This is a genomic window from Photobacterium obscurum (assembly GCF_026191635.1).
GTDB classification, from domain to species: Bacteria; Pseudomonadota; Gammaproteobacteria; order Enterobacterales; family Vibrionaceae; genus Photobacterium; species Photobacterium obscurum.
Map to the genome: position 1 here is coordinate 57,672 of NZ_JAKRRW010000008.1, position 56,125 is coordinate 113,796.

The 56,125-nt window shown below is 52.7% G+C and carries 56 protein-coding genes (1 of these 56 running past the window's edge); 37 read left to right on the top strand and 19 right to left on the bottom strand.

The features are described 5' to 3' along the window. Window positions 1-666: 666 nt before the first annotated feature. The 4 genes from MD588_RS11985 (at window position 667) to MD588_RS12000 (ending at window position 2,787) form a co-directional block, all read left to right on the top strand. Window positions 667-1,290, top strand: coding sequence for a lysoplasmalogenase (locus MD588_RS11985; protein WP_265697514.1), 624 nt, complete (start codon window positions 667-669; stop codon window positions 1,288-1,290). A 98-nt stretch (window positions 1,291-1,388) separates the two neighbouring features. Continuing rightward, the gene (locus tag MD588_RS11990) at window positions 1,389-1,700 is read left to right on the top strand and encodes a putative signal transducing protein (RefSeq protein WP_265697516.1); all 312 of its coding nucleotides are present in this window, start codon (window positions 1,389-1,391) and stop codon (window positions 1,698-1,700) included. Between the two features lie 81 nt (window positions 1,701-1,781). Further along, a complete protein-coding gene (locus MD588_RS11995) occupies window positions 1,782-2,039 on the top strand; it encodes a YecH family metal-binding protein (protein ID WP_265697517.1) in 258 nt (85 codons plus the stop codon). A 154-nt stretch (window positions 2,040-2,193) separates the two neighbouring features. Further along, window positions 2,194-2,787 carry a YhgN family NAAT transporter gene (locus tag MD588_RS12000; RefSeq protein WP_265697518.1) on the top strand — a complete coding sequence of 198 codons (594 nt, stop codon included), beginning with the start codon at window positions 2,194-2,196 and terminating at the stop codon, window positions 2,785-2,787. Window positions 2,788-2,896: 109 nt separating this feature from the next. Here MD588_RS12000 and MD588_RS12005 read toward each other — a convergent pair whose 3' ends face one another. Continuing rightward, window positions 2,897-3,163 (bottom strand): DUF1145 domain-containing protein, encoded by a 267-nt coding sequence (locus MD588_RS12005; RefSeq protein ID WP_265697519.1) that lies wholly within the window; start codon window positions 3,161-3,163, stop codon window positions 2,897-2,899. After that, window positions 3,160-3,765, bottom strand: a complete 606-nt coding sequence (gene rsmD, locus MD588_RS12010; RefSeq protein ID WP_265697520.1) for a 16S rRNA (guanine(966)-N(2))-methyltransferase RsmD — start codon at window positions 3,763-3,765, stop codon at window positions 3,160-3,162. The genes MD588_RS12005 and rsmD overlap by 4 nt, the downstream gene beginning before the upstream one ends. Window positions 3,766-3,952: 187 nt before the next feature. Between rsmD and ftsY the strand changes: the two genes are divergently transcribed. The 9 genes from ftsY to glpD all read left to right on the top strand — a co-directional run bounded on the left by ftsY (window position 3,953) and on the right by glpD (window position 13,858). After that, window positions 3,953-5,347: a signal recognition particle-docking protein FtsY gene (ftsY, locus tag MD588_RS12015; protein WP_265697521.1), complete on the top strand. Its 1,395-nt coding sequence runs from the start codon at window positions 3,953-3,955 to the stop codon at window positions 5,345-5,347. A 3-nt stretch (window positions 5,348-5,350) separates the two neighbouring features. Beyond that, window positions 5,351-6,019, top strand: coding sequence for a cell division ATP-binding protein FtsE (ftsE, locus tag MD588_RS12020; protein ID WP_265697522.1), 669 nt, complete (start codon window positions 5,351-5,353; stop codon window positions 6,017-6,019). Then, the gene (gene ftsX, locus MD588_RS12025) at window positions 6,009-6,935 is read left to right on the top strand and encodes a permease-like cell division protein FtsX (RefSeq protein WP_265697523.1); all 927 of its coding nucleotides are present in this window, start codon (window positions 6,009-6,011) and stop codon (window positions 6,933-6,935) included. The genes ftsE and ftsX overlap by 11 nt, the downstream gene beginning before the upstream one ends. Window positions 6,936-7,057: 122 nt before the next feature. Beyond that, the gene (rpoH, locus tag MD588_RS12030) at window positions 7,058-7,918 is read left to right on the top strand and encodes an RNA polymerase sigma factor RpoH (RefSeq protein ID WP_265697524.1); all 861 of its coding nucleotides are present in this window, start codon (window positions 7,058-7,060) and stop codon (window positions 7,916-7,918) included. Window positions 7,919-8,438: 520 nt separating this feature from the next. Then, window positions 8,439-8,768, top strand: a complete 330-nt coding sequence (gene glpE, locus MD588_RS12035; RefSeq protein WP_265697525.1) for a thiosulfate sulfurtransferase GlpE — start codon at window positions 8,439-8,441, stop codon at window positions 8,766-8,768. 20 nt (window positions 8,769-8,788) lie between these two features. Next, window positions 8,789-9,619 (top strand): rhomboid family intramembrane serine protease GlpG, encoded by an 831-nt coding sequence (glpG, locus tag MD588_RS12040; RefSeq protein WP_265697527.1) that lies wholly within the window; start codon window positions 8,789-8,791, stop codon window positions 9,617-9,619. 276 nt (window positions 9,620-9,895) lie between these two features. Beyond that, window positions 9,896-11,266: a glycerol-3-phosphate transporter gene (gene glpT, locus MD588_RS12045; protein WP_265697528.1), complete on the top strand. Its 1,371-nt coding sequence runs from the start codon at window positions 9,896-9,898 to the stop codon at window positions 11,264-11,266. 97 nt (window positions 11,267-11,363) lie between these two features. After that, the gene (locus MD588_RS12050) at window positions 11,364-12,125 is read left to right on the top strand and encodes a DeoR/GlpR family transcriptional regulator (protein ID WP_265697693.1); all 762 of its coding nucleotides are present in this window, start codon (window positions 11,364-11,366) and stop codon (window positions 12,123-12,125) included. Between the two features lie 212 nt (window positions 12,126-12,337). After that, complete coding sequence (gene glpD, locus MD588_RS12055) at window positions 12,338-13,858, top strand: glycerol-3-phosphate dehydrogenase (RefSeq protein ID WP_265697529.1); 1,521 nt, start codon at window positions 12,338-12,340, stop codon at window positions 13,856-13,858. A 68-nt stretch (window positions 13,859-13,926) separates the two neighbouring features. Here glpD and MD588_RS12060 read toward each other — a convergent pair whose 3' ends face one another. Next, window positions 13,927-14,340: a flagellar basal body-associated protein FliL gene (locus MD588_RS12060; RefSeq protein WP_265697530.1), complete on the bottom strand. Its 414-nt coding sequence runs from the start codon at window positions 14,338-14,340 to the stop codon at window positions 13,927-13,929. 169 nt (window positions 14,341-14,509) lie between these two features. Here MD588_RS12060 and MD588_RS12065 point away from each other — a divergent pair, with 169 nt between their 5' ends. After that, window positions 14,510-15,058 carry a chorismate--pyruvate lyase family protein gene (locus MD588_RS12065; RefSeq protein WP_265697531.1) on the top strand — a complete coding sequence of 183 codons (549 nt, stop codon included), beginning with the start codon at window positions 14,510-14,512 and terminating at the stop codon, window positions 15,056-15,058. Next, window positions 15,049-15,909, top strand: a complete 861-nt coding sequence (gene ubiA, locus MD588_RS12070) for a 4-hydroxybenzoate octaprenyltransferase (protein WP_265697533.1) — start codon at window positions 15,049-15,051, stop codon at window positions 15,907-15,909. Before MD588_RS12065 ends, ubiA begins: the two co-directional genes overlap by 10 nt. Before the next feature lie 389 nt (window positions 15,910-16,298). Here ubiA and plsB read toward each other — a convergent pair whose 3' ends face one another. Further along, window positions 16,299-18,749, bottom strand: coding sequence for a glycerol-3-phosphate 1-O-acyltransferase PlsB (gene plsB / locus MD588_RS12075; RefSeq protein ID WP_265697535.1), 2,451 nt, complete (start codon window positions 18,747-18,749; stop codon window positions 16,299-16,301). Between the two features lie 323 nt (window positions 18,750-19,072). Between plsB and lexA the strand changes: the two genes are divergently transcribed. From lexA to MD588_RS12105, 6 genes are all read left to right on the top strand, one after another. Next, window positions 19,073-19,693 (top strand): transcriptional repressor LexA, encoded by a 621-nt coding sequence (gene lexA / locus MD588_RS12080; RefSeq protein ID WP_265697536.1) that lies wholly within the window; start codon window positions 19,073-19,075, stop codon window positions 19,691-19,693. Between the two features lie 142 nt (window positions 19,694-19,835). Next, window positions 19,836-20,633, top strand: coding sequence for a class I SAM-dependent methyltransferase (locus MD588_RS12085; protein WP_265697537.1), 798 nt, complete (start codon window positions 19,836-19,838; stop codon window positions 20,631-20,633). Window positions 20,634-20,865: 232 nt separating this feature from the next. Then, entirely contained in the window at window positions 20,866-22,017 is a 1,152-nt protein-coding gene (gene coxB, locus MD588_RS12090) for a cytochrome c oxidase subunit II (RefSeq protein ID WP_407676566.1), read from the top strand. A 14-nt stretch (window positions 22,018-22,031) separates the two neighbouring features. Beyond that, window positions 22,032-23,630 (top strand): cytochrome c oxidase subunit I, encoded by a 1,599-nt coding sequence (ctaD, locus tag MD588_RS12095; RefSeq protein ID WP_407676567.1) that lies wholly within the window; start codon window positions 22,032-22,034, stop codon window positions 23,628-23,630. 10 nt (window positions 23,631-23,640) lie between these two features. Beyond that, window positions 23,641-24,204: a cytochrome c oxidase assembly protein gene (locus MD588_RS12100; RefSeq protein ID WP_265697696.1), complete on the top strand. Its 564-nt coding sequence runs from the start codon at window positions 23,641-23,643 to the stop codon at window positions 24,202-24,204. A gap of 8 nt (window positions 24,205-24,212) precedes the next feature. After that, the gene (locus MD588_RS12105) at window positions 24,213-25,115 is read left to right on the top strand and encodes a cytochrome c oxidase subunit 3 (protein ID WP_265697538.1); all 903 of its coding nucleotides are present in this window, start codon (window positions 24,213-24,215) and stop codon (window positions 25,113-25,115) included. Between the two features lie 19 nt (window positions 25,116-25,134). Here the strand turns inward: MD588_RS12105 and MD588_RS12110 are convergent, their stop codons facing one another. Continuing rightward, entirely contained in the window at window positions 25,135-25,341 is a 207-nt protein-coding gene (locus MD588_RS12110; RefSeq protein ID WP_265697539.1) for a DUF2909 family protein, read from the bottom strand. A 27-nt stretch (window positions 25,342-25,368) separates the two neighbouring features. Between MD588_RS12110 and MD588_RS12115 the strand changes: the two genes are divergently transcribed. The 6 genes from MD588_RS12115 to MD588_RS12140 all read left to right on the top strand — a co-directional run bounded on the left by MD588_RS12115 (window position 25,369) and on the right by MD588_RS12140 (window position 30,533). Further along, window positions 25,369-26,046, top strand: coding sequence for an SURF1 family protein (locus MD588_RS12115; RefSeq protein ID WP_265697540.1), 678 nt, complete (start codon window positions 25,369-25,371; stop codon window positions 26,044-26,046). Further along, window positions 26,043-26,591, top strand: coding sequence for a cytochrome oxidase (locus MD588_RS12120; RefSeq protein WP_265697541.1), 549 nt, complete (start codon window positions 26,043-26,045; stop codon window positions 26,589-26,591). Before MD588_RS12115 ends, MD588_RS12120 begins: the two co-directional genes overlap by 4 nt. 9 nt (window positions 26,592-26,600) lie before the next feature. After that, entirely contained in the window at window positions 26,601-27,644 is a 1,044-nt protein-coding gene (locus MD588_RS12125) for a COX15/CtaA family protein (protein ID WP_265697542.1), read from the top strand. Window positions 27,645-27,648: 4 nt separating this feature from the next. After that, on the top strand, window positions 27,649-28,569 hold the full coding sequence (cyoE, locus tag MD588_RS12130) for a heme o synthase (RefSeq protein WP_265697544.1): 921 nt from the start codon (window positions 27,649-27,651) through the stop codon (window positions 28,567-28,569). Between the two features lie 114 nt (window positions 28,570-28,683). Then, window positions 28,684-30,033, top strand: a complete 1,350-nt coding sequence (dinF, locus tag MD588_RS12135) for an MATE family efflux transporter DinF (RefSeq protein ID WP_265697545.1) — start codon at window positions 28,684-28,686, stop codon at window positions 30,031-30,033. Between the two features lie 104 nt (window positions 30,034-30,137). Next, the gene (locus MD588_RS12140) at window positions 30,138-30,533 is read left to right on the top strand and encodes a 3D domain-containing protein (RefSeq protein ID WP_265697546.1); all 396 of its coding nucleotides are present in this window, start codon (window positions 30,138-30,140) and stop codon (window positions 30,531-30,533) included. 138 nt (window positions 30,534-30,671) lie between these two features. On the opposite strand, the gene nfuA is transcribed toward MD588_RS12140, so the two are convergent. Both nfuA and MD588_RS12150 read right to left on the bottom strand, forming a co-directional pair. After that, window positions 30,672-31,250 (bottom strand): Fe-S biogenesis protein NfuA, encoded by a 579-nt coding sequence (gene nfuA, locus MD588_RS12145; protein WP_265697697.1) that lies wholly within the window; start codon window positions 31,248-31,250, stop codon window positions 30,672-30,674. Between the two features lie 136 nt (window positions 31,251-31,386). Further along, window positions 31,387-32,082 (bottom strand): ComF family protein, encoded by a 696-nt coding sequence (locus MD588_RS12150; protein ID WP_265697547.1) that lies wholly within the window; start codon window positions 32,080-32,082, stop codon window positions 31,387-31,389. A 60-nt stretch (window positions 32,083-32,142) separates the two neighbouring features. On the opposite strand from MD588_RS12150, the gene bioH reads away from it, so the two are divergent. The 3 genes from bioH to MD588_RS12165 all read left to right on the top strand — a co-directional run bounded on the left by bioH (window position 32,143) and on the right by MD588_RS12165 (window position 33,889). After that, complete coding sequence (gene bioH / locus MD588_RS12155; protein WP_265697548.1) at window positions 32,143-32,913, top strand: pimeloyl-ACP methyl ester esterase BioH; 771 nt, start codon at window positions 32,143-32,145, stop codon at window positions 32,911-32,913. A 107-nt stretch (window positions 32,914-33,020) separates the two neighbouring features. After that, on the top strand, window positions 33,021-33,389 hold the full coding sequence (locus tag MD588_RS12160; RefSeq protein ID WP_265697549.1) for a hypothetical protein: 369 nt from the start codon (window positions 33,021-33,023) through the stop codon (window positions 33,387-33,389). 38 nt (window positions 33,390-33,427) lie between these two features. After that, window positions 33,428-33,889 carry an ATP-dependent Lon protease gene (locus MD588_RS12165; protein ID WP_265697550.1) on the top strand — a complete coding sequence of 154 codons (462 nt, stop codon included), beginning with the start codon at window positions 33,428-33,430 and terminating at the stop codon, window positions 33,887-33,889. A 121-nt stretch (window positions 33,890-34,010) separates the two neighbouring features. On the opposite strand, the gene MD588_RS12170 is transcribed toward MD588_RS12165, so the two are convergent. Together MD588_RS12170 and greB are read right to left on the bottom strand one after the other, a co-directional pair. Then, a complete protein-coding gene (locus tag MD588_RS12170) occupies window positions 34,011-36,347 on the bottom strand; it encodes a Tex family protein (RefSeq protein ID WP_265697551.1) in 2,337 nt (778 codons plus the stop codon). A gap of 214 nt (window positions 36,348-36,561) precedes the next feature. Continuing rightward, window positions 36,562-37,032: a transcription elongation factor GreB gene (gene greB, locus MD588_RS12175; RefSeq protein WP_265697552.1), complete on the bottom strand. Its 471-nt coding sequence runs from the start codon at window positions 37,030-37,032 to the stop codon at window positions 36,562-36,564. A gap of 321 nt (window positions 37,033-37,353) precedes the next feature. Here greB and ompR point away from each other — a divergent pair, with 321 nt between their 5' ends. Continuing rightward, a complete protein-coding gene (ompR, locus tag MD588_RS12180; RefSeq protein WP_265697554.1) occupies window positions 37,354-38,073 on the top strand; it encodes an osmolarity response regulator transcription factor OmpR in 720 nt (239 codons plus the stop codon). A 14-nt stretch (window positions 38,074-38,087) separates the two neighbouring features. Then, window positions 38,088-39,416, top strand: coding sequence for a two-component system sensor histidine kinase EnvZ (envZ, locus tag MD588_RS12185; RefSeq protein WP_265697698.1), 1,329 nt, complete (start codon window positions 38,088-38,090; stop codon window positions 39,414-39,416). A gap of 105 nt (window positions 39,417-39,521) precedes the next feature. Here the strand turns inward: envZ and MD588_RS12190 are convergent, their stop codons facing one another. From MD588_RS12190 to gmk, 6 genes are all read right to left on the bottom strand, one after another. Beyond that, window positions 39,522-40,892 carry a uracil-xanthine permease family protein gene (locus tag MD588_RS12190; protein WP_265697700.1) on the bottom strand — a complete coding sequence of 457 codons (1,371 nt, stop codon included), beginning with the start codon at window positions 40,890-40,892 and terminating at the stop codon, window positions 39,522-39,524. Window positions 40,893-41,298: 406 nt separating this feature from the next. Next, window positions 41,299-43,380 carry an ATP-dependent DNA helicase RecG gene (gene recG, locus MD588_RS12195; RefSeq protein WP_265697556.1) on the bottom strand — a complete coding sequence of 694 codons (2,082 nt, stop codon included), beginning with the start codon at window positions 43,378-43,380 and terminating at the stop codon, window positions 41,299-41,301. A gap of 17 nt (window positions 43,381-43,397) precedes the next feature. Beyond that, window positions 43,398-44,108, bottom strand: coding sequence for a tRNA (guanosine(18)-2'-O)-methyltransferase TrmH (gene trmH, locus MD588_RS12200; protein ID WP_265697557.1), 711 nt, complete (start codon window positions 44,106-44,108; stop codon window positions 43,398-43,400). A gap of 99 nt (window positions 44,109-44,207) precedes the next feature. Further along, on the bottom strand, window positions 44,208-46,310 hold the full coding sequence (spoT, locus tag MD588_RS12205; RefSeq protein ID WP_265697559.1) for a bifunctional GTP diphosphokinase/guanosine-3',5'-bis pyrophosphate 3'-pyrophosphohydrolase: 2,103 nt from the start codon (window positions 46,308-46,310) through the stop codon (window positions 44,208-44,210). A gap of 18 nt (window positions 46,311-46,328) precedes the next feature. Further along, window positions 46,329-46,604, bottom strand: coding sequence for a DNA-directed RNA polymerase subunit omega (gene rpoZ / locus MD588_RS12210; protein ID WP_036821454.1), 276 nt, complete (start codon window positions 46,602-46,604; stop codon window positions 46,329-46,331). A 50-nt stretch (window positions 46,605-46,654) separates the two neighbouring features. Beyond that, window positions 46,655-47,281 (bottom strand): guanylate kinase, encoded by a 627-nt coding sequence (gmk, locus tag MD588_RS12215; protein ID WP_265697561.1) that lies wholly within the window; start codon window positions 47,279-47,281, stop codon window positions 46,655-46,657. Between the two features lie 282 nt (window positions 47,282-47,563). Here gmk and MD588_RS12220 point away from each other — a divergent pair, with 282 nt between their 5' ends. Further along, window positions 47,564-49,534 (top strand): methyl-accepting chemotaxis protein, encoded by a 1,971-nt coding sequence (locus MD588_RS12220; RefSeq protein ID WP_265697562.1) that lies wholly within the window; start codon window positions 47,564-47,566, stop codon window positions 49,532-49,534. Between the two features lie 71 nt (window positions 49,535-49,605). On the opposite strand, the gene MD588_RS12225 is transcribed toward MD588_RS12220, so the two are convergent. Further along, window positions 49,606-50,469 carry a YicC/YloC family endoribonuclease gene (locus MD588_RS12225; RefSeq protein WP_265697564.1) on the bottom strand — a complete coding sequence of 288 codons (864 nt, stop codon included), beginning with the start codon at window positions 50,467-50,469 and terminating at the stop codon, window positions 49,606-49,608. 257 nt (window positions 50,470-50,726) lie between these two features. Between MD588_RS12225 and rph the strand changes: the two genes are divergently transcribed. Together rph and pyrE are read left to right on the top strand one after the other, a co-directional pair. Further along, entirely contained in the window at window positions 50,727-51,443 is a 717-nt protein-coding gene (gene rph, locus MD588_RS12230) for a ribonuclease PH (RefSeq protein ID WP_265697565.1), read from the top strand. A 115-nt stretch (window positions 51,444-51,558) separates the two neighbouring features. Next, on the top strand, window positions 51,559-52,200 hold the full coding sequence (gene pyrE / locus MD588_RS12235) for an orotate phosphoribosyltransferase (protein ID WP_265697566.1): 642 nt from the start codon (window positions 51,559-51,561) through the stop codon (window positions 52,198-52,200). A 136-nt stretch (window positions 52,201-52,336) separates the two neighbouring features. Here the strand turns inward: pyrE and slmA are convergent, their stop codons facing one another. From slmA to coaBC, 3 genes are all read right to left on the bottom strand, one after another. After that, window positions 52,337-52,927, bottom strand: a complete 591-nt coding sequence (gene slmA, locus MD588_RS12240) for a nucleoid occlusion factor SlmA (protein WP_265697567.1) — start codon at window positions 52,925-52,927, stop codon at window positions 52,337-52,339. A gap of 228 nt (window positions 52,928-53,155) precedes the next feature. Next, complete coding sequence (dut, locus tag MD588_RS12245; protein WP_265697568.1) at window positions 53,156-53,611, bottom strand: dUTP diphosphatase; 456 nt, start codon at window positions 53,609-53,611, stop codon at window positions 53,156-53,158. Then, the gene (gene coaBC / locus MD588_RS12250) at window positions 53,608-54,837 is read right to left on the bottom strand and encodes a bifunctional phosphopantothenoylcysteine decarboxylase/phosphopantothenate--cysteine ligase CoaBC (RefSeq protein WP_265697569.1); all 1,230 of its coding nucleotides are present in this window, start codon (window positions 54,835-54,837) and stop codon (window positions 53,608-53,610) included. The genes dut and coaBC overlap by 4 nt, the downstream gene beginning before the upstream one ends. Before the next feature lie 256 nt (window positions 54,838-55,093). On the opposite strand from coaBC, the gene radC reads away from it, so the two are divergent. Together radC and rpmB are read left to right on the top strand one after the other, a co-directional pair. Continuing rightward, window positions 55,094-55,768 (top strand): RadC family protein, encoded by a 675-nt coding sequence (gene radC, locus MD588_RS12255; protein WP_265697570.1) that lies wholly within the window; start codon window positions 55,094-55,096, stop codon window positions 55,766-55,768. Window positions 55,769-55,940: 172 nt separating this feature from the next. Next, window positions 55,941-56,125, top strand: the 5' portion of a protein-coding gene (rpmB, locus tag MD588_RS12260) for a 50S ribosomal protein L28 (protein WP_075763017.1). 52 nt of this gene lie beyond the right edge of the window; the window shows 185 of its 237 coding nt (coding positions 1-185); its start codon is at window positions 55,941-55,943; the stop codon falls past the right edge of the window.

Sequence of the window (56,125 nt, forward strand, 5' to 3'; positions counted from 1 at the left end):
AGTGAAAAATATCCAGGTGGTGTTATATCTGTAACTTTTGGCTTAAGTTGTTGTTTTTGCTGGTGTAAATATGGTTAACAAGTAACCTTTATTGTCTTGATTAATTTTACGTTGTTTTTGTCGATCAATCTCTGCTGTAAGCTGTCTGGTGCTACTTTTTTGTAATTTACTCGATTTGGTGGTGACGAAGGTGTGATGAGGATCTGATTGCTATAGATAATTATGCTTAACGTTCAGAAAGATAGCGTTAAATAACTTCGCTTTTGATACCTGTTGGCTGTGTCTCTGCCATGCCGCGATTATATTGTGCTTTATCGTGTTTAATGTGTGTAAGTCATTGATAGTTAGTTAGTGGTCATAGGGTTTAATTTCATTACAACGGGCGTTGCAAACAGAAATCGTCCCCCTTATTGTGGCAACAACATGCTATTCATTCTAATCGCAACCAAGCAAACGTTTGCTTGGTTGTTTCTGTTATTTTGAACCTTATGCAATAGGGAGATGATAAGATTGGTGGGATATTTTTGTATTCATGATAGTTCACCGTTGTTTTTTCAGGGGCGTTATTGTGTTTTTATAAGCGGTGTCTAGTTCTCGCGGATCCCTGCTAGACAATCTTGACTGGCTTTCTAAACTGTCCCTGCTTATAACTATAACGGTGATGCTATGTGGATTTGGTTAGCCATCTCTTTATCTGCTTTATTACATATTACAGCCGCCTACCATGGACCCAAGTGGCAGTTTTATTTCTTCAAACCATTCACGATGGGGCTGTTGCTGTTATTAGCCTGGCAAACAGGTCTCGATAGTCTCTATCATCAGGCTATTTTTATCGGTTTGCTGCTATCGGTTGTGGGTGACATTTTTCTGATGCTCCCTAAGGACAGGTTTGTGCCTGGATTGGTGAGTTTTTTGCTGGCCCATGTGGCTTACTCACTGGCGTTCTGGAGCCAACTTGACGGCAGCATGGTGTGGTGGCTACCAGCGATGCTGTTTGGCGGTGGGATCATTGTTTTTCTTCTTCTATTACCTTCTTTGGGTCGCTTAATTGCTCCTGTTGCAGTGTATATTGCGATGATTGTCCAGATGACGTGGGCGGCGGGTGAATATTGGCTAACGGTTGGCTCAACCGCAGGGCTGCTGGCATTTGCCGGTTCGCTAGTGTTTATGCTGTCGGATTCGGTACTGGCCGTGGATCGTTTCCGGGGTCCATTCAAGCCATCGGTTGCGGTGATTATGTCGAGCTACTATCTGGCTCAATCACTGTTTGTTGCGACATTATTGGTTTAGACGGCAGGCCCTGAGTCGTTTCATAAAATATGACTGAAAGAAAAAAGTGGTCGCCAGGGTCTGTGTTAGTCGAGTTGGCGCTCAATAAGGAGATGAAGATGGCCGGAGCATGGATCAAAATCTATGACGCGAGTAATAACCTTGAGGCCCATAGTATTAAAGGCATGCTGGAGAATGCGTGCATAGAGGTACATCTTAGCGGTGAAAGTCTGGGAGCGGCGGCGGGTGAGTTGCCTGCAGATGTGCTTCAGGTCGGCGTATGGGTGCACGAAGAGCAGAAACAGGTGGCGCGAGAGTTACTCCAGGCCTATGAAAACAGAAACTGTCATGATTGGGTATGCCCACAGTGTACGGAGCGCAACGAAGGCCAGTTTGAGATTTGCTGGCAGTGTGGCCACGACAAGCCTTAAAACATATATTTTAAATACCCTTACTTGTTCTGAGTCAATCACCTCACTGAGTAGTATGGTTTAATAGTATTCTTCGTTTTAATGACTGCGAGTAATACCATGACCCAGATCCACGCTCACAATGTCCTGAATATACTGCTTGATGCCAAAACGCCTTATTCTGTTGAGTCGCTAAAACAAGCTGTTGTCGCCGAATATGGTGAAGACGTGCGTTTTCATACCTGTAGTCTGCAGGATTTAACCTTCGATGCGCTGTTAACTTTCTTGCTTGATCGCCGCAAGGTTATTCAGGATGGAGATACAATTACCGCCAATCGTGAACGCATGTGTAGCCATTAGGCCTTCCCCCCTAAATAGATTGCTCTGAAGGTGGTAAAATTATCGCCACCTTTTTGTTCGTTTGTTATACTTTCCCGCTTCTAGTCAGCTTTCTGGCTGACACTGTTATTTTTCTTAATCTTCTTACGATTAATCTCTGTCTGAGGTCTGCTTTGTGGAAATAATCTCTGCGGCGGTCATGTTATTTTTGATCATGGATCCGCTCGGTAACCTGCCGGTAATGTTATCGATCCTGCGGCATATTGAGCCGAAAAGGCGGCGAGTCATCATGGTTCGTGAGCTCCTGATCGCCTTGGTTATTCTGCTGGCCTTCCTATTTGGTGGCCAGAACCTGCTTAATTTCCTGCACGTATCGGCGGAAACGGTCAGTATTTCAGGCGGCATTATTCTGTTTTTGATCGCGATCCGGATGATTTTCCCTCAGCCGGGCGGGGTAACGGGTCTGGCTGCCGGCGAGGAGCCGTTTATTGTACCGATGGCGATCCCGATGATTGCCGGACCATCGGTGTTGGCCTCCTTGCTACTACTGTCAAACCAGGAGCCAGGGAGAACCTGGGACTGGGTACTGGCCGTGTTGCTGGCCTGGGGGGCATCGTTTGTTATTTTGATGTTTTATGAAGTATTTAACCGTCTGTTGGGCGAGAAGGGCCTAAAGGCTGTCGAGCGCCTGATGGGTTTGCTGTTGATTATGATGTCGACCCAGATGTTCCTGGATGGGGTACGCAATTTCTTCCAACTGGGCGGGTAGAACGATTTGGGAAAGAGTGGCCGATGGCCATCAGAACCCAGAATCAAAATAAAAAGCGAGAGCCAAAAGGCTCTCGCTTTTTTATCCATTGTCAGCATGCTTTATGCATTTACATCATATGCTTGCGTCGGATGTCGAGCAGGGCAAAGATACCGAAGATCAGAATCGACCACTTTTCCCATCGGCTCATTGTGATCTTGTCGCCGAATGCACCGATGAAGATCAGCATTTGCAGGCCGTGCATCATCAGCAGGAAGCCCGTCATGATATACAGTGCCATGGCGGCAACGCCCGGAAACGGATTAAAAATATTCACCAGCAGCACCAGCCAGACAAAACCGATGGCGGCTTTTGCCAATAAAATTAGCGCTTTCATGCATCCTCTCTCTCAAATAGTCGGTAACAAACTTGACCGGCTGTTTTTTCCTTGTGTAAATGCCAGTGGGCCGGTGTATCGGGATCCCCTAGCTCTTTTTCTGCCTCGATATAAATTATGGCATGGGGTGCCAGCCAGCCGTTGGTTTCCAGCAGGGTGATCACCTCTTGCAGCAAATTTTTTCGAAATGGCGGGTCGATAAAGACAATATCATGTGGTGTACCTGACTGGCTGAGGAAGGCCAGGCTGTCGGTTTGATGGATTTTGGCATTGTCGGCGCCGACGGTAAGGCGATTTTTTTCTAGTTGGTCGGCCGCTTTTTTGTCCAACTCCAGCATGGTGACACTGTGTGCCCCACGAGACAGTGCCTCGAAGCTCAAGCTACCGCTGCCAGTAAACAGATCCAGGCACTTTGCCTCATGAATATCTGGTGCTAACCAGTTGAAAACTGTCTCTTTTACACGGTCCGTCGTGGGTCTGAGGCCTTCAACATCATGAACCGGAAGTTTACGTCCGCGCCAGCGGCCACTGATGATTCTTACGAACCCTTCCCGGCGGGTAGTTGGCATATTTCGCCCGGATTGTTGTCTGCGTCTCGTCATAGATTTCTTCGACCGTTTAGAAAATGATAGTATACCCAAACTACCTCAAGATGCAGAGTTCAGTGAGAATTCAGTGGCTTTCAGGCTGGGTAGCCATATGAGCAAATAGTGGCTCTATGTGAAATATGGCATAGTTATACCGGTTTTTAGGCTGCAAATTGTACCAATCAAGCTCTAGGATTTGCCAATGGCAGAAAAAAAGAAACGCGGATTATTTTCGTGGCTGGGTTTTGGTTCTGAAGAACAAGCCGAGCAAACAGAACAAAGCAAGGACCCTCAACAGGTCGACGTAGAGGCGGAGGGCTCACAGACAGCCTCTGCTCAGGATGAAACGGCAGCGGCGAAAGCGGCAGAAGAAGCCGAAGCCTTGGCAGCGGCGAAAGCGGCAGAAGAGGCCGAAGCCAAGGCAGCGGCGAAAGCGGCAGAAGAGGCCGAAGCCTTGGCAGCGGCGAAAGCGGCAGAAGAGGCCGAAGCCTTGGCAGCGGCGAAAGCGGCAGAAGAGGCCGAAGCCTTGGCAGCGGCGAAAGCGGAAGAAGAGGCCGAAGCCTTGGCAGCGGCGAAAGCGGCAGAAGAAGCTGAAGCCTTGGCCGCGGCGAAAGCGACCGCAGACACGGAAGCTGTCGCTGATCCTGCTGTACACGAGCAGGAAAAGCCTAAGAGTGAAGGTTTCTTTGCCCGCCTGATGCGTGGCCTCAAGAAGACCAAAACCAACTTTGGCTCAGGCTTCTTTGGTCTGTTTAGCGGTAAAAAAATCGATGACGAGCTGTTTGAGGAACTGGAAGAGCAGTTGCTTATTGCTGATGTCGGTATGGATACTACGCTGAAAATTATCGAAAACCTGACCGAGAAGGCCAGCAGTAAAGATCTGAAGGATGGCGAAGCCCTCTACGGTCTGCTGAAAGACGAGCTGGGTGAAATGCTGGAGAAAGTTGAGCAGCCGCTAGTGGTTGATACCAGCAAGAAGCCGTATGTCATTTTGATGGTTGGGGTTAACGGTGTGGGTAAAACAACCACTATCGGCAAGCTGGCCAAGCAGTTCCAGAATGAAGGCAAGTCGGTGATGCTGGCTGCCGGTGATACCTTCCGTGCTGCTGCGGTTGAGCAGTTGCAGGTATGGGGTGAGCGTAACAATGTTCCTGTTGTTGCCCAGCATACCGGTGCTGACAGCGCTTCGGTTATTTTTGATGCGATTGAATCTGCCAAGGCACGTAATGTTGACGTAGTGATTGCCGATACGGCAGGCCGCCTGCAGAACAAGGGCAACCTGATGGAAGAGCTGCGCAAGATTGTGCGCGTTATGAAGAAGGTTGATCCACAGGCGCCGCACGAAATTATGCTGACTGTCGATGCCGGTACGGGTCAGAATGCGATTAGCCAGGCGAAACTGTTCAGTGAAGTCGCTCCGGTATCGGGGATCACGATCACCAAGCTGGACGGTACGGCGAAGGGCGGGGTGATTTTTGCCGTTGCCGATCAGTTCAATATCCCGATCCGTTATATCGGGATCGGTGAAGGCATTGATGACTTGCGTCCGTTTGCGGCGAGTGAATTTATTGAAGCTCTGTTTAGCGACGAGGAATAAATCGTGATTCGGTTTCAGCAGGTAAGTAAGGCTTACCGTGGTGGGCGCCAAGCCCTGCAAAAAGTAGACTTTCATCTGCAACAGGCAGACATGGCTTTTTTGACCGGCCATTCCGGTGCGGGTAAGAGTACCCTGCTGAAGCTGATCTGTGCGATTGAGCGGCCGAGTGATGGCCAGATTTTTTTCAATGGCCATGAAATTACCCGCATTGATAACAAGCAGATCCCCTTTCTGCGACGCAACATCGGGATTATTTTTCAGGATCACAAGCTGCTGATGGGGCGCACGGTATATGACAATGTCGCTATGCCGCTGCGGGTCGAGCAGGCAACGGAGAATGAAATTAAGCGACGGGTGTCTGCGGCATTGGATAAGGTTGGCTTGCTAGACAAGGCCCGTTGTCTGCCGGCTCAGCTGTCCGGTGGTGAGCAGCAACGCGTCGGGATTGCCCGTGCCGTGGTCAATAAGCCGAGGTTATTGCTGGCAGATGAGCCGACCGGTAACCTCGATGCTGAATTGTCTCAGCAGGTCATGCGGTTGTTTGAAGAGTTCAATCGGGTTGGCGTCAGTGTGCTGATGGCAACCCACGACACATCGCTGTTGACCACTCATAATTACCGGCGTTTCGATTTGCAGCAAGGACACCTAAGGGAGATGGCACGTGGCGCGTAAGCAAAATGGTTTCTTTGCTGTGCACAAGCAGCAATGTCAGGAAGCACTAACTGAGTTGATGCGACGTCCGCTGGGTAATTTCCTGACTCTGGCTGTGCTGGCCTTTGCCTTGACGTTGCCAGCCAGTTTCTATCTGCTGGCGAAGAATGTCACTTTGGTGGCTCAAGCCTGGCAGAATCCCACGCAACTGACCTTGTATCTGGAGCAAAATATTGCTGATCCAGTGGCCAGCCAGTTTAGTGATCAGCTGCAGTCCTGGCCGGAAGTCGAATCCGTCGACTATATTTCTCCTCGTCAGGGATTGCAGGACTTTCGCGAGCATGCGGGCTTTGATCAGGCGCTGAGCCTGCTGGACGAAAACCCGCTGCCGGCGGTCGTGGTGGTACGCCCGGTTGTTGCATGGCAGGGTAGCGACAAGGCGATCCAACTGGCAGCCAAGATCCGCACCGAACCAACAGTGAACGAAGTCCGGCTGGACAGTGACTGGCTGCAGCGACTGGCTGCAATTAAAGAGCTGGCGGTGACTCTGGCCCTGTTGATGTCCGGGCTGATGTTGTTTGCGGTTTTTCTGATTGTCGGCAATACGTTACGCCTGCAGGTCCAGAACCAGAAAGATGAAATTCAGGTCATGAAACTGGTCGGGGCGACCGACAGTTTTATTCTGCGTCCCTATCTCTATACCGGGGTCTGGTATGGCTTGATTGGCGGGATCGTGGCCTGGGTATTGACGGCTATCGTGACTATACTGCTTGATGGTGCGGTTGCAAAGTTGGCCTCGTTATATGACAGCAGTTTTCGCATGGTCGGGTTACGCTGGGATGAGACCTTGATTTTATTGATGACAGCATCGTTTCTTGGCCTGTTGGCAGCACGTCTTTCTGCCGGCCGCCATTTGAAAGAAATTGAACCTATCTGACGTTTTTAACTCTATAAATGGTGTAAATTACGCGACTCGCTTGCAAAGGTGCTCTGTTTCTGGGCATTATTACAGGTTCAAGCAATTTCCCATTGGTACAAAAAACACACGAGGTTTGTTGGATGGCACAAGAGATGACATCAATGGCTTTAGTTTCTGCAGACAGTCTGGATAGTTATATCCAGAGCGTTAACAGCTATCCAATGCTGTCGGCCGAGCAGGAACGCGAGTTAGCTGAGCGTCTGCATTATGATGGTGATATCGATTCGGCGAAAGGTCTGGTCATGTCTCACCTACGTTTTGTTGTGCATGTGGCACGTGGCTATTCTGGTTATGGCCTACCAATGGCTGATTTGGTTCAGGAAGGCAACATTGGCCTGATGAAAGCGGTAAAACGTTTCAACCCTGAAGTCGGAGTGCGTCTGGTTTCCTTTGCTGTGCACTGGATAAAGGCTGAAATTCACGAATATGTTCTGCGTAACTGGCGTATTGTGAAGGTTGCCACCACTAAGGCCCAGCGCAAGCTGTTCTTTAATCTCCGTAAGTCGAAAAAGCGTCTTGGCTGGTTTAATAATGCCGAAGTCGAGATGGTTGCTGAGCAACTGGGTGTTGAGGCCAGTGAGGTTCGCGAGATGGAATCACGTCTTGCAGCCCAGGATCCAACTTTCGAAATGCCCTCTGAAGATGATGATCGTGACGGCGGCTATACGGCACCGGTTTATTTTCTTGAAGACAAGTCGTCGGATGTGGCATTGAGCTTTGAAGAGAATAACTGGGAAGCCCATGCGAATAATCGCCTGTCGCAGGCTTTGGGTGGTCTTGATGAGCGTAGCCAGCATATTGTCCGCTCGCGTTGGTTAGACGAGCAAAAAGCGACGTTGCAGGAATTGGCAGATCACTATGGCGTGTCTGCTGAAAGGATCCGTCAGCTGGAGAAGAATGCGATGAAGAAACTCAAAGATGCCGTCGGAGACGCAATCTAAGGATCCTCGCAAACTATCCACAATTTAGAATTTTCGAAAACCGGCCTTGCGCCGGTTTTTTTATGCCTGATTTCTGAGAGATACCTCACGTTTGTGAGTATCATTGTGAATGATATCCAATGTTATCCACAGCTTTTGATCGGATCCGATCTACATATAGTGGATCCAATCTTGACGAAACACATTATCAACGCAATTCACAGTTTTTTCCACAGCTGGTGGTATTTTGAGCGCCATAAGGGAGGGGCTGAGCGAAGGGGGCGGGTGACGCCTTGCCGTACCTGAGTTTACGCTTAAAAAGACGTAGCCGGGATAGCCCTACTATCTGTGCGAGGTTGTGAGTAACTTTGTGGGGTACAATAGCCAGCAATAATATTTTGGCCTGCATTTTTGGCCGGGATCCCAAAACGGACGATCATCACGTTTTGAGCCGATGATCTGATCAAGCCGATATGGGGAGATTCAACAACATAACAGGCTATTCATAAAAATAGCGGATCTGATAGAGAACGAGGCAGTCATGGAACAGTTTGAGCATATTTCGGTTGAACAGGCATACGCACTATTGCAGCAGCCAGAGCTTGGAGGCGTGCTGGTTGATATTCGTGATCCGCAGTCTTTCGCGTTGTCTCACCCAGAGCCAGCCTTTCACCTGACTAATGATACAATGGTGGCGTTTATGGATCAGGTTGACTTCGAGCAGCCTGTCATTGTGATGTGCTATCACGGTGTAAGCAGCCAGGGCGCGGCACAATACCTGATTAATCAAGGCTATGAAACCGTGTATAGTCTTGATGGTGGTTTCGAGGCCTGGCGCCGCCAGGCATATCCTTGTATTCAACGGGCATAGGCCTGTTTGCGGAGTGACAGATGCATCGGTTAGCCGGATTAAACAATCCTCGCCAGGCACAGGCGTTTATCGACTATATGGCCTCACGGGGGATCGCCCTGTCTTTGGCCCCGGAGCCGGAGGGGATGTTTGCAATCTGGCTGGAGGACACCCAGCACCTTGTCGAAGTACAGGCTGAGTTGAACCAGTTTTTGAACAACCCGCACGATACCAAGTATCAGGCGGCTTCCTGGGACACGGCAGAAACCCGAACGGCAAAGTTCCATTATGGCAGTCCGGATCTGCTGGCAATCATTAAGTCCCAGGCGGGACCGTTCAGCCTGTCAGTGATGGTCGTCGCCATTGCGATCTATGGGCTCTGGCTGCTTGGTTTACAGCAGCCTGTGTTTAATGTGTTTCATTTTCCGCTGATGGAGGGTGATCAGTGGCAGCTATGGCGTTTCTTTACCCATGCCCTGATCCATTTTTCCACCCTGCATATTATCTTTAATTGCTTATGGTGGTGGATCCTCGGCGGGCAGCTGGAGCGTCACAGTGGCAGTGCCAAGCTGGTGCAGCTCTTTTTGATTTCGGCGCTGGTTTCAGGCTTTGCGCAATTTTGGCTGCATGGCCCGAATTTTGGTGGCCTTTCTGGTGTGGTGTACGCGCTATTGGGCTATATCTGGTGGATGGGGTGGCTGGCCCCGCAGCGTGGTTTATCGATCCCCAAACCCTATGTCGCCTTTATGCTGGCTTGGCTGGTATTGGGCTTTGCCCAGCCGTTTGGAATGTCGGTGGCCAACATGGCCCACTTGTTTGGTTTGATCAGCGGCTGTGGGCTGGCCTTGGTGGATGCCAAGCTTCGACGCTAGGACGTTTGTTGTCAATTTCAGCGGTGAACTTGGCCAAGTTTAAGTTCACCCCTGCTGTTGATTTGCCAATGTGACTCAGACATTCGTCAAAAAAATAGAGTAAAAGCACCATTACTGAAAATTAAATCTTCGTATTTGATTCTTTTCACATTTTCTTATCTTCATTCGAGCAATAATTTGCACACATTGAGTGATTTTGTTTATTTTCGCTCGCCCTACATTTGCGTTTACGCAAACCATCGCTAAAACAACAACAAGATTTTTAAGGAACATTTTATGTTTGGCATCTTTAAACCCGCTATGCATGCGGAGCGTCTGTCTGATGGACAGGTCGATCCCGTATATAAGCGCCTCCGTTGGCAACTCTTCGCCGGTATCTTCTTCGGTTATGCCGGTTACTACCTAGTACGTAAAAACTTCAGTCTGGCAATGCCTTTCCTGATTGAAGAATACGGTTATAGCCGCGGTGATCTGGGCGTGGCGTTGGCGGCCGTTTCTATTGCCTACGGCTTGTCCAAATTCCTGATGGGGAGCGTATCGGACCGTTCGAATCCTCGCTACTTCCTGGCGGCTGGTCTGACGATGTCAGCGTTGGTCATGTTGTGCTTCGGCTTCATGCCATGGGCAACGGGCAGTATTGCTGCGATGTTTATCTTGCTGTTCCTGAACGGCTGGTTCCAGGGGATGGGGTGGCCTGCCTGTGGCCGGACCATGGTGCACTGGTGGTCACGCAAAGAGCGTGGTGAAATTGTATCGGTATGGAACGTTGCCCATAACGTGGGTGGTGGCTTGATTGGCCCGATGTTCCTGCTTGGCCTGTGGGCATTCAATGACGACTGGCGCACAGCCTTCTATGTTCCGGCTTTCTTTGCCCTGTTGGTGGCCGCTTTCACTCTATTGGTGATGCGTGATACGCCTCAGTCTTGTGGCTTGCCGTCAATCGAAGAGCACAAGAACGATTACCCAGATAACTACGACGAGTCACACGAAAAAGAGATGACCGCGAAGGAAATCTTCTTTAAGTATGTGTTCAATAACAAGCTGCTATGGTTCATCGCTATTGCGAATGCTTTTGTCTACATGATCCGCTACGGGGTATTGGACTGGGCGCCGGTCTACCTGAGCGAAGCGAAGCACTTCACCGTCGACAAATCGTCTTGGGCTTACTTCCTGTATGAGTGGGCAGGTATCCCGGGTACGCTGCTATGTGGCTGGATGTCGGATAAATTCTTTAAGGGCCGTCGTGCACCGGCAGGTATCCTGTTCATGGCATTGGTTACCGTGGCAGTATTGGTCTACTGGTTCAACCCGGCCGGTAACCCGACTATCGATATGATTGCGCTGGTTGCTATCGGCTTCCTGATCTACGGCCCAGTTATGCTGATCGGTCTGTATGCCCTAGAGCTGGCTCCGAAGAAAGCGGCGGGTACTGCTGCCGGTCTGACGGGTCTGTTCGGTTACCTGGGTGGTGCGGTTGCAGCGAACGCAGTCCTTGGCTACACCGTTGACCACTTCGGTTGGGATGGCGGCTTCATGGTGTTAACTGCATCTTGTGGCATGTCTATTTTCTTCCTGACCCTGGCACTGATTGGTGAAAGCAAGCTTCACAAAGAAGTCGAGGGTAAACAAGTGGAACAAAGTGCGTGATTGAGAGCGCCATCATTGGCATCTTGATAGCGCTGTAGGTAATATGACAAGGCTTCGCATTCGCGGAGCCTTGTTGCAACTAGGAGCAGCGTTAGCAGTGAAGCAAAGCAAACGTCACCAGGAAATCATCGATCTCGTTAAAACCCAGGGCTACGTCAGCACTGACGATCTTGTTGAGCGTTTTAACGTGAGTCCTCAAACTATCCGCCGTGATCTTAACGAGCTGGCCGCAGATAATAAAATCCGCCGTCACCACGGTGGTGCCACGATCCCGTCCAGCTCCGTCAATACCTCTTACAGCACCCGTAAGGTGATGCAGTTGGCAGAAAAAGACTGTATTGCACAGGCGATGGTGCAGCATATCCCGGACGGTGCGACGCTGTTTATCGATATCGGGACGACGCCGGAGGCGGTTGCCCGCGCCTTGTTGGAGCATAACGATCTGCGCGTTGTCACGAATAACCTTAACGTCGCCAGTATCCTGACTGGCAAAGATGACTTTCGGGTCATCCTGGCAGGGGGCGAGGTTCGCAACCGTGATGGCGGTATTGTCGGCGAGGCAACCCTGGATTTCATCTCCCAGTTCCGGTTGGACTTCGGCATCATGGGGATCAGCGGGATTGATCTCGATGGTTCATTGCTGGATTTTGACTACCACGAGGTACGCGTCAAGCAGGCGATTATTGAGAATAGCCGCTGCGTAATGCTGGGTGTCGATCATACTAAGTTCGGTCGTAATGCGATGGTCAATCTTGGTGATATCAGCCAGATCGATATGCTATTTACCGATCAGGAACCACCTGCCGAGCTATCTAAGCGATTGGTCGAGCACGAGATCCATACGGAAATTATCAGTTAACGCTCCGGTTTGGCAGGCTTCACTCTGCCAATCAAGATATTGACGGGCTGCCAGAAATGGCAGCCCGTTTTTTTTCGTATTGCTAGCACGATCTACTTTATGCGTAAAAACGAACATATTAATGATGATCTTGATCAATACATTGTCTATGATGTTCGTTATCGAGCATGAGCGAGCGTTTTGGAACTTTTTGATTTCGGGTGAGGTAGAGTATGACGGTAGCAACAACTGAGGTTTTGGATTTAATTGTCGTTGGTGGTGGGATCAACGGGGCCGGTATTGCTGCTGACGCATCTGGTCGCGGCCTGAGTGTCGGCTTGTTTGAGGCCAGTGATTTTGCGTCCGCGACGTCATCGGCCAGCTCGAAACTGATCCATGGCGGGTTACGCTACCTTGAGCACTATGAATTCCGTTTGGTTGGTGAGGCATTGGCAGAGCGCGAAGTGCTGCTACGAAAAATTCCGCATATTGCCCGTCCAATGCGCTTTCGCCTGCCACACCGTCCGCACCTGCGCCCGGCCTGGATGATCCGTGCCGGCCTGTTCCTCTATGATCACTTGGGTAAGCGCACCACACTGCCAGCCAGCCAGGGGCTGAAGTTCGGCCAAGATTCCGTATTGATACCGGAAATCACCAAAGGGTTTGAGTATTCTGACTGTTGGGTCGACGATGCTCGTCTGGTCGTGCTTAATGCGATGGAAGTGGCTGCCCGTGGGGGCGAGGTGCGCAATCGCTGTAAAGTGGAAAAAGCGATACAGGAAGACGGGCTGTGGCGTGTGACCGTACGAGATACGCTGAGCGGTGAAACCTTTGAACGTAAGGCCCGTGCCTTGGTCAATGCTGCTGGCCCTTGGGTGAAGGCTTTCTACGACCAGAGCCTGGAAGCTAAGTCCCCACGTAATATTCGCTTAATCAAAGGCTCTCACATAGTGGTTCCGCGAGTCCACGACCAGCCACAGGCCTATATTCTGCAAAATGAAGATAACCGAATTGTGTTTGTGATCCCCTATCTTGACCGTTTCTCGATTATCGGTACAACGGATGTGGAATATCAGGGCGATCCGCGTGAGGTAGCGATAGATGACAAAGAAATCAGCTACTTGCTAGAGGTTTACAATAACCACTTCACCAAGAAGCTGGAGCGTCAGGATGTGGTCTGGACTTACAGTGGGGTAAGGCCGCTCTGTGATGACGAATCGGACTCACCGCAGGCGATCACCCGAGACTATACTCTGGAGTTGCAGCAACAAGGCACCGAAGCACCAATACTGTCGATTTTTGGTGGCAAGTTGACGACGTACCGTAAGTTGGCTGAGGCGGCCATGACCAAGCTGGCGCCATTCTTCCCGCATATGGGAGCGCCGTGGACCGCAGAGGCCTACCTGCCGGGCGGAGAGGCGGACTTCGATGGCACTAAGCTCGCGTCTCACCTGCAGCAACAGTGTCCGTGGCTGTCGCGCTTAACGGTTGAGAGGCTGGCTACTAACTATGGCAGCTATGCGCTTAAATTGCTTGATGGCATGAACACGGAGTCGGATATGGGGCAGCATTTCGGCGAAGGACTCTATGCCCTTGAGCTGGATTATTTGATTGAGCATGAATTTGTGCAGCTGGCCGAAGATGCCTTGTGGCGCCGGAGTAAGCTCGGCCTGTATTTGAGTGCGGAGCAGCAGAAAGCGGTGGCGGATTATATTGCGGTAAAGTCTCAGTCGCAGCCAGCGGCGGCTGCGTAAAAGCCACGCGTTGCTGAGTTAACGAAAAAGGCGCCCATCAGGCGCCTTTTTTGATCGCCAAGCGGTGATCACTGATAGAGGTATTTGGTAAATAACAGCTCGGTCAGGATTTTTTGGTTGGTTTCGGCAATCAGCAGCTCATTGACCTTATTAAGGCAGAGCTGGCGAACTTCTTCACGGCCTGCCAGGGATTTAATCCTGGCCTCTGGCTGCTGGCCGATGATGTTGATGATAGCATCACGGATCAGTGGAGCATGATGCTCGACCTGCTGAATGAGGTCGGGATCGGCCACCATAAGGTCGACCTGCAGCCGCAGGTATCCAATCCTCTTACCCTGGGTGACATAGTTGGTCGTGATGTCGGGCTCGAGGGTGTAATAAGTGTATTGTGGTGTCGCCATGGCTGCATCTTCCGCTGCGGCATAATTGGGGGCCAGCAGGGCGGCAAAAAGCAGGGTAAAGCCAAAGATTGTCGGTTTCATTATTACACTCATGGATTTACAGCCTTTTCAGGCAATGAATTGCGTTCTTTCGATCGTAACGATATTCGTACCCGTTACAGCTTGCTACAATAGTGTTTCTTCATGGTAATAAATTAACCGTAATCTACCAAGCCTTAGATGGCTATTTGGTGGAAGTTTTATTGGAAAAATGTCGAAATTCAAGCAGTTGTATAAACCCTTGCTGGATCGTGCCCAGTGGCAGGCACCAGAAGAAACAGCCGTTGAAGGGACTGAGTTTGGGCATTGGTTGCTTGAACCGGATTCATTGTCGCGTCGTTTTCAGCGCCATTGTGACCACTTTACGGTGTCATTGATTGAGCAGTTAAAGATAGAAAAATCGCAGTTGCTGGACGATGAACGTGCCTTAATTGGTGATGTAGACTGCCTGCTGCGTAAGGTTGTTCTGATGGGAGACGGCACACCTTGGGTGTTTGCCCGTACTCTTATCCCATTGCCGACACTGACTGGGCAGGAGAGTGACTTGGAGCAGCTCGGTGAAATGCCGCTGGGTTTTCGGGTATTTACCGATCGCAGTGCTCGACGTGATGCATTGGTGGTGGCGAATGTGGGATCGGACGACAGGCCATTGTGGGCCCGCCGCTCCCGATTATGGATCAATGAAAAACCCCTGCTGGTGGCAGAGCTGTTTTTAGAGGATGCACCGGTGTATGCAAAGGAGAGTCAAAGTTGGAAATGACCAAAGCCAAAGCCTATTGGCAGTTAGCGCGATTTGATCGCCCGATCGGCAGTTTGTTGCTGCTTTGGCCAACGTTATGGGCATTATTTCTGGCTGCTGACGGTTTTCCTGATCCCCAGGTCTTGGTGGTGTTTGTACTTGGCGTGATCTTTATGCGGGCGGCCGGGTGCGTGATTAACGACTTTGCCGATCGTAACTTTGACGGCCATGTTAAGCGTACAGCCCAGCGTCCTATGCCGTCGGGCAGGATCTCTGAACGTGAAGCGCTTGGGCTGTTCGGCCTACTGGTGCTGGTTTCTTTTTTGCTGGTGCTGACCATGAATACCCTGACCATCATGCTATCGGTGGTCGGCTTGCTGCTGGCAGCGGCTTATCCGTTCATGAAACGCTATACCCACTTGCCTCAGTTGGTTTTGGGGATGGCATTTGGCTGGTCAATCCCGATGGCGTATGCGGCACAGGCCGGTGAGCTGCCCGTAACAGCCTGGTTGTTGTTTGTTGCCAATATTTTGTGGACGATTGCCTATGATACCCAGTATGCGATGGTCGACCGTGACGATGATGTGAAGGTCGGGATCAAGTCTACGGCGATCCTGTTCGGGCGTTTTGACAAAATTATTATCGGCTTACTACAGCTGGCGGCACTGGTTGTACTGATTTCGATTGGCGCGGTACTGGCATTGCCCCAGATTTACTTCTGGTTCCTGCTGGCAGCGGCGGCGTTGTTTGTCTACCAGCAGATGCTGATCCGCGGCCGCGAACGCGAGCCCTGCTTCAAGGCATTTCTCAATAACAACTATGTTGGGATGTTGGTCTGCCTCGGTATGGTCGCCAGTGTCTGCCTGAACTGATCACGGTTAATGAAGACGAGAAAAAGCGCCTGAGGGCGCTTTTTTTGCCTCTGTCGACTGGGTTGTTTGGTCGCTGGTAACTGATGAGGCTTTTGACCTCCTGTAAGCGAAAAGCTGTACAAGCTGTTTGATATGATGGCGCAGAACTTGACGCTTCCAAGTAATTGTCTTTTGTAACAGTGGTTTAGCTTATTTTTTATATGGTTGTACAGGTTTGCGAGCTATTGGTTACCTATAGTCCAAAAGCTGCACTGGCTGCCTAACAACGGTTTGCAGATATAAAAAAGCTGGCTCTTAACAGAGCCAGCTTTTAGCCTTTCTAGGTTCTAGGTTCTAGGTTCTAGGTTCTAGGTTCTAGGTTCTAGGTTCTAGGTTCTAGGTTCTAGGTTCTAGGCGCTAGGATTGATATCTTCGCTCTTGTCTTCTCGGTTCATCACGGCCTGGATAGTCAGTTTCACTTCCGGAGAAACCAATGCTGCCAGTAGTTCGGCCAGTGTTTCAACCGGGCGAGAAACGGCATGACATTCATCATTGAGGTAGCCTTCGCTGCGCAGGGTTTTGACCAAGGTAGCAAATACCCCTTTGTCGAAGAACTCAGGTGCGTTGATACCGTGCAGGCGACTCAGGCGCTGGGCCATCATCTGGCTCTGCTGTTCTAGATCGCTCTTCATCAGTTGCGGCTCGGAGCGTAGCAAGGTCAGAGCAATTGCGTAGCGCTGCAATGTCTCGGAGATGGTACGGGCCAGTAGCTGCAATGGGCCGATGCGGGCATTGTTCAATGCAATATATTCACCGTCATTCAGCAGAAGACGCTGACGGATCAGCTCGTCGATTTGGGCATCAATTGCCGCCTTCAGATCCTCTTTCTCGTAGCGCAGGAACAGCTCGGCTTTGAGGAACGGGTACAGCAACTCGACTTGTTCGTGGATAGCTGCCACGCTTAGACGCTGATGCTGAACCACGATATGGGCAATCAATGACGGCAACGCAAACAAATGAATAATATTGTTGCGATAGTAGGTCATCAGGATCGATTGCTGGCGGTTCAGCGAGATGATCTCGCCCAGGCTGTCACGCTCGACGACGAACTTGTCCATTTCTATTGCATGGCTGACCAGCGTCGCCGCATCTTCTTCCGGCATTGTGCATTGGTCTGAGTAAGGCACGTTGCGCAGCAACTGCAGGTAGCAGTCCATTTGCTGCTCAAGCTCTTCTCGGCTCAGGGCACGCTGGCGTGAGGATAGCAGTGCCAGGGCACATAGGGTCAGTGCATTGGTCGCCGCGGCATCGTTGATATGGGTCATCATCTTGTTAGCCAAGTCATTGACCACCGGGCTAAGCCATTGCGGGCGCTGCGGTTCAATTGGATCGATGTCTTTATGCCATTCAGGAGCATGGTCGTTGAGGTAGTGGTTCAGCGAAATAGGCTCACCGAAGTTCACATAACCCTGACCGAGGTTGCGCAGTTTGCGTAGGGTACGCAGCACCTGGCCGACGTTTTCCTTTTCCTTGCGCTTGCCGCGTAGCTCATTGGCATAGGTGGCCACTTCCATCACATGTTCGTAGCCGATATAGACAGGAACCAGAGTGACCGGACGGTTCAGGCCGCGCAGCATCGCCTGGATGGTCATGGACAGCATCCCGGTTTTCGCCGGCAGCAGGCGACCGGTACGGGAGCGCCCACCTTCACTGAAGTATTCTACCGAATAGCCTTTGGCAAACAGCTCGGACAGGTATTCACGGAACACCGTCGAGTACAGGCGGTTGCCCTTGAAGCTACGGCGGATGAAGAACGCGCCGCCACGACGGAAAATGGGTCCGGCCGGGAAGAAGTTCAGGTTGATACCGGCTGCAATATGCGGCGGTACCAGGCCTTCGCGGTACAAGACGTAGGACAGCAGCAAGTAGTCCATGTGGCTGCGGTGGCAGGGAACGTAGACAATTTCGTGGCCATCTTGCGCCAGTTTGCGTACCCGCTGGGCATTATGGATGTTCAGCCCCTGGTAGAGCTTGTTCCATAGCCAGCCGAGGAAACGCTCGCCGCGCTTGATCAGTGAATAGGAGAAGTCGGCTGCAATCTCTTCCATCATATCAATGGCTTCTTTGCGCACTTTCTCGATCGGTACGTCACGGCTTTGGGCTTCTTCCGCCACGACTTTTTCGATGGCTTTGGAGGCCAGCAGTCGCTTGAACAGGACTTGGCGATCCGGCAGTTTCGGACCGGAAGCCGCCAGTTGCTGACGCGAGAAGTGGATTTTGGCTACGCGAGCCAGTTTGTGGGCGATAGAGTCGTCGGTACCGTGGTGATCGGCCATATAGCGCAGCGACACGGTCGGGCTCAGGCGTACCATACAGTCCCGGCCATGCCCCAGAATGGTAAAGAACTTTTCTGGACCATTGAGCGGACGCAGGACTGGTTTGTGGTTCTCTTCCTTGCCGGGTTTTCTGCCCCAGAGGATGGAAGCCGGGACGACCTGGATATCGAGCTCGCAGTCTTGCTTGTGCTGCTCCAGCAGGGCAGTAAACAGCTCGATGGATTCTTGCGGAAGCTCGCCGTCGGAACCGAACACACTAGGGCCATCGGAAATATACACATAGCGAACATAGGATTTGCCGCCCACTTCCAATGGCGACAATGGATCAGGCAGCCCCAACTCTTGGGTACTGCTGCGCAATGTCATCAAATCGGTATTAGAGCGAAACGGCAGGATATAAATAATCGGTCGTTCTAAATCTAATTCCAGATCTGCCATGGGATCAGAGGGAATTGAATGGGTTTTAACCAGCAGAGAAAGCGGCAAATTCAATAATTTTTGATAGATTTTCTGCCAACTTGACATGTCTTTAACTAGCCTCGAATTCTTAATGCGTCGCAAGGATAGCAGAAAATGCGCGGCGTTTTGCAGCGAAATGCCACATACTTGCGGTTAAATATCATTTTGAATGATGTTTTCCACTAACTAATTGTTGTTGAGAGAAGCGTTATTTGATTATTTAGCTTGTTTGCAGATTTATGCCATTTGGTGGGAGACATGCGTAATAGGCTTGTGCCGGTAATTGAATCCAAGCTATGGGAAATTGCTCTTTTCGTAAACAATGCCTTTTCAAGCTGGTTAACACTGGATATACTCACAGTGAACTGTATAAAAAGACAGGGTGAGTCATGAAACCGTTAACGCCGCGCCAACAAGAAGTCTTTGATTTGATCAAAGCAAAAATTGAAGATTCTGGAATGCCGCCAACACGCGCAGAAATTGCCCGTGAACTCGGTTTCCGCTCTGCCAATGCTGCTGAAGAGCACCTGAAAGCATTAGCCCGTAAAGAAGTGATTGAGATAATTCCGGGGGCCTCGCGGGGAATTCGCCTGTTGCTCAATAATGATGAGCAGGAAGAGCAGGGGCTGCCGTTGATCGGCCAGGTTGCTGCCGGCGAGCCGATTCTGGCCCAGGAACATGTGGAAACCCACTATGAGGTGGATCCGACGCTGTTTAAACCGCGTGCTGATTTTCTGCTGCGGGTCAACGGCATGAGTATGAAAGACATCGGTATTATGGATGGCGACCTATTGGCCGTGCACAAAACGCAGGATGTCCATAATGGCCAGGTGGTGGTAGCCCGTGTTGAGGATGATGTCACCGTGAAGCGCCTGGAGAAAAAAGGCTCCCAGGTTCTGCTGCATGCCGAAAATGAAGAGTTTGAGCCGATTGTCGTTGATCTTAACCATCAGCATTTGTCCATTGAGGGGATTGCTGTCGGGGTGATCCGTAACGCTGACTGGATGTGATCTTGCTGACGTCGGTTATTTCTCCTGGTCGATAGTCTCATCCATTATTGCCGGCTACACCAAGTTGTCTTTTGGTGTGGAATTTTTTTGCAAAAGTTAATGATAGTCATTATCATCTATCCATCATCATATGGAGGTGATAATGACTAATTCTTCCCGCTACCATATCCCTTCTGCCTTGCTTCAGCCGTTATGGCTGCGCAGCCGCGAAAGCCTGGCGGATGACCGCCTGATTTATGATCCCGTTGCTGCCGCGGCCTGCGGCCAGTGTCATCTCAAGCCTGACTGCTTGTCGGGGAACGTAACGGAGCGCCAGTTGCTCCATGCCACCCTGACGCTGCAATGTGATCGCCAGGTACAGCACTTTTTACGCCGCCATCCCAACGGCTGGATCATTAATGTAGGAGCTGGCCTCGATACCCGCTTTTACCGTCTTGATAATGGCCGCTGCCGTTGGTTTGAACTCGATACCGATGAAAATTTGCTATGGCGTGAGCGCCTGTTTCACCGTAATGAACGCTATACCATGCGTCCGGGCGCGGTAACGGATCTGTCATGGTTAAAGTCCCTGCCGGTAATGCATAATGCGCCGGTGTTATTGTTGTGCGATCAGGCTCTGCTGCAGTGTGACAGCAGCGAGGTGGCCAATTTCATCCAACGTATTGGCTGTCATTTCACGAAGGTCGAAGTGTGCCTGGCGATTGCGGGTGATCGCTGCGGAACGGCCATGGCGAAAAGAATGGGGGCGGGTGAGTATCGTCACGGCTTTAAAGACCCGGTACGGCAGGTATTGAGCTTGCTGCCGTGGGCCGAGTTGATCAGCAGCCACAGCCCTTTGGATAATCATTGCCCTCGCTGGCGTCCCTGGCAGCGTTGGATTGCAAAAATACCCAGCTTGAAATATCGCCTAACTCCTATTTTGGTACATATACAGCTGTAGTTTTTCTAGCTTCCTTTTCTTGTCGCTACTTATAGCGGGCATATCGCAGCGAATGGTCTTTCCTGCGCTAGTTATTTTTCAAGGCAATTTATTGCTCATTCTTTCGATCCTGTCCTAAGTTAAATGTAAATAAAGTGTTAATCGCGTTTCACTTATTTGCCCATGCCTGACGCAAAAATAGTGGGAGATGGGGCTTTGAATTAACTCAGGAAGACGGAAAGGAGGGATCCGGGTGAAGATTCGCCAACTGATCTATGGGTTACTGATTGCTGCTGTGACGCTACCAGCGGCGGCTGAAACGGAAACGATGCGCCTGAATATGACAGAGGGAGTGACCGAAGTCAGTCAGCGTGTGTTTGATCTCCATATGACCATTCTCTATATCTGCGTTGCCATCGGTATTGCGGTATTTGGGGTTATGTTCTGGGCTATCATTCACCACCGCAAGTCCAAAGGTGCCGTGGCAGCCTCTTTCCATGAAAGTACCAGGGTCGAAATCCTCTGGACCATTATTCCTTTCATTATTCTTATCCTGATGGCGGTACCGGCCACCAACACCTTGCTGGCCATGGAAGATACCTCGAAATCCGACCTTACGATTCAGATCACCGGCTCTCAATGGAAGTGGCACTATAGCTATTTCAACGAAGATGTTGAATTTTACTCTCTTTTAGCGACCACTACAGCTCAGATTGCCAATGAGCGAGATAAGCGGGAGACCTACCTGCTGGAAGTTGACCGGCCTCTGGTGTTGCCTGTCGGCCAGAAGGTGCGTTTTCTGATCACTTCGCAGGATGTGATCCACTCGTGGTGGGTACCGGACTTTGCGGTAAAGAAAGATGCCAATCCCGGTTTTATCAACGAAGCCTGGACCCGGATCGACAAGCCGGGGATCTATCGTGGTCAGTGTGCCGAGCTGTGCGGCAAGGATCATGGGTTTATGCCGATAGTGGTGATTGCCAAGCCGCAGGCGGAATACGAGCAATGGCTGCAGGTTACCAAAATCGCTCAGCAGCAAGCCTATGAAGAAGAGCAGCGTTTGCTGGCCATGCAGATGTCGATGGATGAGTTGATGGCGCTGGGCGAAACGGTCTATAACACCCGGTGTGCGATGTGCCATCAGGTGAACGGCCAGGGTCTGCCCGGTGCGTTCCCGGGGCTGGCTGAACAGGGGGTCTCAATTGATCCGGCGAAGAAGCTGGAACATATCAGCGTTGTAGTACACGGCCGAAGCGGTACTGCTATGCAGGCGTTTGGTCCCCAGTTAAGTCTTAAGGAGCTGGCTGCCGTAGTGACCTATGAGCGAAATGCCTGGGGGAACAATACCGGCGATACGGTCCAGGCAGCAGAAATACAAGCTGTCCTCAACGGTGAAGAGTTTTAAGGGAGAGTGAGAGAATGACGGATATGCTGCGCGAACAGACTGAGGTCGAGGAAACTCATACCCAGCATGCACATCACCAAAAAGGACTGAAACGCTGGCTGTTTACCACCAATCACAAAGATATCGGCTCGCTATACCTGATGTTTAGCTTTGCCATGTTCTTGATTGGAGGGGCAATGGCGATGGTGATCCGAGCCGAGCTGTTCCAGCCCGGTTTGCAGTTGGTCGAGCCGAACTTTTTCAATCAGATGACAACCGTTCATGGTTTGATCATGGTATTTGGCGCTGTTATGCCGGCGTTTACCGGCCTGGCTAACTGGATGATCCCGATGATGATCGGCGCTCCGGATATGGCGCTGCCGAGAATGAATAACTGGAGTTTCTGGATCCTGCCTTTTGCTTTTACCATGTTGCTGGCATCGCTGTTCATGGAGGGGGGCGGGCCGAACTTCGGCTGGACATTCTATGCGCCACTATCGACGACGTTCAGTCCGCAAAGTACCGGTTTGTTTGTCTTTTCGGTGCATATCATGGGTATTAGCTCCATCATGGGGGCAATCAATGTGATTGTCACCATCATCAACCTGCGCGCGCCGGGGATGACATACATGAAGATGCCGCTGTTTGTCTGGACCTGGCTGATCACCGCGTTCCTGTTGATTGCAGTGATGCCGGTGCTGGCGGGGGCGGTAACCATGGTGCTGACTGACAAGTATTTTGGTACTAGCTTCTTTTCCGCCGCAGGCGGGGGGGATCCGGTGATGTTCCAGCATATCTTCTGGTTCTTCGGCCATCCTGAAGTCTACATCATGATTTTGCCGAGTTTCGGTATAATTTCGGCTATTATACCTGCGTTTTCTCGCAAGAAGCTGTTTGGCTACAGCTCTATGGTCTATGCCACTGCCTCGATTGCCGGTTTGAGCTTCCTGGTCTGGGCACACCATATGTTTACCACCGGGATGCCGGTGGCGGCCGAGCTATTCTTTATGTACTGCACCATGCTGATCTCGGTGCCCACTGGGGTCAAGGTCTTCAACTGGGTGGCGACCATGTGGCGCGGCTCGCTGACGTTTGAGATCCCGATGCTGTTCGCTATTGCCTTTATTGTGCTGTTCACCATCGGCGGTTTTTCCGGCTTGATGCTGGCGATCACCCCGGCCGATTTTCAGTACCATGATACCTACTTCGTGGTGGCACACTTTCATTATGTGCTGGTCTCGGGGGCTATATTCTCGATCATGGCGGCGGCCTATTACTGGCTGCCGAAATGGACCGGGCATATGTTCGACGAAAAGCTGGCGAAGTGGCATTTCTGGTGCTCGATTGTCTCGGTCAATATCCTATTCTTCCCTATGCATTTCCTTGGCCTGGCTGGCATGCCACGCCGGATCCCGGACTATGCCCTGCAGTTTGCCGACATCAATGCGGTGGTCAGTATCGGCGGGTTCCTGTTCGGTTTGTCTCAGTTGATCTTCCTGTGGGTGGTGATCAAGTGCGTCCGCGGTGGCGAGAAGGCTTCGGCCAAGCCTTGGGACGGGGCGGAAGGACTCGAATGGACGGTTGACTCCCCGGCACCGCACCATACCTTCTCGACGCCGCCGAAGATTGATTAGGAGACTTATGATGACTCAGCCCTCCGAATCATCGCCAGCGTCCCGCCGCCAGAAGCGCTCAATGTGGTCGTTGGTCGGCATGGCAGTGGCAATGTTTGGCTTTGCCTTTGCCCTCGTTCCCCTGTACGACGTGTTCTGCGATATTACTGGTATCAACGGCAAGACGGCAGATACCCCAACCTCCAGCAGCCAGCGGATTGATAGGGGGCGGGAAGTGACCGTGGAGTTCGTCGCCTATATCAATCCGGGGGTGGAATGGACGTTTACCCCGGCCGTGACTCGTATGGTGGTGCATCCTGGCGAGACCCAGACCATCCATTACTCGGCGCGGAACCTGGCCCAGAAAGCCACTGTCGGTCAGGCCGTCCCTTCGGTGACACCGGGCATGGGCGCCCGCTACTTTAACAAGATTGAGTGTTTTTGCTTTAACCGCCAGCCGCTGGCGGCAGGTGAAACCGCGCAATTGCCTTTGGTGTTCTATGTCGATCCCGAGCTGCCGGAAGATATCAATACCCTGACGTTGGCATACACCTTATATAACGCTCAGCCGACTGCCACGGCACAAACGCAATGAGGTTGAAAATGGCGAATCCATACACTGAACATGATCAATCGATGCAAAAGCCCCACGAGAATTACTATGTACCGGAAGCCAGTGCCTGGCCGATTGTCGGTGCGGTGGCCCTGTTTTTAATTGCCCTCGGTGCGGGGGCGGCGGTAGGCGACCTGCTGAATGGGCAGGGCCCCTGGATTTTACTCTCCGGCGTCGGGTTGCTGCTGCTGATGCTGATTGGCTGGTTCCGTGACGTGATTCAGGAATCGATGGCCGGCCTGTATAGCCGTCAGATGGATAGGTCGTTCAAGCAGGGGATGAGCTGGTTTATCTTTTCGGAAGTGATGTTTTTCGCTGCCTTCTTCGGGGCGTTGTTTTATGCCCGGATGATTGCAGTGCCCTGGCTCGGCGGGGCGGGGAACAATGAGATGACTCATGCATTGCTGTGGCCGGAGTTTGTTGCCCAGTGGCCGCTGGTAGTTACGCCGGGGGGAACGGAAACACAGGCCATGGGGGCGCTGGGTCTGCCACTCTACAACACCCTGATCTTGCTGATCTCGTCGGTGACGGTACATATCGCCCATACCGCGTTGGAGCAGGATAACCGGCCGAGACTGACGTTGTTCCTACTGCTGACGGTACTACTGGGTTCGCTGTTTGTGTACCTTCAGGGGGTTGAGTATATCCACGCCTATCAGGACATGGGGCTGACCCTCGACGCCGGTATCTATGGCAATACCTTCTTCTTGCTGACCGGTTTTCACGGTCTGCATGTGACATTGGGAACCCTGATTTTGTTTATTGTCTGGCTGCGGGTACTGCGGGGGCACTTCTCGCCTGAGAAGCATTTTGCTTTTCAGGCCGGCGCCTGGTACTGGCACTTTGTCGACGTGGTCTGGCTCGGGTTGTTCATCTTCGTCTATATCCTCTGAAAGGTGTTGGTTCTGATGATCAGTACGGTCTCGGGTTGGGGGTGATATAGCCGCTGGCAACAGCGAGCAATAGCAGGAGAAAGACAAGGACGGAAACCAGGATCCGGCGACCGAGAGGGCGGCTCATTGGCTGATCATTGTGGCCTTTGAGCATTGCTGGCAGGGCGCGAAATAGATTCAAAATCACAAAGACCAACAGGCAGACAATAATGGCTTTCAGCAGCATAGGCACTCCATTAGATCACAGGTGAACATGCGAAGGATTGGTTTCATACTATTTACTGTGGCGGTACTGGTGACGTTGGTCAAGCTTGGCCTGTGGCAAATGTCCCGTGCCCAGGAAAAAGAAACCCTCAGCTCGGCATTGAAGGTTCGCAGCGAACAGATGTATTACAGCCTGGCCAGTTTGCCCGCCGATCCCCGCTGGTACAGCCTGACCCTGCATGGCCAGTTCGATCATAGCAAGGCGGTGCTACTGGACAACCAGCTGTACCGTGGCCGTCCGGGCTATCACGTGCTGTATCCGTTTGCGGCTGAGCAAGGGTGGGTACTGGTCAATCTGGGTTGGGTTGCCGCGCCAGTCTACCGGGAGCAAATCCCTGTCTTACCCGAGCACCATGGTGAGCTGCGGATTTCCGGAGTGATTGCCCCGCCGTCACAACTGCTGGAGCTGAAGACTGAGTCGCTCGGGCCGGAGTGGCCGCTGCGGGTGCAGAACCTGCGAGTTGAACAACTCAAAGAGCTGATGGGGATCCCGCTCCAGCCCTGGATACTCCAGATTGATGCAGATGATCCTATCGCCCTGCAGCAAAGCTGGACACCGGTCGTCATGGGGCCGCAGAAACACTACGCCTATGCCGTGCAGTGGTTTCTGTTGGCTGCTGCAGTCTCAGGCATGGCTGCCTGGTGGTTAAAACGGAGTCAGGTATGAAGAAACACGGAACGTTATTGTTATTGCTCAGTGCCTTTTTGCTGCCGTTGGTACTGGCCAAGCTGGTGCTGGACCTGAACTGGTATCAGGGGGGCGTTACCAACCGCGGTGAGTTATTGTCCACTCCACTTGCCAATGAATGGCTTGGTCAAAGCGGTAAATGGCAACTGGTGTACCTGATGCCGGACGAGTGCGATGAACTGTGCGCAGGGGCATTGTTCAACCTGCGACAGATCCCGTTGGCTGTCGGTGCCGAGCAGGATCGGGTTAGCAGCGTACTACTGGTGACGGAGCCTGACTGGTCCCATTTCTCGCCCGAGGTACGTAAACAAGTGCAGGGCGTGGAGCAGACGCAAGTCCCCAATCATGTCGTCAGCCAGCTTAGGACTTTGGAGTACGGTGCAGAGGCTATCTATATCGCTGATCCGCTCGGCAACGTGATGATGGCCTATCCTTTAGTGAAAGGAAAAGCCGCGATTCTCGCTCAGGGCAAGGATGTATTGCGAGATCTCAAGCGGTTGCTGAAAGTGTCAAAGATCGGCTAAGGAGAGCCTATGCGGTTGTTCACTCTTAAGTATCTCGTCTATCTGACTTTCCTGTTATCTCTCGTTGTGATTGCGCTTGGTGCCTACACCCGGCTGACCGAAGCCGGATTGGGCTGCCCCGACTGGCCGGGATGCTATGGCTTTGCCACCGTGCCCCAAACCAGCGAACAGCACCAGGCCGCTGCCGCCGCATTTCCCGAGAGCCCGGTTGAGGTGGAAAAAGCGTGGAATGAAATGGTCCATCGCTATTTTGCTGGCACCCTGGGACTGCTTATTCTGATTATTAACCTCGCCGTCTGGCGACGCCGGCATACTCCAAAGCTGTTGCCGGCTCTATTGCTTGGCACGGTGATTTTCCAAGCGGTACTCGGTATGTGGACCGTAACCCTCGCCCTGATGCCAGTGGTGGTTATGGGGCATTTGCTGGGGGGCTTTACCACTGCCTCCCTGCTGCTGTTGCTTGCCCTGCGAATACGCCGTCGTGAGTCCTACTCAGTTAGCCAGGCTAGCCTGCCGCCATCTGCCCAACGATTAAAATGGCTGCCGCTATTGGCCGCGGCAGCCTTGGTGGTTACGGTTGGCCAAATTGCTCTTGGTGGCTGGACAGCAGCGAACTATGCGGCTGTTGTGTGCACCCAGCTGCCAATTTGCGAAGTGGACTGGTCGAAAAGCTACGATGTTTCGGCGTTTAACCCAATTCAGCCCGAGCATGAAAGCTATCAATACGGGGTGCTGAACTTTCAGCAACGGGTCTCAATTCATGTCACCCACCGCCTGGGAGCGGCCATCACAGCCTTGGTGCTCGCAGTACTTATTTGGCGGCTGTGGCTATCGGTGACGCTACGGCGTTTGGCCATTGTTGTGGGCGGGGTATTGGCGGTGCAGGTTGCACTGGGGATCACCAACATTGTTGCCAGTTTGCCGTTGTTGGTGGCCGTCGGCCATAATCTGGTTGGGGCGGTATTGCTACTGGCTCTGGTAGTGACCAATTACCACATTTACTGCTGCCGTCATGCGGCACGGGATCATTGGCATTTTGCACGGGAGGGCTGAAGTCATGGCTAAATTACAGGTTGCTGGCAATACCAGCGTTAAAGCGGTCGGCCATCGAAAGCGTGTCTGGCAGGACTATATGACGATGACCAAACCCAAGGTTGTCGCCATGCTGTTGCTGACTGCCTTGGTCGGAATGTGCCTGGCGGTTCCGGGTATTCCGCCGATGAAAGCCGTGATCTTTGGGCTGGCGGGTATTGGCCTGCAATCAGCTGCCGCGGCAGCCTTCAACCATGTGCTCGATCGTCGTTTTGATGCCCAGATGGCACGAACCTACCATCGCCCGTTGGCCAAGGGACGAATTGAAACCTACAAGGCGGTCATTTTTGCCTCTGTGTTGATGGTGGCCGGTTTCGCTTTGCTATGGCAGCTCAATGCGCTCACGGCGTGGCTGACGCTTGCCAGCTTGGTGGGCTATGCGCTGGTGTATACCGTGTGGCTCAAGCATGCCACGCCGCAGAATATCGTGATTGGCGGCCTGGCCGGTGCAGCTCCGCCGTTACTGGGCTGGACAGCCGTGACTGGGCAGCTAGACCCGCATGCCTTACTGTTGGTGATGTTGGTTTTTACCTGGACGCCGCCGCATTTCTGGGCCCTGGCTATCCACCGTAAAGATGACTATGCCAAAGCCGGGATCCCGATGTTGCCGGTGACCCATGGGATCGAGTTTACCAAAACCATGGTGTTGCTCTATACCGTTATGCTGGCACTGGTCGGCCTGCTGCCCTGGCTGACTGGAATGAGCGGCGGGTTATACCTGATCGGGAGCAGTATCCTGAATTTGGGGTTTATCGGTTATGCCGTCAAGCTGAAGTATGCGGACCAAGCCGGTCATGCCTGGGCGACCTTCAAGTATTCTATCTGGCATCTGCTCGCCTTGTTCGTGGTCCTGCTGGCAGATCACTGGTTGGTCAGTTGGGTATAATCCTTCCTGCTGGCTTTTGTCGCAGCCGGCAAGTCGCTACACTGTGAGCCTTTCTTGTTTGTTATGTCAGCCTCGGTACTTCCGGGGCTGATTTTGAACTGTTCGAGGTCTATCGTGCTCACAGCGTTAAGGGACGTTTCATTACATCGTCAGGTCTTTGCCCTGGCGCTTCCAATGGTGTTATCCAATATTACGGTACCTTTGCTGGGGTTGGTGGATGCGGCGGTCATCGGCCATCTGGAGTATGCCTGGTATCTGGGTGGGGTTGCCGTGGGCGGCACCATGATCAACGTGACCTTTTGGCTGCTCGGCTTCCTGCGCATGGCGACAACCGGATTGAGTGCCCAGGCCTATGGCGCCAGTGACAAAGATGCCCAGGCCGGGGTGTTTATCCAGGGCATTGCCCTTGCTTGGTTGCTGGCACTGCTACTGATTGTGTTTCACCAGCCGGTTTCCGCGATGATTTTTCATTTCAGCAGTGCCAGTGCCGAAGTGAAAATCTACGCTGAGCAGTATTTCTCTATTCGGATCTGGGGGGCCCCGGCAGCCCTGGCCAATTTTGTGATCATGGGGTGGCTGCTCGGTACCCAGAATGCCAGGCTGCCGATGTGGTTGCTGATCATTACCAATGTGGTCAACATCGGGCTGGACGTGCTGTTTGTACTTGGCTTTGGCTGGAAGGTACAAGGGGCCGCGGCTGCCTCGGTCATTGCTGATTACAGCGGCTTGTTCTTGGGTTTGTGGTTTGTCTCCCGTCAGTGGCTCGCCCACAGCCTGCCGGCTCTGAAGGACAAGATAGGATCGGTACGCCACGGTATGGGGCGGCTGCTGAAACTTAACCGTGATATTTTCCTGCGCAGCTTGTGCCTTCAGCTGGCATTTACCTTTATGACCTTTCAAGGGGCCACGTTGGGTGACAATGTTGTTGCGGCCAATGCCGTGCTGATGAGCTTTTTGATGCTGGTATCTTATGCGATGGATGGGTTTGCCTATGCCATGGAAGCGATGGTGGGCAAGGCGATTGGTGCCCGCAGTCGTGAGGAGCTGGGGCGAACGCTGGTCGGTACCACGTTTTGGAGTCTGGTGATTTCTCTGTTGATCACCTTGGCTTTTACCGTTTTCGGGGTCGATATCATCGGTTTGATCTCCAGTATTCCTGAAGTCCGGCAAGAGGCTGCGGTGTACCTGCCGTGGTTGGCAGCGGTGCCGCTGGTGTCGATGTGGTGCTTCCTGCTGGATGGCATTTTCATCGGTGCGACCCGCGGCAGGGAGATGCGTAACAGTATGTTTGTGGCTATTTGCAGTTTCTTTGCGATCTGGTGGTTGCTGAGTAGCTTCGGCAACCATGCCCTGTGGGGGGCGATGCTCGGGTTTATGGCAATGCGGGGAGCAGGGCTGGCGGTCATTTTTGCCTATCAGTGGCAAAAAAATATTTTTTTGGAACCTGCCAGTGCAAACAACTAGTTAGATTTTTTCAACTTTGTTTGGTTGTTTTTTCGACAAAAATTGCTACACATCATGCTGGCTATTTGTTTAAATTGCGCTCAATTAGTGAACAGGTAGTCTAAATGAAACAAGCGATAATTGGCTTTTTACTGGCCGTGACGATGCTGGGCTGGGGGACATCGGCTCTGGCAAGTAGTATGAAAGGTAAGTCGTTAAAAGTAACGGCAACGGCTTATAATTCTGTACGGGCACAGACCAATGCGAATCCGTCAATTGCCGCTTGGGGCGATCGCCTGAAGCCGGGTATGAAGGTTATTGCTGTTTCCCGCGATTTGCTGCGGATGGGGATCGGCCATGGTACCAAGGTGAAAATCTCTGGTTTGCCGGGTGAATACGTAGTGCTGGATAAGATGAACAAACGCTGGACCCGTAAGATCGATATCTATATGGGTAAAGATATTCAGGCGGCCAAAAACTGGGGCCGTCGCTCGGTTACCATCACGGTGATCGACTCGTAAGCTTGGCCTTATTTGTCATAAGAAAGCCAGCCTTAATGAGGCTGGCTTTTTTGTATTAGTCAGTTTTATTGTGATCCTAGAAAAAGCGAGAGCCTTTTGGCTCTCGCTTTTTATTTTTCCGGTTCTGGCTCTTCAGACTTAGTAGTAAGAGTGTTCACCACGGGCATGCTCGGTAATATCACGCACGCCTGTCAGTTCGCCGGCAAACTGTGCCAGTAGCTCTTTCTCGATCCCTTCTTTCAGGGTCACGTCAACCATTGAACAGCCGTTACAACCACCGCCGAACTGAAGAATTGCAATACCCTCTTCAGTGATTTCTGATAGCGAAACATGGCCGCCGTGGCCTGCTAGCTGTGGGTTAACCTGAGTTTGGATAACGTAGTCGACACGCTCCATCAGCGAGGCATCATCAGACACCTTGCGAACTTTGGCGTTCGGTGCTTTCAGAGTGAGCTGAGAGCCCATTTTGTCGGTAACAAAATCGATCTCGGCATCTTCAAGGAAAGGAAGGCTCAGCTCATCGATGAATGCAGAAAACAGATCGAGTTTAATTTCGGTATCGCTGGCTTCAACCGCTTCCGGCGGACAGTAGGACACGCCGCACTCTGCGCTTTGAGTACCAGGGTTAACCACGAATACTCGGATGTTGGTGCCTTCCGGCTGTTGAGCAAGAAGTTTGCCGAAATGCTGTTGAGCATTTTCAGAAATAGTAATCATAGACACGACGTAATACCTGACTTAATTAGTAAGATTAATTCTATTCTACTCTTAGTCGCACTTTGTATCACCCCTTAATCGTAGCAACAATGATTTCATCACAGTTCTGGGATAATGCTGGGCCATATTTCTGCCATCACTTTATCACCGGGGTATAGCAAATACAGTAGACATCGACTTGTTTTACGCCGGCTTGCAGGAGTAGGCGAGTCAGCTCCGCCACGGTGCTGCCCGTTGTTAGTACATCATCGACAATGGCCACATGCTCCGGCAGGGCCTTTGTCTTAAGTATAAATGCCTGATGGAGGTTTTTCTTGCGCTCGCTTTTACTTAGCTGGCGCTGTGCCTGGGTATTGCGGGTCCGATGTATCGCATTGGGCAGGCAAAGGCTGCCGGTCTCCCTGGCGATAGCCTGGGCCAGTAATGTACTTTGGTTAAAACTGCGATAGAGCCGACGGAGCGGATGCAGAGGAACCGGGATGATCACCGGTGCCGGATGAGAGATGTGCTGTGCCAGCAATTGGCCGAGAGGTTCGGCCAGCCAGAACTTACCGCCAAACTTGAGCTGGTGGATCAGCTGACGTAGCGGAAAGTCATACTCGCCGAGACGATAAAACTGCTGCCATGGCGGTGGTGCCGACAGGCAGCTGCCGCACTGGTCGGTTGACTTTAGGGTTGTCGTTCCGCATCGGGCACAGTAGGGTGGTTGGGGGAAGCGGGCCATGCAGTGTCGGCACCAGACAGTTTCGTTGTCGCCGAGCGGCAGCCGGCACAACTGGCACTGCTGGTTGGTCCATTGAAAGATTGATCTTAGCGATGAAGGGGATAACATCCTTGCCATCCTGTTAGGGCTGATGACAGCCTGGTTTTGTAGTGAATGAAGGAAGTGTAAATGACAGCCAAGCTACACTGGCAAACTGAAGGCCAAGGTTCGGATCTGGTTCTCATTCATGGCTGGGGAATGAATGGTGCAGTCTGGCAGCAGCTTTTGCCACTGCTGACACCGCATTACCGGGTTCATTGGGTCGATTTACCGGGGTATGGTCACAGTCGTGAACTTATTACCGATAGTGTTGATGAAATGGCACACGTGTTGCTTGAAAATTCACCAGAATCTGCAATCTGGTTGGGGTGGTCCCTGGGCGGATTGGTGGCGAAACAGGCCGCTATCCTTGCTCCCGAGCGGGTCAGCAAGCTGGTGACGGTAGCCAGCTCCCCCCGGTTTGCAGCAGAAAGCACATGGCGAGGTATTAAGCCTCAGGTTCTGGCAGACTTTCAGCGTCAGCTGAGTGACAATTTCCAGCTGACGGTTGAACGGTTCTTGGCGTTGCAGGCAATGGGAAGCCCGACGGCCCGGCAGGATATCAAGTTGCTGAAACAGGCGGTATTGTCCCGCCCCCAGCCTAATCCGGAGGCACTGGCGGCAGGACTGAGGTTGTTGGCCGAGGTGGATTTACGTGAGCAGCTGGCTCAGATCTCCCAGCCATGGCTCCGCTTATATGGACGCCTTGATGGCCTGGTTCCTGTAAAGATTGCTGCTGAACTTGATGAGCTGGCTCCGCAGTCGCAGCGGCAAGTGTTTGCCGCGGCATCTCATGCGCCGTTCATCTCGCATCCCGAAGAGTTTGTGGAGGCTCTGCAGTCTTTTATTCAGCAGCCTTAGGTTTTAAGCCTGTCATGTGTGGCGGTTCGGTAACATTTTTTTAAACTTTTAGAAAATAGTGCCGATATCATTAAAATGGAGTTGCTCTGTTAAAGAGAGAGGCCATAATGACAATAGGAAGTGTTGCGAATACAGCTACTTATTCGCCAGCGTCGCTGAAAGCGTCGGCTGCAGCTTCAGCCAGGGCTGATGAAGGGAATCAGACGGCTGATCAAACCCGTTCCGTGAAAACCGGCGAAACGACGGTATCGCTCTCTGAAGAGGCGAAACGTATGCAGGCGGCGGACGCGGGCAAACAGAATACTCATGCTGATGGTACAACGGAGACGGCGCAAAAGGCCGAATCGTTCGCTTATGGTGCGTTGGGGATGGACCACCCCGACGAAGTGAAGCAAAACACCGATGATTTCTACACCGCAGGGCAAGTATTGTCAGCCCTGGGTACGGTAGCGACGGTACTGCTCGCAATTGCCTGATTGACCCCATCAGCTGATGTCCGGAGAAGTGCATCAGCATGATAGTTTCCCCCGTACAGGCAGGAGCGCCGACCATAGCTCCTTCGGTAAACCCGCCAACCGAGCAGGCTGCGCGGGATAATCGTGTACGTGAAAAAATTCTCCCCCCTACTCAGGCGCCCGAATCTGCCCGGGAAAAACCACTCAGCAGCGAAGAAAAACAGCTCAAGAAACCCTCATGGGATCCCAGCGAACACCCGGACTATCATGAGTTGCCGGTCAGTGAGCAGCAGTATGGTTACCAGGAAGAGTTTGAGCAGCTGGTCAAGGCGCTGTCGGCAGATAGCTATATGGCTGATGTCAGCGAGCTGGGATACTCGATGCATATTCAGCTGCCGAGAGACTTGCTAGATGAGCTGGAGAAGATAAGCCAGACGGAGCGAACCAAAAGTGTTGTTGCCCACCGTTATGCGCAGGCAACGATCCCCAACCCACCGACCGAGTATTTGGTTGTTCTTTAAGTGGCGGGAGCCTAGAACTTCGTTCCTGGGTCTTTAGTGCGTTAAGACTTTACAATAAAAAGAGCCAGCATTTGCATGCTGGCTCTTTCTCTATATGGGTGTACGAAACGAGCCGTTATGACTATTTCTTCTTGGCGTTGGCAAATGCGGCGGCGAAGGCTCCGCCCATCGCCCCGTTATTGCCTTGGCTACGGTTGTCTCGGTTGCTATTGCCGCGTGGTTGGCGTTGCTCGCGAGGCTGCTGGCGTTGGCCTTGTGGCTTGCGGGCCGGTTTTTCCTGTCCCGGCTCGTCACTCAGGCGCATCGACATGCCGATCCGCTTGCGCTGCAGGTCGACTTCCATCACTTTCACCTTGACGATATCACCGGCTTTTACCACCTCGCGCGGATCTGAGACGAATTTATCAGACAGTGCCGAGATGTGGACCAGACCGTCCTGATGGACGCCGACATCGACGAAGGCACCAAAGTTGGTAACGTTGGTGATCACTCCCTCCAGCACCATACCCGGGATTAAATCCTTGACCTCGTTTACCCCTTCGGCAAAGGTGGCCGTCTTGAACTCAGGGCGAGGGTCGCGGCCGGGCTTATCCAGCTCGCTGATGATATCGGTGACTGTCGGCAGGCCGAACTTGTCATCGGTGTAGTCGGCGGCTTTCAGGCCTTTGAGGAACTCGCTGTTACCAATAATCGCATCGACCGGTTTGCTGTTGGTCGCGGCGATAGTTTTTACTACCGCATAGGATTCTGGATGGACCGCCGAGCTGTCGAGCGGGTTCTTGCCATCCATAATACGCAGGAAGCCGGCACACTGTTCGAACGCCTTTGGCCCCAGACGGGCGACTTTCTTCAGGGTAGTACGGGCATCGAAACGGCCATTTTCATCTCGGTAGTTGACGATGTTCTGGGCAATGGTGGTATTTAGGCCCGCCACGCGTGTCAGCAGTGCCGGCGAGGCGGTATTGACGTCGACACCGACGGCGTTTACACAGTCTTCCACTACCGCATCAAGGCGTTTGGCCAGCATGCTCTGGCTGACATCGTGCTGGTACTGGCCGACACCGATCGATTTCGGGTCGATTTTCACTAGCTCGGCGAGTGGATCCTGTAGGCGGCGGCCGATAGAAACGGCACCGCGCAGCGACACATCCAGGTTCGGGAATTCGTTGGCAGCCAGTTCCGAGGCGGAATAGACCGAAGCGCCAGCTTCGCTCACCATCACACTCTGGATCTTGAGGTTGTTATCTTGCAGCAGCGTGGCAACAAAGCTGTCTGTTTCACGTGAAGCAGTGCCGTTGCCAATCGCGATCAGGTTGACGTTGTGCTTGGTGATCAGGGCCAGTACGGAGGCTTCCGACTGGGCAACCTGGCGCTGAGGCTGGTGTGGGTAGATGGTGGCGGTGTCGAGCAGCTTGCCGGTCTGGTCAACGACCGCGACCTTACAGCCGGTACGCAGACCCGGATCCAGTGCCAGGGTGATCCGCGGGCCGGCCGGTGCCGCCATCAGCAAATCTTTCAGGTTATCGGCAAAGACCTGCATGGCACCATCTTCGGCTTTTTCGCGTAGCGCGCTCATCAGCTCGGTTTCCATGTGCATCAGGATTTTGATCCGCCACGCCCAGCTGATCACCTGTTTGCGCCAGCTATCGGCGGGCTGGCTGCCGAGGGTCACACCGTAGTGGTCGGCAATCATCACTTCGCAGTATGAGCCACGAACGCCCTCGTCCTGCTGGGGATCGGCATTCAACGATAATTGCAGGAAGCCTTCATTGCGGCCGCGGAATAGGGCCAGGGCACGGTGGGACGGAATATTTTTCAGCGGCTCGTTGTATTCAAAGTAGTCTTTGAACTTTGCGCCTTCCTGCTCTTTGCCATCGACTAAACGGGATGTTAGTTCGGCGTTGTTCTGCAGCTGGCGGCGAATTTTGTCCAGCAACGCGGCATCTTCGGCAAAACGCTCCATCAGAATGGCACGAGCACCGTCGAGGGCCGCTTTGGTATCAGCAACCCCCTTGTCGGCATTGATATAACCGGAAGCCGTTGCTTCAGGCTCATGGTTAGGCTGCTGCCACAGGGTCTCGGCCAATGGTGCCAAGCCGGCTTCAATAGCAATCTGGCCTTTGGTCCGGCGTTTCGGCTTGTAGGGCAGGTATAGATCCTCAAGGCGGGTTTTGCTGTCCGCGCCCTGAATTTCAGCCTGTAGCTCAGGGGTCAGCTTGCCCTGCTCGGTGATCGATTTTAGGATGACCTTGCGGCGATCATCCAGTTCGCGTAGATAACCGAGGCGCGACTCTAGGTTACGTAGTTGGGTATCATCCAACCCTCCAGTGACTTCCTTACGGTAACGGGCAATAAATGGCACCGTGTTACCGTCATCTAACAGAGTGACTGCGGCTGTGATTTGCTCGTTGCGAACATTCAGTTCGCTGGCAATCATCTGGTTAATAGCGTTGCTCATCCGTTGGTATCTCTTGGTTGTCGTTAACCCGACCATTCTACGGAGGAATGGGGTAGTGGCAAGGTGCGATGTGTTAAGAGTGTGTCAGTGCCACCCGTTAATAGTAGGCACTGGCAAGGAAGAGGGTGGCGTGGCTGTCGATTTGATCGCTAGGTGGTTATAACGCCATTAGTTAGCAAGCTGACCTGTAGGGCCCGTTGCCGGGCTTGTCTGATCAGCTATAGCGGATACTGTTGACGAACCACTCTTTTTTGCCCGCAGGGGTATTGACCTCAAACTCGTCGTCGACTTCTTTTTTCAGCAGTGCCCGCGCCATCGGCGAGTCGATGGAGATGTAGTCATTACGGCCATAGATTTCGTCCGGTCCGACAATCCGAAAACATTTGGTTTCGCCGTCTTCGTTTTCAATCTCTACCCAGGCACCGAAGAACACTTTGCCATCCTGTTGCGGGGAATAGTCCACCACCTGGACGATTTCGAGGCGCTTGCGCAGGTAGCGTACTCGACGATCGATTTCCCGCAGGCGCTTCTTGTTGTACTGGTAGTCGGCATTTTCGCTACGATCGCCCAGACTGGCAGCCCAGGTGACTTTTTTGGTGACTTCAGGTCGTTCTTCTTTCCACAGGAAATCGAGCTCGTTTCGGAGCTTGTCGTATCCCTCGCGTGTGATTAAGTTGGTTTTCATTGTCTTGTCCAGAGCCCTAATACCCGTCAAATAGTCTTATGGTTTGTTAGTGGCGTCAATTAATCAGTCTCGGAGTCGGGAAGTCTATGAGCTGTTTTGGATAATTGACTGAATTTAGGTTAGTTTAGTTCTAAATGTGCTTGATGTTGATAGGCTTTTGTTGAAACTGCCGTACTATAATCAGGATGAGCCGAACATACCTGGACATAATCGGTAACAATTTTGGTGTTTTTTAGCGGCAGAATTCAGCTTCAGGCAGGGGGGAGTCGAGTAAAATACGCTCAGAGCTTGATAACACGATCGATGCAGGTAAGGTGAGATATGCAGGAAAATTATAAGATTCTGGTTGTTGATGATGACATGCGTCTACGTGCGCTGTTAGAGCGTTACTTGTCGGAACAGGGTTTCCAGGTGCGCAGCGTGGCGAACGGTGAGCAAATGGACCGCTTATTATCCCGTGAAACATTCCACTTGATGGTACTGGACTTGATGCTGCCGGGTGAAGATGGCCTTTCGATTTGCCGCCGGCTGCGTAATGCCAACAACATGCTGCCGATCCTGATGCTGACCGCCAAAGGTGATGAAGTCGATCGTATTGTCGGCCTCGAGGTGGGGGCTGATGATTATTTGCCGAAGCCGTTTAACCCACGTGAGTTGCTGGCCCGGATCCGTGCCGTGCTACGCCGTCAGACTATCGAAGCGCCTGGGGCGCCGAGTGTCGACAGCAAGATTATCGAATTTGGTGATTTCCGCCTGAATCTTGGTACCCGCGAAATGTTCCGTGGCGAGGAGTCGATGCCGCTGACATCGGGTGAGTTTGCGGTGCTAAAAGCCTTGGTGACCAACGCCCGTGAACCGATGTCCCGTGATAAGCTGATGAACATGGCCCGTGGTCGTGAGTATTCGGCGATGGAGCGTTCGATTGACGTGCAGATCTCTCGCTTGCGCCGGATGGTTGAGGAAGATCCGAGCCGTCCGCGTTATATCCAGACTGTATGGGGACTCGGCTACGTTTTCGTACCCGACGGTAGCGAGGCCTAAGTGAGGCAACGATGATGCGGATGTCACCGCGCAGTACATTTACCCGTACGCTTATTCTTCTGGCTGGCTTGTTGATCGCAAGCCAGATTTTTTCGTATCTGGCGGTACTCAATTATGCCCTGCTGCCCAGCTTGCAGCAGTTCAACCGTATTTTGGCTTATGAAGTGCGGCTAATGCTCAAAGAAGATGTCGAGTTGGCTGACGGTAAAATGTTCCATCTTGATCCTCCGGTGCGTCGCCAGCTTCTGGAACAGCTGGGGGTGACGCTGCATCTTGAAGACAGCCCGGAACTCAAGGAATACCAGCAAGCGACCCGAATTGAGTACCTTAGCGAGGAGATGAGCCGTGAGCTCGGTGCGCCTACCGAAGTGCGGCTGGTGCTGGGGGCTGACAGCTATGTCCTGTGGATGCAGTGTGATGCGATGCCGGGCTACTTTATGCGGATCCCGTTATCGGAATTGCAGGAAGACGATTTCTCTCCTCTGTTTCACTACAGTCTGATCATCGCCTTTATGGTGATTGGCGGAGGCTGGCTGTTTATCCGGATTCAGAACCGGCCGCTGGTGGCACTGGAACAGGCAGCCTTGCAGGTGGCTCGTGGCGAAACTCCGCCGCATCTGCCTGAAAAAGGCGCCTCGGAAATCCGTGCTGTTACCAAGTCGTTTAACCGGATGTCTGAGGGGATCAAGCAGCTGGAAGAGGACCGGGCCTTGCTACTGGCAGGTGTGAGTCATGATTTGCGTACCCCGCTGACTCGGATCCGCCTAGCGACGGAAATGATGTCGCCGGAAGATGGCTACCTGGCTGAGAGTATGATTAAGGACACCGAGGAGTGTAACGAGATCATCAGCCAGTTTATGGACTACCTAAAATCGACTAAGAAGCAGGAAGAAGAGGATCTTGACCTCAATGTCTTGTTGCAGGAAGTCGCCGAGGCCGAAGGTGGCTACGAACGTGAGATTGCGCTTGAACTGGGCGATATCCCGGGGGTCGTGCGTGCTAATGGTGTTGCAATCAAACGGTCGGTGGCTAACCTGGTGGTGAATGCAATCCGTTATGGTAACGGCTGGATAAAAATTTCCAGCGGTGCTACCGCTGATCGCAAAACGGCGTGGTTCTGTATTGAGGACGACGGCCCCGGGATTGAGCCGGATCAGGTTGCCAAGATGTTTCAGCCGCTGACCCGCGGTGATTCGGCCCGTGGTAGTGAAGCAGAAGGAACCGGCCTTGGCCTAGCGATTGTGAAGCGGATTATTGACCAGCATGAAGGCGGAATTATGGTGAGTAATCGCAGTGCTGGCGGCCTCAAGGTGCAAGTTAGCCTGCCACTGGTGAAGCTGTGACAGGCTTTGCCTGTGGAGGCGAGGTAGCGAGTTACGCTGCATTTCGGAAAGCGAGAGTGGTTAACTCTCGCTTTTTTCATTTCAGCATCTGCGATGGTTTTCGCTTTATTTCTTCTCTTCCGGCAACACTAAGTTCAGGATAATGGCGGTGATCCCGCCGGCAGCCATGCCAGATGAGAGGATGCTCTTAATCCACTCTGGCATGAACTGCAGGATTTCCGGTTTCTGGGCGATGCCGAGGCCCATGGAGAATGACAGCGCCATGATCAGGATCGCGCGGCGGTCGAGCTCGCAGCGGGAAATAATCCGCACTCCCGATGCGGCGATGGTACCGAACATCACGATGGTTGCCCCGCCCAGTACTGGTTCTGGGATCAGCTGGACAAGGTTGGCGACGCCGGGGAACAGGCCGAGCAAGACCAGCATACCTGCGACGAAATAACCGATATAGCGGCTGGCGACACCCGTCAGTTGGATGATGCCGTTGTTTTGGCTGAAGGTGGAGTTCGGGAAGCTGTTCAAGACCGAGGCCAGTGCCGAATTGATACCGTCTGCCAGTACGCCGCCTTTGATGCGTTTCATGTAAACCGGACCGGCGACTGGCTGTTCGGAGGTTTCCGAGGTAGCAGTAATGTCGCCGATGGCTTCCAGTGAGGTAATGGCAAATACAATCACCAATGGGATCAGCAGCGACCAGTCAAAGCCGAGGCCGTACTGCATCGGTAGCGGGATAGCAACCAGATCGGTATCGGCGGCGCGTGAGGTATCGAGCATGCCGGTCAGCCAGGCGAGAGCTGTACCGGCAGCCATGGCGATAACAATCGATGAAACGCGCAAATATGGATTCTTGACCCGGTTTAGCAACACGATAAGGCCAAGCACCGTACCGGCCAGCATCAGGTTATCCAGGCTACCGAAGCTACCGTTTTCAATTGCGGCATAGCCGCCGCCCATTGATGTCAGGCCGATCTGGATCAGGGTCAGGCCGATCAGCGTTACCACGATACCGGAGACCAGTGGGGTAATGATCCGCTGGGCATGCTGCAGTACGCGGGAGATAAAGACCTCGGTCAGCGAGGCAACCAGAATGGTTCCGAAAATGGCGGCCATCATGGCCGGGATATCGGCTCCGCCGGCTTTGAGTGCCAGACCGGCTCCGATGATTGGGCCGAGGAAGTTAAAACTGGTTCCCTGAATCGACAGCAGGCCAGAGCCCACCGGTCCAAAGGTACGGATTTGGATGAATGAGGCAATGCCCGAGGCAAACAGTGACATGCTGACAATGGTATTAGTATCACTGGCAGGCAAGCCCAGCGCCTGGCAGATGATCAGCGAGGGGGTGATCACCGCAACAAACATTGCCAGTAAATGCTGGGTGGCGGCAAATAGGGTTTGCGGCAGTGGTGGCCGGTCTTCCAAGCGGTAAATCAGATCCGAGTTTTGGGGTGTTTCGATGTCGCTATGCTGGCGAGTCATGGCCATGTTTATCCTAAGTTTACTTCTTGGTCCCTATCGGTTGCGCTGAATGGGCATCGACACGTGAAGGCTGGATATCTCTGTGATTGCTGTTAATCAGATCCAGACCACCACCAGGAGAAGTGAAGTGGGTGAAATTTGCGCACTATTTTAATTATCTTTTCATAAATAGCAAACGATTGCGTGGTTTGTTTTGATTTATTTTTATTTGAACGAAAAGTGAGTGCTGAGAGAGCAAAAAAGAAAGAAATGTGCCAGAAGCCATATTTCCCCTTGGCTGCCTAGATCACAGTAGGAAATTATCTGGGGAGTGACGTGCTCGCTGCCAGACAGAAACTGAGAGTTTTGTTCTGTCTGGCTCTAATTGTCGTCAAGAGTGTTTTATCGAGACAATAGTTGGTGGTGATCAGGCGTTGGAATAGTTTTCCCGCTGTCCCAGCCAGCGGTCGATGATGGCCTTGGCATTGTCCGGATAGCGGTCTTGAATGTAGCGAGCCAGCTTCTGTACCTGAGGGATCAGGTGCTGGTCGCGAACCAGGTCGGCGATTTTAAACTCGGCAATACCTGTCTGTTTGGTACCTAGCAGCTCGCCCGGCCCACGGATTTCCAAGTCACGCTGGGCAATGACAAAGCCATCGCTGCTTTCGCGCAATACCCCCAGACGTTTCTGGGCCGTTTTCGACAGCGGGGCATGGTAGAGCAGGACACAGTGGCTGGCGACACTGCCTCGGCCAACCCGTCCGCGCAACTGGTGCAGCTGCGCCAGGCCGAGACGCTCGGGGTTTTCAATGATCATCAGGCTGGCATTGGGAACATCTACTCCGACCTCGATCACGGTGGTGGCCACAAGCAGGTGCAGTTCGCCGTCCTTGAAACGTTTCATTACTTCTTGCTTTTCAGCTGGTTTCATCCGGCCATGCACCAGACCGATATTGAGCTCAGGTAGCTGGGCCGTCAGTTCATCGGCGGTATCCGAAGCGGCCTGTGCCTCCAGTATCTCGGACTCATCGATCAGGGTGCAGACCCAGTAGGCCTGCCGCCCCTCGTTGAGGCAGGCACTGCGGATCCGTTCGATAATTTCAGCGCGGCGGGAATCGGGCAGTGCCACGGTCTGGATCGGCGTGCGGCCCGGCGGCAATTCATCAATCACCGAGGTTTCGAGATCGGCATACGCTGTCATTGCCAGGGTACGAGGGATAGGGGTGGCAGTCATGATCAGCTGGTGCGGATAGCGCCCGTCATTGGCCCCTTTCTCGCGCAGTTCCAGACGCTGGTGGACACCAAACCGGTGTTGTTCGTCAATGATAACCAGCGCCAGGTTATTGAATACGACCTGTTCCTGGAACAGGGCATGGGTGCCGACTACCATTTTGGCCTCGCCACTTTCGATGCGTGCCAGTTCGGTATCCCGTGCTTTGCCCTTAAGCTTGCCGGCCAGCCAGCCGACCTGAATATCCATCGGGTTGAGCCAGCTGGCAAAGTTGATTGCGTGTTGCTCGGCGAGCAGTTCGGTCGGGGCCATCAGCGCAACCTGATAGCCATGCTCGATTGCCCGCAATGCAGCCAATGCCGCCACCAGGGTTTTGCCCGAGCCGACATCGCCCTGTACCAGTCGCATCATCGGGTGGGGCTGGGCCAGATCGGTTTCGATGTCGGCCACCACCCGTTGCTGGGCGCCTGTCGGGCTGAACGGCAGGCTGGCCAGTAGCTGTTGCTTGAGGGTGTTGCGAGCCGCTAGCGGCCAGGCATCGTGCTGCTGGCTTTTGTTGCGGACTGCCAGCATCGACAGGTTTTGCGCCAGCAACTCTTCGAGGATCAGCCGGTGCTGGGCCGGGTGTTTGCCTTCTTCCAGCTGGTCGAGCGAGACGTCGGGCGTCGGACGGTGCATCAGGTGCAGCGCCTCGGACAGGGTCATCTGCCGATCGTACAGGCCATCCGGTAGCAGCTCGCGGACCGCGGCTTTATCAAGCAGACGCAGGGCCTGGTCTGTCAGGTTGCGCAGCGTCAGTTGGCGCAGGCCGTCAGTGGTCGGATAGACCGGGGTCAGGGTTTCCTCGACGCTGAGTTCGGTAGGCTCGGAAAACACCTTGTAATCCGGGTGGATGATTTCCAGTCCGAACTTGCCGCGCTTGAGCTCGCCGTAGGCCTTGATCTGTTTGCCTTCAGCGAAGCTGTTTTTCATCGCGGCATTGAAGTTGAAAAAACGCAGGGTGGCCGAGCCGCTGTTATCACTGATTTTGACCGTCAGCATCCGGCGCTTGCCAAAGCTGATGTTGCTGCTCAGCACTTCCCCCTGGATGGTCAGGTGCTGGCCGGGCATCACATTGGCGATGGGCCAGATCCGGGTACGGTCTTCATAGCGGAGAGGAAGGTGAAAGAGCAGGTCCTGAACCGTATGCAGGCCAATTTTTTCCAGCTTTTCAGCCATTTTTGCCCCCACACCGGACAGCTCGGTAAGGGCTATGGTATCAAGTAGTTGTCCGCTCATCGCTCTTCCTGGTTCCGCTATTTATTTGGCTTTTTCTTGGGTTCGGTTGCCTGCATGGTACTCCACCACTGGTCGTCGGCGGCAATTTGCCCCTGTTCGTCCAATGGCGGGTAAGGCAGCCCTTTGCGACGGGCTACTTTCGCCAGTACCGGGTGGCCGCGTTCAAACAGGATACGGTGAACCACGTCATCTGGTAGCTGGGTTTTCTCCAGCTCGTACATACCGGCTAGCTGGCGCTGACGCTGGGCTTCATACAGGATCAGGGCACTGGCGACCGAGACATTCAGAGACTGTACCATACCTACCATCGGAATGATGATGTCCTGATCGGCCAGAGCCAGCGCTTCAGGGGTGATCCCATTTTTTTCGCCGCCGAGAATGATCGCTGTCGGTTTGGTGTAATCCACTTCACGAAAATCAATGGCGGTGTCCGACAGGTTGGTGGCAAGTACCTGCATGCCTTGGGCTTTGAGGGCGCCGACGGCATTGACCATTGAGTCATGGGTTTCCAGCTCGACCCAGTTGCGCGCCCCTGCCGAGGTATGGCTGAGGACCCGCATGCCGTCTTTTGGCCAGACGGCATGAACCTTATGGACGCCGACGGCATCTGCGGTACGGATAATGGCGGAGACGTTGTTTGGCTTATGCACTTCTTCCATGCATACCGTCAAATCTGGCTGTCGGGTTGCCAGTACAGACTGAATTCGTTGAAAGCGATCGGGAGTCATAATTGTTGTCGTTCTATCATAAAGAAAACGCCCGAAGACGGGCGTTTAGGTTCATTGCTGAGTCAGAGCGGTTTGTATCACCGGCTCTGGGTCTAGCCATTAGTTCTTCTGGCGCGAGACGCGCACGACATTCGGCATTACCCGGATACGGCGCATGATATTGGCCAGATGGATACGTCCCTTGGTTGTCAGGCGTACCGTGATGGTGTACAGGCGTCCGTCCTTCTCTTCGGTCGCCAGCCCCTGGATATTCGATCCGGTTGCGGCGATAGTATTGGTCAGATCGGCCAGTGCACCCTGGTGGTTCTGCATATCGACTTTCAGGTTGGTCACGAATTCTTGCTCGAAGTCCTCGCTCCACTCGACCGGCATGTATTTGTCCGGCTCCTTCTGATAGCCACGAATATTGGCACATTCCTCACGGTGGATCACCAGGCCTTTGCCCGGGCTGACATGAGCCATGATCGGATCGCCATGGATTGGGTGGCAGCAGTTGGCAAAGGTCAGCAAGATACCGTCCGCGCCCTGAATAGGCAGGCGATGGGTGGTTTCTTTTACTGTTAACTCATCCACATTGCCCAATAGGCGGCGAGCCATTACCACGCTCATCAGTTCACCGAGGCCAATCGCGGTCAGCAGATCATCAATGGTTTCCAGACGTAAATCGGTCAGCACCTGCTGCAGGTTATCCGGATCGATCTGGTCGATGCTGAGCTCACCCAGTGCATGGTTGAGCAGGCGGCGGCCAAGGGTGATCGACTCTTCCCGGCGCATGGTCTTCAGTACCTGACGGATTTTGGTCCGTGCGCGTGAGGTCACCACATAGTTGAGCCAGGCGGCATTTGGGCGTGCACCCGGTGCGCTGATGATATCAATGGTCTGGCCGTTTTTCAGCGGTTTGCTCAGCGGATAAGGCTGGCGCTCAACGCGTGCGCCGACACAGGCATTACCGACATCGGTATGGACGGCATAGGCAAAATCGACTGCTGTCGCGCCGACCGGCAGCTCGACAATCCGCCCTTTCGGGGTGAAGACATAGATCTCATCCGGGAACAGATCCGATTTCACATTTTCGATGAACTCGAACGAGCTCCCCGCACTTTGCTGTAGTTCCAGCAGGCTTTGCATCCAGCGCTGGGCTTTGACCTGGGCGGTGGTACCGCTGCTTTCGCCGTCTTTGTAGGTCCAGTGAGCCGCAACCCCTTTGTCCGCCATTTGATCCATATCTTCGGTACGGATCTGCACTTCGACTGGCACGCCGTGCGGGCCAACCAGCGAGGTGTGCAGGGACTGATAGCCGTTGGCTTTCGGGATCGCGATATAGTCTTTCATCCGGCTCGGACGGGGCTTGTACAGGTTGTGTACCTGTCCCAGCACGCGGTAACAGGTATCCAGATCCTTGACCAGTACGCGGAAGGCGTAGATGTCCATGATCGAATGGAAACGCTGCTCTTTGTTCTTCATCTTGTTATAGATGGAGTACAGGTTTTTTTCGCGGCCCAGTACCTTGCCTTCGATCCCCGCATCGTCGAGACGTCCCTCGATTTCGGCGTGGATCTTGTTAATCATTTCTTTGCGGTTGCCGCGGGCAGAGGCCACCACTTCCTTCAGTACCCGGTAGCGGTTTGGATAAAGCGCTTCAAAGCCCAGCTCTTCAAGCTCGGTTTTGATGTTGTGGATACCTAGACGGTGGGCTAGCGGAGAGAAAATCTCCAGTGTCTCGCGGGCAATGCGGCGGCGTTTGTCCGGACGCAGGGCACCTAAGGTGCGCATATTGTGCGTGCGGTCAGCCAGCTTGATCAGAATGACACGAATGTCATGGGCCATTGCCATGATCATTTTGCGGAAGTTCTCGGCTTGCGCTTCTTTGCGGTCGCGGAACTTCAGCTTATCCAGCTTCGATACCCCGTCGACCAGTTCGGCAACCGTCGAGCCAAAGCGGCTGGCGAGATCTTCTTTGGTGACCTCGGTATCTTCGATTACGTCGTGGAGGAGGGCTGCCATCAGCGTCTCGTAGTCGAGGCGCATTTCCGCAAGGATGCGGGCTACGGCAATCGGATGGATAATATATGGTTCGCCGCTAGAGCGGGTCTGCCCTTCGTGGGCATCTCGCGCAACGAGATAAGCCTGCCTGAGTGCCTCAATTTGAGACTCAGGCAGGTATTCGATTGCGACTTCTTTCAGGCTATCAAAAAGATACAATTCGCCCGGTTCCCTGAATTAACGGTGGTCGCCTGCAATAGCGCTAACAGCTGCTAGCTCTGCTGCTTCTTGCTCTTGAAGTTCCTGACGCTCGCGAGCATCCAGGATATCTTTAGTGATTAGGCCTTCTTCGATTTCACGAAGCGCGATCACTGTATACTTATCGTTTTCTTCCGGAACCAGTGGATCCTTACCGCCAGTTTGCATCTGACGAGCGCGGCGTGAAGCAATTTGGATCAGATCGAAACGGTTGCCAATTTTATCAACAGCGTCTTGAACGGTTACGCGTGCCATGGAGGACTCCAGTGGTTATATATAAAAGAAGGAAAATTGTACAAAAATACTTACTGTTCTGCCAGTAGGGCATTGAGCATGCTGTTATATTTAGCAGCTTGTTTGTCTTGCTTCAATCGTTCTGCACGGATAATGGCCTTAAAGTCCATTAGCGCAACGTCGAAATCATCATTGACGATCACGTAATCGTACTCGTCATAATGGGAAATTTCCGAGCGTGCTTCTTGCATACGACGGGCAATCACGGTTTCGCTGTCCTGGCCTCGGGCGTTCAGACGACGCTCCAGTTCCTCTTTTGACGGAGGCAGAATGAACAGGCTTTTGGCTTGTGGCATTTGCTTGCGGATTTGGCGCGCACCCTGCCAGTCGATATCCAGGAAGACATCGATGCCTTTGTTTAGCTGTTCTTCAATCCAAGGACGAGACGTACCGTAGTAGTTACCAAATACTTCGGCATGTTCAAGGAATGCACCTTGCTCAACCAGATCAGTAAACTCTTCGACACTAATGAAGTTGTAATGAACACCGTGCTCCTCACCCGGACGCATGCCGCGTGTGGTGTGGGATACGGATACTTTCATGTCATAGGTCGGATTGGTTTCAAGAAGGGCGTTAATCAAGCTTGATTTACCAGCGCCACTTGGTGCCGACACGATGTATAGAGTACCTTTGCTCATTGCCTATTTCACTCAGTGATAGAAGGGCGCGCAGATTATCATGATCTGCGCCCAATTGAAATCAGAAAGTCAAGGTTGGGCCTTGGCTTTTTTTATGAGCCAGCCATAAGCATGGCACAAAAAACAAGGGAGGGGACTTCAGGCTATCATTCTGTAATCTTATGATTTGTCGGTGCTAATCGCTGTTATTGATATACCTCATGTCATATCAATCTGGTTGAGTATTATACTGGTTGCGCAAAAGGTAATAACAATAATTCCCAATCATAGAGTAATAGAACCATGTTAATACGTCATAAGTTACTGGCAGGAGGGGCCTCCTTGCTGGCGGCCGCCTTGTTGGTTTTGTTTGTGGTGATCCAGTATTTTGCGACACCGATTATTCGCCAGCAGTCCATTGCAAACGCTGAGCATCAAGCCCAGATCACGGGCGAAACAATCGCCCGGGAGCTGGCTAAAACCGAAACCCTGACCAAAAACCTTGCGGCACTGGCCGAGATACTGCCGCTTGAACCTGCAGATTTTAGCTCCCAGATCGGGCAGTTAATCCGTAATGCCGATGGTATTGCCGGCGGCGGTATTTGGCCTGAACCTCACCAACTGATCCCCGGTCAGCAGCGGGCGTCTCTATTTTGGGCCAAAAACACCCAGGGCCAATTCTCGCAGCTTGATGATTACAATCAGCCAACTGGCAGTGGTTACCACCAGGAGAGCTGGTATCGGGCAGCTAAGACAACACCGCTAAACCAGTGCGCTTGGTCGGCGGTTTATGCCGATCCGGTGTCGAATATTCCAATGGTAACCTGTTCGGTGCCGATTCAGCGCCAGGGACAGTTCTGGGGGGTGGCGACTATCGATCTCGAACTGTCCGGCCTTGATGATTTGTTGCTGCAGGAAAACCGCGCCAGCCAGGCATTTAACTTTATCGTTGATCAGACCCAGCAAATGGTTTCGCTGCCTGCCCTTCGTCAGCAGAATTTATCCATGCAGACACTGCAAGTGATCGGCAGGCAGGACCGTACCCTAAAGCCGCTGACTGATGCGTTGCTGGGGCAGTCCAGCGTGCCGGTCGAATTGGAGCAGGGGGTATTGACTGATGACGAAGCGATTTTGATCACCTATACCCTGCCTGAACAGGGGTGGCGTACCGGGATCTTGTTGCCTTCTTCAGTAGCGCTCAAGGCGGTGTCGACGCTGACCTCGGCGTTGTATTTTTCACTTATCTCTCTGATTGTTTTGTTTGTCGGGGTGCTGCTGTTTTCTGGTCACCGTTTGTTGCATCAAATTCAGTCGACAACCCGACAGGTCCGTAATTTAAGTCAGGGTGATATTGCGACCAAGCTGGCCGTGACCGGAGATGACGAAATGGCGCAGCTTTGCGTGGCCGTCAATGACTATGGTGATCACCTGGTCGATATCTTGCTCCGGATCCAAAACGAAGCCGAGAAAGTGAAGAACAATGCTGAGTCTATCCATAAGCTCAGCCACGCAGCCACCGAGCGGGCGGGATTGCTGATGGACGAAAACCATACTCTGGCGACGGCGATCAACGAAATGGCGGCGACGGCTACCGATGTATCGCAGAATGTTACTTCGGTGGCGCACACGACCGAGCAGTCTGCCGAGTTGGTTGACGACGGCTTCCAGTTGATAGCCAGCAATGCCGACGCGATCAGCCAATTGGCGGAAGCTTTGAATAATGCCTCGGGTGTGATTGAACGGCTGTCGCAAGACTCGCAGCAGGTCGGTTCGGTGCTGGATGTGATAATGAATATCTCGGAGCAAACCAATTTGCTGGCGCTGAATGCAGCCATTGAGGCGGCTCGTGCCGGCGAGTCGGGGCGGGGATTTGCGGTGGTTGCAGATGAAGTGCGCACCCTGGCTAGCCGGACCCAGCAGTCAGCGACGGAGATCGAGGCGATGATCAGCCAGCTACAGGCCGCGGCTGGCCAGGGCGTGAATGTTATTGACGGTTGTCGTCAGCTCTCAGAGCAGGTGACCGAGCGCTCGGAAGTGACCCGGACACGGTTTGGCGATATTGTCACGGCCTTTAATGATATTCGCGATCGGGCGACAAGTATTGCGGCTGCGGCGGAAGAGCAGGCCAAGGTCACCGACAATATCGATGAGTTGGCGGAGCGGATCCGACATATTTCAGACCAAAATGCCGAGGATGCAGAGGCATTTAATACAGTAAGTGAGGAATCAACGGCTCAGGCACAGCGGTTGTATGCGATTAGCCAGCAGGGATAAGGAAATGAGTCGGTAGGCTTAAAAAAAAATGAAGCCTCGTAAGAGGCTTCATTTTTCGGATTCAATGCGGTTTATTCGATATTCTGGATCTGCTCGCGCATCTGCTCAATCAATACCTTCAGTTCTACCGCCGAGGCCGTGATATCGGTACTGATAGATTTTGAGGCCAGGGTGTTCGATTCGCGGTTGAACTCCTGCATCATGAAATCAAGGCGACGGCCGCAGGCGCCCCCCTTCTTCATAATTTTCTGGGTTTCCTTGACGTGGGAGTCTAGGCGGTCCAGCTCTTCTGCCACATCGCTCTTCTGTGCCATCAGGATCAATTCCTGCTCGATACGGTTGGCATCCAGCTCCACTTTTGCTTCTTCAAAGCGGGTTGTCAGGCGTTCGCGCTGCCAGTTGATGATTTCCGGCATTTGCTGGCGCACCTTGGCAGCTTCAACCGCAATGGCTTCCAGGCGCTGGTCAATCAGGGCCTTCATGTTCTCGCCTTCGCTTGCACGCGCAGCGATGAAGTCGTTGATCGCCTCGTCAAAACCGTCCAGCAGATCTTTGTTGATGGCATCCAGGTCTTGCTCGGGTGCTTCCATTACGCCAGGCCAGTTTAGTACCTGAAACGGACCGATGCTGCCTTCGCCAGAGGTCTCTTTTACCCACTTGGCTGCTTTGATAACTTGCTTGGCCAACTCTTCATTGATGGTCAGCTCATTGCTTGTGGCTGTGCTGGCCTCAAAGCGCAGGTTACATTCCACTTTGCCGCGTGCCAGACGTTTGCGGAAACGCTCGCGCAGTACCGGCTCCAGGCCGCGGAATTGTTCTGGCATACGCAGGTACGTTTCCAGATAACGCTGATTGACTGAACGGATTTCCCAAACGGCAGTGCCCCAGTCGCCTTTTACTTCACGACGGGCATAGGCGGTCATGCTATGGATCATTGGCTGATGGCCCTTTTTATATGATGGAATGTAACTACTTATTAGGCTTACGGGTATTACCGGAAGCGTAATAGAAAGAATAGGTGCGTAGTTACCAGAGAGTGCTGATTATACTCACCATTAATGACAAAAGAAACGAACGGCAGCACGGCGCCTTTTTCGTTATCGCGTCGGGGGGGAATGGGATTAACGTGCACTGTGTCAGATAACTGGCTATAATCGCCGGTTAATATAGCCCAGCCAAAGGTAAAGTCCCGATGCGCCCAAGCGGAAGAAGCACCAGTCAAGTACGTCCAATTACGATCACTCGTAATTTCACAGCACATGCTGAAGGTTCAGTATTAGTCGAGTTCGGCGATACCAAAGTCATTTGTACAGCAAGTGTGGAAGAGAATGTACCTCGCTGGCTAAAAGGCAAAGGGCAGGGTTGGGTAACAGCGGAATACGGGATGTTGCCGCGTGCAACGCATTCACGTAACCGTCGTGAAGCGGCGAGTGGTAAGCAAGGTGGCCGTACGATGGAAATCCAGCGCCTGATCGCACGTAGTCTTCGCGCTGCGGTTGACTTGGAAGCGTTGGGCGAGCAGATGATCACTGTTGACTGTGATGTTATCCAGGCTGATGGCGGTACTCGTACCGCTTCTATTACCGGTGCGATGGTCGCTTTGGTTGATGCCATCAATTATATGATTGAAAAAGGCCTGCTGAAGAAGAGCCCGCTGAAGGGGATGGTTGCTGCTGTCTCGGTGGGGATCTATAAAGGTGAAGCTATCTGCGATCTTGAGTATCTGGAAGATGCGGCTGCCGAAACCGATATGAACGTGGTGATGACCGAAGAAGGCAAGATGATCGAAATCCAGGGCACCGCCGAGGGCGAGGCCTTTAGCCACGAAGAATTACTGGCAATGCTGGCTCTGGCCAAGGGCGGCATTGATGACATTATCGGCGTTCAGAAGCGAGCGTTGGAAAGTTAATTATTGAGCGACTCTATTGAGTCGCTTTTTTTTGTCTAAATTTTGGTGAGGCAGTGAATCAGCATAATTTAGGACATGTGTAACAGCACTAATATCGATAAATAAAGGAGAAACCATGAAAGCATATCAGCGTCAGTTCATCGAATTCGCCCTGGAAAAAGGTGTTCTAAAGTTTGGTGAGTTTACTCTGAAATCTGGCCGTAAGAGCCCGTACTTTTTCAATGCGGGTTTGTTTAATACAGGTCGTGATTTAGCACGCCTTGGCCGTTTTTACGCTGAAGCTTTGGTGGATGCAGGCATCGAGTATGATGTGCTGTTTGGTCCGGCTTACAAGGGGATCCCGATTGCCACTACGACCGCAGTGGCATTGGCTGATCATCATGATGTTGATACTCCTTACTGTTTTAACCGCAAAGAAGCCAAAGCTCACGGTGAAGGCGGCAACCTGGTTGGTAGTGCACTGGAAGGGCGTATCATGCTGGTGGACGATGTGATCACTGCGGGCACAGCTATTCGTGAGTCAATGGAAATCATCAAGGCCAACGGTGCCGATCTGGCCGGGGTACTGGTTGCGATTGACCGCCAGGAAAAAGGCAAGGGCGAGCTGTCGGCGATCCAGGAAGTAGAACGTGACTTCGGTTGTGCGGTCATTTCTATTGTGTCGCTGGGAGATGTGGTGACTTATCTCTCTGAACAAGAAGGCATGGACACACACCTTGAAGCCGTTAAAGCCTACCGCGCGGAGTATGGGGTCTAGGAATATAAGGTACGAGAACCTGGATCCTAGCTCCTGGAAAGAGCAAGCGCGGTAGGACATTGAACCTTGCTGGTTCTATACAAAAAAGCGAGAGGTTTGTACCTCTCGCTTTTTTATTTCAAATCTCGCCCAGCTCTTAACCTAACTCCGCACTCAGCAGGCGCCAGTACTCATCGAAGCTCTCGGTCGGCTTGTATTTGAAATTTGAGCGCACGAAACGGTTGAGGCTGCCTTCCACCTGACCTAGCAATTGTGCGGCGAGGATAGTTTCATCGACCGGGAAGCCTTTGCCTTCACGCAGTTTGCGCTCGCGCAGGATTTGACGCAGCTGAGTCTCGATACGTTCAAACAGCTGGTTGATACGCGCCTGCAGGCGGTCTTGCTCAAACATCAGGGCATGGCCGGTCATGATGCGCGTTAGCCCCGGGTTGCGCTCGGCAAAGCCTAGGATAAGCTGCAGCACCATACGCAGGCGGTTAAGGGTATCTTTCTCGTCATCAAGGATACGGTTGATGCGAGTCGTGATTGAGTCTTCTATGAACTCAATCAAGCCTTCAAACATCCGCGCCTTGCTTGGAAAATGGCGGTACAAGGCGGCTTCAGAAACGCCAACCTGTGCTGCCAGCTTGGCGGTAGTGATACGTTGGCTGCCCTGGGCAGATTCCAGCATTTGAGCCAACGCTTGCAAAATCTCTTCGCGGCGATTGTTTTTTTTGTTGCCAGCCATGAATAACCGTTCCTTTTCGAAATGAGTCTGTTATCAGACAGATCGCAATCTGCCATCAAACCCGCATATCTTAGCGATGCCGACGCGTTGTGAAAAGCACTGGCAGCAGATACTGATCTCTTTATCGACAAAAAAAGCTCAACCTGAAGAGCTGAGCTTTATATTTGATCTTGTTCGACTATTTCGTCAGCAGAAAATGACGAAATAGTCGAACCCTAGTGCCAGCGCCTAGTTTCGGCCTGAGTGACCGAAGCCGCCTTCGCCGCGATCGCTGCTAGCGAAGTCCGACACGATATTGAAATCGGCCTGGACCACAGGAACAAACACCAGCTGGGCAATGCGGTCGCCCGGCTCGATGGTAAAGGTGCTGTGGCCACGGTTCCAGACCGAAACCATTAGCTGACCCTGATAGTCTGAGTCGATAAGGCCGACCAGGTTACCCAGTACGATACCGTGTTTATGGCCGAGGCCAGAGCGTGGCAGAATGGTTGCTGCCAGGCAGGGATCGGCAATGTGGATGGCAAGGCCGGTCGGCACCAGGTGGGTTTGTCCCGGCTCAACAAGTAGCGCGTTATCCAGGCAAGCCCGCAGATCCAGCCCCGCGGAACCTTCCGTTGCATAGGCCGGAAGCGGAAACTCGTTCCCGATGCGCGGGTCGAGAATTTTCAGGTCTATTTTTTTCATGCCTGCTTCTCTTTATCTAGTTTCTCTTTATACAGCGTAATGATTTCACCGATCAGCTGCTGCCCAAGCTCATGTTTTGAGGTCAGGGGCAGGGCCTTGTCACCGTTAGGCCAGTACAGGTGTAGGGCATTGCTGTCACTGTTAAAACCATGATTTTGTTGTGATACATCATTAGCGCAGATTAAATCCAGGTTCTTACGGCTGAGCTTACTGCGGGCGTACTGTTCGACATCTTGGGTCTCGGCGGCAAACCCGACAGTGAACGGACGCTGTTCGGTCATGCCGGCGACGCTGGCAACGATATCCGGGTTTTTGACCAGACGAAGTGTCATTTCCTCTTCGCCGGACTGTTTCTTCATTTTCTGCTCGGCAATCTCTGTCGGGCGGAAGTCGGCGACTGCAGCACAGGAGATAAAGATATTGTGGCTGATGGCATTGTCCATTGCAGCACGGTGCATCTGCTCAGCGCTGCTGACGTCAATGCGTTGGACTCCGTCTGGGGTTGCCAGATTGACCGGCCCGCTGATCAGGGTAACCTGGGCACCACGCTTGGCAGCCGCCTCGGCGATGGCATAGCCCATCTTACCGGAGCTGTGGTTGGTGAGGTAGCGAACCGGATCAATCGCTTCCCGGGTCGGTCCTGCGGTAATGGCAATCTTGACGTCGGCCAGATCCGCAGGCTGAAAGAACGCTTCGGCAAGGTGAACCAGTTGCATTGGTTCGAGCATACGCCCCGGGCCAACATCGCCACAGGCCTGCTCGCCGCTGCCCGGCCCCCAGATAGGGAAACCTCGGCGCTTCAGGGTCGCAAGGTTTTCTTGAGTTGCGACGTTGCTGTACATCTGCTGATTCATTGCTGGGGCGACAACGACAGGTGCATCGGTAGCAAGGCAAAGGGTCGATAGCAAATCATTGCCCATTCCGGCACTGATGCGAGCGATCAGATCGGCGGTGGCTGGTGCAAGCAATACCAGATCGGCCCATTTGGCCAACTCGATATGGCCCATGGAGGCCTCGGCGGCGGGATCGAAAAGACTGTCTGAGACCGGGTAACCCGAGACCGCCTGCATGGTCAGCGGAGTAATAAATTCCTGGGCGGCTTTGGTCATTACCACGCGAACTTCGGCACCACGCTCAATCAGGCGTCGGGTGAGCTCCGCGCACTTATAAGCTGCAATTCCGCCGCTGATACCCAGAAGTATTTTTTTTCCTGCCAGTGTTTGCATTCTATAGCCTGCTCATCAATGTCCAGTTAGTTAACTGGGTGACAAGATAGCATCAAATTTGGCCTGATTCATCGCCTGGGATCAAAGTGGCTGCTTGCGACTACTCGCTCTTTATTTGTGCGCTCGCTCGCTTGTGCCGCGTCTGGTTCTGTCGTGTAAGGTGCCCGGGGCTGAGTTCATCTCCAATATTCCGACCATCGATTTGAATTTTGAGCGGATTATCCGTTTGCTATCGGAGAGGGAGGATTAATGCACTATGTCATTAAAATTATTACCGGAAGAATCGAGGCCGCGTGAAAAGTTACTGTCCCGTGGGGCAAAGGCCCTGTCGGATGCCGAGCTGTTGGCTATTTTCTTAAGAACCGGCATATCGGGAATGAATGCTATCGAGCTGGCGACCTACTTACTAGAGGAGTTTGGTTCGTTGCGGGCGCTACTGGCAGCCGATCAAGCGGCTTTCTGTCTGCATAAGGGGCTGGGGCCGGCGAAGTTTGCGTTATTGCAGGCGGTATTGGAGATGAGCCTCCGCCATATGGAGGAAACCTTGAAAAAGGGCGATGCCCTGACGAGTCCGCAACATACCCGGCGTTACCTCAGTCAATTGCTGCGAGACAGGCAGCGGGAGGCGTTCTTTATTCTGTTTCTCGATAATCAGCACCGGGTGCTGACTGGCGAGGTACTTTTCGAGGGAACAATCGATTCCGCGAGCGTGTATCCACGAGAAGTTGTAAAAAGATCACTGGAACTTAATGCAGCCGCGCTCATTTTAGCGCATAATCACCCGTCAGGCGTAGCAGAGCCGAGTCAGGCAGACCGTCGAATTACACGAAGGATCAGCGATGCGCTGGCCTTGGTCGATATTCGTATCCTAGATCATTTTGTTGTTGGCGATGGGGAGATTGTTTCTTTCGCTGAGCGGAATTGGCTATAAAACAGCCAAAATTCGATCAAAAAGTTGAGAAAGGACTGCTCGGGACTTGAGCAACTGGTTTTGACTTAGTATAATGCGCGACCTTTGATAGCTGTGGTTAGATGTGAAAAGTTTTTTCGCATTGGATAAACCATGGTAGATATCGAGCTGAAACGATTTGGAGAAGACAGTAATGTCCCGAGTATGCCAAGTAACTGGTAAGCGTCCTGTAACGGGTAACAACCGTTCACACGCACGTAATGCCACCAAGCGTCGTTTTCTGCCGAACCTGCAAACTCATCGTTTCTGGGTAGAAAGCGAAAAACGCTTCGTTAAACTACGCCTTTCTGCGAAAGGTATGCGTATCATTGATAAGAA

Excerpts from the sequence above, each read along its gene's own strand:
- slmA (WP_265697567.1), bottom strand. The coding sequence starts at position 52,927 with ATGGCTGGCAACAAAAAAAACAATCGCCGCGAAGAGATTTTGCAAGCG.
- MD588_RS12170 (WP_265697551.1), bottom strand. The coding sequence starts at position 36,347 with ATGAGCAACGCTATTAACCAGATGATTGCCAGCGAACTGAATGTTCGC.
- MD588_RS12165 (WP_265697550.1), top strand. The coding sequence starts at position 33,428 with ATGATAGTTTCCCCCGTACAGGCAGGAGCGCCGACCATAGCTCCTTCG.
- ctaD (WP_407676567.1), top strand. The coding sequence starts at position 22,032 with ATGACGGATATGCTGCGCGAACAGACTGAGGTCGAGGAAACTCATACC.
- MD588_RS12105 (WP_265697538.1), top strand. The coding sequence starts at position 24,213 with ATGGCGAATCCATACACTGAACATGATCAATCGATGCAAAAGCCCCAC.
- MD588_RS11995 (WP_265697517.1), top strand. The coding sequence starts at position 1,782 with ATGACTGCGAGTAATACCATGACCCAGATCCACGCTCACAATGTCCTG.
- MD588_RS12085 (WP_265697537.1), top strand. The coding sequence starts at position 19,836 with ATGACTAATTCTTCCCGCTACCATATCCCTTCTGCCTTGCTTCAGCCG.
- MD588_RS11985 (WP_265697514.1), top strand. The coding sequence starts at position 667 with ATGTGGATTTGGTTAGCCATCTCTTTATCTGCTTTATTACATATTACA.
- glpT (WP_265697528.1), top strand. The coding sequence starts at position 9,896 with ATGTTTGGCATCTTTAAACCCGCTATGCATGCGGAGCGTCTGTCTGAT.
- envZ (WP_265697698.1), top strand. The coding sequence starts at position 38,088 with ATGCGGATGTCACCGCGCAGTACATTTACCCGTACGCTTATTCTTCTG.
- greB (WP_265697552.1), bottom strand. The coding sequence starts at position 37,032 with ATGAAAACCAACTTAATCACACGCGAGGGATACGACAAGCTCCGAAAC.
- MD588_RS12115 (WP_265697540.1), top strand. The coding sequence starts at position 25,369 with ATGCGAAGGATTGGTTTCATACTATTTACTGTGGCGGTACTGGTGACG.
- rph (WP_265697565.1), top strand. The coding sequence starts at position 50,727 with ATGCGCCCAAGCGGAAGAAGCACCAGTCAAGTACGTCCAATTACGATC.
- ompR (WP_265697554.1), top strand. The coding sequence starts at position 37,354 with ATGCAGGAAAATTATAAGATTCTGGTTGTTGATGATGACATGCGTCTA.
- MD588_RS12220 (WP_265697562.1), top strand. The coding sequence starts at position 47,564 with ATGTTAATACGTCATAAGTTACTGGCAGGAGGGGCCTCCTTGCTGGCG.
- glpD (WP_265697529.1), top strand. The coding sequence starts at position 12,338 with ATGACGGTAGCAACAACTGAGGTTTTGGATTTAATTGTCGTTGGTGGT.
- MD588_RS11990 (WP_265697516.1), top strand. The coding sequence starts at position 1,389 with ATGGCCGGAGCATGGATCAAAATCTATGACGCGAGTAATAACCTTGAG.
- rpoH (WP_265697524.1), top strand. The coding sequence starts at position 7,058 with ATGGCACAAGAGATGACATCAATGGCTTTAGTTTCTGCAGACAGTCTG.
- MD588_RS12190 (WP_265697700.1), bottom strand. The coding sequence starts at position 40,892 with ATGACTCGCCAGCATAGCGACATCGAAACACCCCAAAACTCGGATCTG.
- ftsY (WP_265697521.1), top strand. The coding sequence starts at position 3,953 with ATGGCAGAAAAAAAGAAACGCGGATTATTTTCGTGGCTGGGTTTTGGT.
- MD588_RS12110 (WP_265697539.1), bottom strand. The coding sequence starts at position 25,341 with ATGCTGCTGAAAGCCATTATTGTCTGCCTGTTGGTCTTTGTGATTTTG.
- lexA (WP_265697536.1), top strand. The coding sequence starts at position 19,073 with ATGAAACCGTTAACGCCGCGCCAACAAGAAGTCTTTGATTTGATCAAA.
- rpoZ (WP_036821454.1), bottom strand. The coding sequence starts at position 46,604 with ATGGCACGCGTAACCGTTCAAGACGCTGTTGATAAAATTGGCAACCGT.
- cyoE (WP_265697544.1), top strand. The coding sequence starts at position 27,649 with ATGGCTAAATTACAGGTTGCTGGCAATACCAGCGTTAAAGCGGTCGGC.
- radC (WP_265697570.1), top strand. The coding sequence starts at position 55,094 with ATGTCATTAAAATTATTACCGGAAGAATCGAGGCCGCGTGAAAAGTTA.
- rsmD (WP_265697520.1), bottom strand. The coding sequence starts at position 3,765 with ATGACGAGACGCAGACAACAATCCGGGCGAAATATGCCAACTACCCGC.
- trmH (WP_265697557.1), bottom strand. The coding sequence starts at position 44,108 with ATGACTCCCGATCGCTTTCAACGAATTCAGTCTGTACTGGCAACCCGA.
- MD588_RS12160 (WP_265697549.1), top strand. The coding sequence starts at position 33,021 with ATGACAATAGGAAGTGTTGCGAATACAGCTACTTATTCGCCAGCGTCG.
- MD588_RS12060 (WP_265697530.1), bottom strand. The coding sequence starts at position 14,340 with ATGAAACCGACAATCTTTGGCTTTACCCTGCTTTTTGCCGCCCTGCTG.
- MD588_RS12100 (WP_265697696.1), top strand. The coding sequence starts at position 23,641 with ATGACTCAGCCCTCCGAATCATCGCCAGCGTCCCGCCGCCAGAAGCGC.
- recG (WP_265697556.1), bottom strand. The coding sequence starts at position 43,380 with ATGAGCGGACAACTACTTGATACCATAGCCCTTACCGAGCTGTCCGGT.
- nfuA (WP_265697697.1), bottom strand. The coding sequence starts at position 31,250 with ATGATTACTATTTCTGAAAATGCTCAACAGCATTTCGGCAAACTTCTT.
- glpG (WP_265697527.1), top strand. The coding sequence starts at position 8,789 with ATGCATCGGTTAGCCGGATTAAACAATCCTCGCCAGGCACAGGCGTTT.
- MD588_RS12125 (WP_265697542.1), top strand. The coding sequence starts at position 26,601 with ATGCGGTTGTTCACTCTTAAGTATCTCGTCTATCTGACTTTCCTGTTA.
- MD588_RS12140 (WP_265697546.1), top strand. The coding sequence starts at position 30,138 with ATGAAACAAGCGATAATTGGCTTTTTACTGGCCGTGACGATGCTGGGC.
- MD588_RS12120 (WP_265697541.1), top strand. The coding sequence starts at position 26,043 with ATGAAGAAACACGGAACGTTATTGTTATTGCTCAGTGCCTTTTTGCTG.
- MD588_RS12225 (WP_265697564.1), bottom strand. The coding sequence starts at position 50,469 with ATGATCCATAGCATGACCGCCTATGCCCGTCGTGAAGTAAAAGGCGAC.
- MD588_RS12065 (WP_265697531.1), top strand. The coding sequence starts at position 14,510 with ATGTCGAAATTCAAGCAGTTGTATAAACCCTTGCTGGATCGTGCCCAG.
- plsB (WP_265697535.1), bottom strand. The coding sequence starts at position 18,749 with ATGTCAAGTTGGCAGAAAATCTATCAAAAATTATTGAATTTGCCGCTT.
- pyrE (WP_265697566.1), top strand. The coding sequence starts at position 51,559 with ATGAAAGCATATCAGCGTCAGTTCATCGAATTCGCCCTGGAAAAAGGT.
- gmk (WP_265697561.1), bottom strand. The coding sequence starts at position 47,281 with ATGAGCAAAGGTACTCTATACATCGTGTCGGCACCAAGTGGCGCTGGT.
- coaBC (WP_265697569.1), bottom strand. The coding sequence starts at position 54,837 with ATGCAAACACTGGCAGGAAAAAAAATACTTCTGGGTATCAGCGGCGGA.
- dut (WP_265697568.1), bottom strand. The coding sequence starts at position 53,611 with ATGAAAAAAATAGACCTGAAAATTCTCGACCCGCGCATCGGGAACGAG.
- bioH (WP_265697548.1), top strand. The coding sequence starts at position 32,143 with ATGACAGCCAAGCTACACTGGCAAACTGAAGGCCAAGGTTCGGATCTG.
- MD588_RS12150 (WP_265697547.1), bottom strand. The coding sequence starts at position 32,082 with ATGTTATCCCCTTCATCGCTAAGATCAATCTTTCAATGGACCAACCAG.
- MD588_RS12005 (WP_265697519.1), bottom strand. The coding sequence starts at position 3,163 with ATGAAAGCGCTAATTTTATTGGCAAAAGCCGCCATCGGTTTTGTCTGG.
- glpE (WP_265697525.1), top strand. The coding sequence starts at position 8,439 with ATGGAACAGTTTGAGCATATTTCGGTTGAACAGGCATACGCACTATTG.